Genomic DNA, 55,795 nt, shown 5'->3' on the forward strand with positions numbered 1-55,795 from the left:
TCGGAGGGAAGGACGGCTCGACGAAGACGACGTTCACGCCAGGCAGGGTAGCCCGGGTCCAGGGTGTACCCTAGTTGAGAGTTCAACTTTGGAGGATGGCGTGAGCGAGCCTCGCACCCCGGTCCTGTACCTCAGCCACGGTGCCCCACCACTGGCCGACGATCCGATCTGGACGGGGCAGCTGGCCGCCTGGTCGAAGGACCTGCCCCGCCCCCGCGCGATCCTCATGGTGTCGGCGCACTGGGAGGAGGCGCCGCTGACGCTCGGCGCCACCACCACCGTGCCGCTCGTCTACGACTTCGGCGGCTTCCCCCAGCACTACTACGAGGTCCGGTACCGCGCGCCGGGTGCCCCCGACCTCGCCGCGCGCGTGCGCGGGCTCGTGCACTCCGCCGCCACCCCCGTGCACGACGCCCCGGCGCGCGGCCTCGACCACGGCGCCTACGTCCCGCTCGTGGAGATGTTCCCCGAGGCCGACGTGCCCGTGCTGCAGATGTCGATGCCGACGCTCGACCCCACGGCGCTGCTGGAGATCGGGCGCAAGCTCGCCCCGCTGCGCGACGAGGGCGTGCTGATCGTCGGGAGCGGCTTCTTCACCCACAACCTGCGCGGCATGGTCGGCGACCCCGCAGGCGCCCCGGCCGCCTGGTCGCGGGAGTTCGACGACTGGGGCCACCACGCGCTCGACGACGGCGACATCGATGCGCTGCTCGACTTCGAGCACCGGGCCCCGGCCGCGCACGCCGCCCACCCGTACACCGAGCACTTCGCGCCGCTGTTCGTCACGCTCGGCGCCGGCGCCGACGAGCTCGACACCCAGCGCACCGTCATCGACGGCTTCTGGCACGGGCTGGCGAAGCGGTCGGTCCAGATCGGCTGACCCGCCCGTCAGGCGGCCAGTTCTCAGGCAGGCAGGCCCGACAGCGCCCGATCCAGGATCGCGCCGGTGTCGGCCGCGGCCGGGAGCGTGCCGTAGGCGTGGCCCCAGTCGCCGCCGAGCCGGGTGGCGCAGAACGCGTCGGCGACCGCTGCCGGGGAGTGGCGCACCAGCAGCGATCCCTGCAGCGTCAGCGCCATCAGCTCGACGAGCCGCCGCGCACGACCCTCGATGCCGTCGGTGTCGGCGAGCTCGCGGCCGAGCCGGTCGGTCGCCGCGTCGAGATGGCGGTCGGCGCCGCGGGTGAGCGCCAGCTCGGCCAGCAGCGCCTGCGCGGTCTCGGGCTCGCGGCCCAGCGCGCGCAGCACGTCCAGGGCGTTGACGTTGCCGGAGCCCTCCCAGATCGAGTTCAGCGGCGCCTCCCGGTAGAGCCGTGGCATCCCGGAGTCCTCGACGTAACCGTTGCCGCCCAGGCACTCCAGCGCCTCCGCGGTGAAGCCCGGAGCCCGCTTGGACACCCAGTACTTGCCGATCGCGACACCGATCCGCCGGAAGGCGCGCTCGCCGTCGTCGCCGTGCAGCGCCCGGTCGGCACTGCCGGCCAGGCGCATGGCCAGCGTCGTGGCGGCCTCGGACTCCAGCGCCAGGTCGGACAGGACGTTGCGCATCAGCGGCTTGTCGATGAGCAGCCCGCCGAACGCGCTGCGGTGCCGCACGTGGTGGGCGGCCTCGACCAGCGCCTTGCGCATGAGCGCGGCCGACCCGACGGCCACGGCGAGCCGGGTGCTGGCCACCATCTCGATGATCACCCGCACGCCGCGGCCCTCCGGCCCGACGAGCCAGCCGACCGTGTCGTCGAACTCGGGCTCGGACGAGGCGTTGCTGCGGTTGCCGAGCTTGTCCTTGAGCCGCTGGATGCGGAACGTGTTGCGGGTGCCGTCGGGCAGGATCCGCGGTACGAGGAAGCACGACAGGCCGCCCGGCGCCTGCGCGAGCACCAGGAAGACGTCGCACATCGGGGCCGAGGTGAACCACTTGTGGCCGCGCAGGCAGTAGGCGCCCGGCTCGCCGGTGGGCGTGGCCGTGGTGGTGTTGGTGCGGACGTCGGAGCCGCCCTGCTTCTCGGTCATGCCCATGCCGGCCAGCAGCCCGCGCTTGGTGGTGGGCACCCGCAGGCCCGGGTCGTAGATGCGGCTGGTGAGCAGCGGCTCGTAGATCGCGGCCAGTGCGGGCTCGTTGCGCAGGGCGGGCACCACGGCGTAGGTCATGATCACCGGGCAGCCGTGCCCGGCCTCGGTGTGGCTCCACGCGTGGGTGGTGGCGGCCCAGGCGACGTGCGCGCCCGGCCGGTCGTCGGCCCAGACCGAACCGGCACCGCCGTCGGCCACCGCGGTGTCCATCAGCCGGTGGTAGCTGTGGTGGAACTCCACCTCGTCGATGCGGTTGCCGTAGCGGTCGTGCGTGCGCAGCACCGGTGCGAACCGGTTGGCCTCCTCCGACCACTGCTGCGCCTCGGCACTGCCGGCCTTGCGGCCGATGCGGCGCAGCTCCGCCTCCGCCCAGCCGCCACCCTCGCGGCGCAGGCCCTCCAGCAGCGCGGCGTCGGCGGCCGCGTCGTAGTCCAGGAGCGGCGGCACCTGGTTGGTGACGTCGTGGGTGGCGGACCGCTGCGGTGCGGGCGTGAGCATGGAGGCCATGCCTTCGACATTACGTCTCTTCAACAACCGCGCATAGACTGTAATGTCAGGGGTGAGCGCCGGTACTGTTCCGCCATGACCGCAGGCCCCGACGATCGCGTGCTCCTGCGGCCGCTCACGGCCCGTTCGATCGTGCTGAGCCTGCTGCTGGGCAGCCATCCACCGCAGCTCCCGGTGAACCGGATCGTGCGCGCCGTGGAGCCGTTCGGCGTCGCGGAGTCCACGGTGCGCGTCGCCGTGAGCCGGATGGTCGCCGCGGGTGACCTGCTCCGCGCCGGCGGCACCTACCGGCTCAGCGAGCGACTGCTCGATCGGCAGGCCCGCCAGGACGATGCGGTGGGCCCGGAGACGGTGGCGTGGCACGGCGACTGGGAGCTGGTGGTGATCACTGCGGTGGGTCGCGACCCGGCCGACCGCGCGGCACTGCGGACCCAGCTGGCGGCACTGCGGCTCGCCGAGCTGCGCGAGGGCATCTGGATGCGCCCGGCCAACCTCCGCCGCGCCTGGCCGTCCCACCTCGATGCGGTGCTGCGCCGGTTCACCGGCCGTCCCGACGACGACCCGTCGACGCTGGCGGCGCAGCTCTGGGACGCGCCGGGCTGGGCCACCACGGCACGCGCGCTGCTGCACCACCTCGACTCGGCCGAGCACCCCGGGGAGCGGTTCACCGCGGCAGCGGCGGCGGTACGCCACCTGCTCACCGACCCGGTACTGCCGCCCGCGCTGCTGCCGCCCGACTGGCCGGGCGACACGCTGCGTGCGCGCTACACCGCCTACCAGCACGAGACCGCCTACCAGCACGAGACCGCCGCCGCCCAGCTCATCGACGGGCAGCTCACCGACCGGGGCTGACCACGCTGTCGTAGTGGCGCACGGTGTCGCGCTCGAACGAGGTGAACAGGCGCTCGACGGCCGGGCGTGCGAGCCGCACCGCAGAGCCCGCCCACGGCTTCGGCTCGAACGCGAACGTCCAGGTCAACCGGCAACCGGCAGCCGTCTCCTCGACGAGGTAGTCCTCGGCGAAGCGGTGCAGTGCCGGCACGCTGGCCTGCTCGACGGCGAAGCTGTGGCGCCGCTGCCCCTCGTCCCAGCGGAAGTAGCGCTCCTTGAGCACGACCGGACCGCCGAACGGCACCGACACGCCCACCGGCACGGTGCGCGTGGCACCGATCCCGTGCGGCGGCGGCGAGGTCCAGGTGATGCGACCGAGCATGCGACACCAGGACAGCGGCGTCTCGCTCGCCAGGTCGGCCCAGACGCGCTCGGCCGGCACCGGCAGGTCGATCGGATAGGCGTAGCGGTGGGGCGCGGTGGTGAGGAAGTCCGCGTCACACGCGGCGAGGGCGAACCAGGGACGCATCACGATCTCCGGTCTGTGGGCACCTGACTCTCGATGAAGAAGATCAACGAGTCGACCGCGGCATCGTAGATGCTGTCGTCGGTGACCGCGACGAGAGCGGTCGCGTGTTCGCGCGTGGCGGGGAAGTCGGCGTGCGGCATCCCGGCATAGACGCGTGACCAGGCACTGGCGTCCTTCTCGATGATCTCGGGTGGGAGCGTGCGCACCGTCGCGGACATCCCGCCCAGCGACAGCAGCGTGTCGATGAACAACCGGTACAGCAGCACCACCCGCTCCGGCGGCAGGCCGAGCGGGGCCAGCGCCGCGAGGATCATCTCGACGACCTGCCGCTCCGAGGGGCCCCCGGTGGTGCGGGCGAAGACCATGCTGAACACCGCGGGCCGGACGTGCACCTGCCCCAGCAGTGCCGCGGCGATGCGGCGCAGGACGTCGCGCCAGTCCTCGCTCGCAGCAGGATCGGCGTTCGCAGGGGAATCGGCACGCAGGTCGGCGAGCACCTGGCCGATCATCCGGTCGCCGATGGCGAGCACCAGCTCGTCCTTGTCCCGGAAGTGGCGGTAGAACGCCGTGGCGTCCACCCCCATCTCGCGCCCCAGCCTGCGCATGGTCAGCGCGGCGGGCCCCTCCCGCTCGGCCAGGTCGAGCGCGGTGGTGACGATGTGGTGCGCGCTCAGCGCGGTGCCGGGCGTGGTGGCCGGTGCCGTCGCGGGATCCTGCACCCGTCCATCGTGGCACAACGCGATGACAACACCGTTGACACCAACGTTCCGGGCCGGCAGCGCCCTCAGGAGTCGAAGCCCAGGCCCATGCGGTCCAGCGTGCGCAGCCAGAGGTTGCGGCGGCCCTGCTGCGCGTCGGCGCGCTGCAGCGACCAGCGCGTCAGCTGCACGCCCGCCCAGCGCAGCGGCTCGGGCGGCAGGGGCAGCGGCATCGTGTTCATCAGCGCGAGCCGGGAGCGGTCGGTGTAGCGGCCGTAGAGCTTGTCGAGCGCGACGCCCGCGACGAACCGGGTGGCACCGACGCCGAGGCCGGTGAACCCGGCCGCATAGGCGACCTTCCCGCCGAGTGCCGTGCCGACGAACGGGCAGAACCGGCTGCAGGCGTCGATCACCCCACCCCAGCGGTGGCTGAACCGGACGTCCTCGAGCTGCGGGAACGTCGCGAAGAAGTGGCGTGCCAGCGTCCCGAACGTCTCCTGTCGCACGGTCAGCTCCGCGCGTACCGGCCCGCCGTAGTAGTAGACGGCGTCGTAACCGCCCCAGAGGATCCTGTTGTCGGCGGTGAGCCGGTAGTAGTGGAACTGGTTGGCCCCGTCGCCGATGCCCTGCCGGTTGGTCCAGCCGATCGACGCGAGCTGCGCAGGCGTGAGCGGTTCGGTGGCGAGCACGTAGTCGTAGACGGGGAACACGTAGTTGCGCAGCCGCCGCAGCAGCGGCGGGAACGCGTTGGTGGCGAGCAGTGCCCGCGCCGCCCGCACCCGCCCGTACGGGGTGTGGACGACGACGGTGCCGCGCTCGGTGGAGAGCCGCTGCGCGGGCGTCCACTCGTGGATGCGGACGCCGAGCGCCGAGCAGGCGCGGCGCAGCCCGTGCGCGAGCCCCACCGGGTCGAGCATCGCGACCGCGCGTGGCATCTCGAGCGCGCCCAGGTAGGTCGGCGAGTCGACCTGCGCCCGGGTCTCCACGGCCGAGAGCATCCGCACGTCATGGCCGAGCGCCCCCGCCAGCGCCGCCGAGCGCTCCAGCTCGGCGAGCTGCCACGGCGCGGTGGCGACGTCGAGCTCACCGGAGCGCCGGAAGTCGCAGTCGATCCCGTAGGTCGCGACGGCGGCCTCTATCGCGTCCAGGTTGGCCAGGCCGTGCGCCTCAAGCTCGGGCATCTCGGCGGCGAAGCGCTCCACCCCGTTGGTGATGCCGTGGGTCAGGCTGGACGCGCAGAACCCGCCGTTGCGACCGGAGGCCGCCCGACCGCACAGGTCGGCATCGAGCAGCACGACATCGAGCGTGGGGTCGGCCTCCTTCGCCTGCAGCGCCGCCCAGAGGCCGGTGTACCCGCCACCGACGATCACCAGGTCCGCCGTGGTGTCCGCCGTCAGCGTCGGGGTCGGCTCCGGGGCATCGTGCAGGTCGAGCCACAGCGGCCGCGGCACGGCGTCGGCCAGCGCGTCGAGCGGGTGGGTGGGCAGGGAGGTGGTCATGGCCGGGGCCTCACGGGTTCGCTGTGTCAACGTACATGTCAACACCGTTGACACCACCGTGGACACTATCAGCGTGGGACCGGGAAGGGAAAGGTCAGGGCAGGATCGCGTCCACGTAGCCACCGTCCACCCGCAGCGCACCCCCGGTGGTGGCCGACGCGAGGTCCGAGCTCAGGTAGACGACCATGTTGGCGATCTCCGAGGGCTCGATCAGCCGCTGCAGCAACGACTGCGGCCTGCTCTCCCGCATGAACCGCCGCTGCGCCTCGTCCCACTCGACGTCCTCGCCCACCATCTCGGCGACCAGCGCCTCGACGCCGCCGGTGTGCGTGGGCCCCGCCAGCACCGAGTTGACCGTGACGCCGGTGCCCGCCGCGACCTTGGCGAACCCGCGCGTCACCGCGAGCTGCGCCGTCTTCGTGACGCCGTAGTGGATCATTTCCAACGGCGTGACCACCGCCGAGTCACTGGAGATCGACAACACCCGACCGAAGCCGCGCTCCATCATCCCGGGCAGGTACGCCCTGGTCAGGCGCACGCCGGCCAGCACGTTGACCTCGAAGTAGCGCCGCCACTCGGCGTCGTCGATCTCCAGCGCCGGCTGCGCCCCGAAGATGCCCAGGTTGTTCACCAGCACGTCGACCTCCGGCAGGGAGGCCAGCAGGCCGGCCGCCCCCTCGTCGTCGGCGACGTCGGCCGGGATCCCCCGCACGGCGGCCCCCGGGGCGCTCTCCCGGACCCGGCCGACCGCGGCGGCCACCCGGGCGGCATCCCGCCCGTTGACCACGACCTCGGCGCCGGCCTGCGCCAACCCGATGGCGATCGCGTGCCCGATCCCCTGCGTCGAACCGGTGACCAGCGCCGTGCGCCCGCTCAGATCGATGTCCATGCCGTCCGACACTACGATCTTCGTCCGCCCGGAGCCGACCCCGCTCGCCCGGCCGTGATCAGAAGTCCGCCGAGAACGCCGCCACCTTGCCCGCCTCCAGCTCGGCGAGCCGGCCGGTCAGCGCCGCCTGGATCGCCGCGTAGGCGTCGCTGCCCAGCGCCAGCCGTCGGGGGGCGGGCGTGACGTCCGCCGAGGCGATGATCGCCGCCGCCACCCGTTCCGGATCGCCGGGAGCATCGGCCGTGAGGTTGCCGCCCGAGGCGTCGATGTACTGCCGGATCGCGCCGATCGGCGTCTCCGCATACGGCGGAAGCGGCGCGGCGATGTCCAGCGCACCGCCGAAGTCGGTGCGGATGATGCCCGGCTCCACGATCGTGATCGCGATGCCGAACGGGGCGAGCTCGTCGATGACGGTCTCGAAGAAGCCCTCCACCGCCCACTTCGACGCGTGGTAGAGGCTCCCGCCGGGCGTGGTGATCTGCCCACCCATCGAGGACGTCTGGATGAGGCGTCCACCGCCCTGGGCCCGCAGCAACGGCACCGCGGCACGGACGAGCTGCACCGGCGCGGTGAAGTTGAGTGCCAGCTGCTCGTCGATGGCGGCATCGGTCATCTCCTCGGCCGCACCGAAGGCGCCGCGCCCGGCGTTGGAGAAGATCACATCGACCCGGCCGAGCTCGGCGAACACCCGCCCGACCACCGACCGCAGCACAGCGGTGTCGGTGACGTCGAGCTCGGCGCGCCACAGGCGGTCGCCGTGGATCTCCGCGAGGTCGTCGAGGCGTTGCGGCGTCCGCGCGGTCGCCGCGACCCGGTCCCCCCGCTCCAGGAGCTGCCGCGTGACCGCCCGCCCGATGCCCGCCGATGCGCCCGTCACGAACCACGTCGTCGCTGCCATGCCGACCTCCGAAATAAATCCAACCAGATGGTTTATTCAACGTAAGTGGCGCAGCCAGGCATGTCAACCAGGCGGTTGGTTTAAGGTGGGCGCTGTGGCCTACGACTCCGCGGCGACCCGCACCCGGCTGCTGGACGCCGCCCATGCGGAGTTCGTCGAGCGCGGCCTCGCGGGCGCGCGCGTCGACCGGATCGCGGCCGCCGCCGCGGCCAACAAGCAGGCGATCTACGCCTACTTCGGGTCCAAGGACGCCCTGTTCGACGCCGTGCTCGACGCGAAGCTGCGCGTGCTGGCCGATCTCGTGCCGTTCACGCCCGACGACCTGCCCGGCTACATCGGGGCGCTGTTCGACCAGCTCGTCGCCGACCCCGGCCTGCTGCGGCTCACGCAGTGGAAGGCGCTGGAGCGCACCGACGCCTCCCCCACCGAGCTCGCCGCCCACCTGCAGAAGGCCGCCGAGCTCGCCGGCGCCCACGACAGCACCACCGAGCGCGCCATGGACGCGATGATGATCACGCTGGCCGTCGCGCAGGCCTGGAGCACCACCGCCCCCACCATCCGCAACCCCGACGGCTCCGACGAGACGGAGCGCCTGGCCCGCCACCGCGACGCGGTCGTCGCCAGCGCCGCGGCGGTCACCGCGGCGCTGCTGGCCTAGGAGGGTGCTGCCGCGACAGATCAGGCCTCGCGGGTCAGCACCACGGTCTGCGGGTCGGCACCGCACTGCACGACGATCCCGTCGGTGCCCGCGTGTGCCACATCCGCCGTCTCCACCGGGGTGACGGTGCCGCCGTCGACCTGCGCGACGGTGGCGCCGTCGACGTCGAGGCGCCAGCGGCCCTGCCCCAGCGCGCGGCCGATGGTGACGGTGCCGTCACCGGGTACGTCGGAGCGCCGCTGCAGCCGCGTGACGAGCGCTCCGTCGACGATCTCGGCCCGGCTCACGTCGACGTCGCGGTCGACCGCCGTGAGCGCGGGCGCCGCGAAGTGCGCGCGGTCGAGCGGCTTGTTGTAGAGCGTCCAGAGCCCGTCGGGCACGTTGAGCCGCGCGTAGCCGAGCAGCACGTTGCCCGTCATCGGCTCCACCTCGACGAAGTGCCCGCCCGCGTCGTAGGAGGTGTCGTTGCGGGGGTAGTGCCGCCCGCCGTCGGTGACGGTGGGCGCCATGTACCGGTCGGCGTGGTCGAGCAGCCCGTCACGCGTGGCCGTGTCGCCCATCTCCGACGCCCACGCGGCCGTCCAGCCGAAATCGCACCAGTCGTAGTTCATGGGCACGCCCGCGGCCTGGCGCATCGTCGGTCGCACCGAGAGCGTGTCGTCGGGCTCCTGCACGAGCAGGTCGGCGACCTGGCGGGGGTAGTTCTCGTGCACGAACTCGCGGTTCCACATGTTCATCAGCGCGCCGCACCAGGCGTCGACCCAGCCGCTGCGCGCCTCGTTGTCGCGCACCACGTGCGAGTCCTGGAAGATCATCGTGTTGTAGTGCCCACCGGCGTCGAGCCTGCCGAAGTCGGCCCACGCCTTCTCGTAGCCCGCCACGACCTCCTCGGCGCGCGAGCCACCGGAGATCAGGTCGTGCAGCCGGAAGCCGAGGATGGCGGGCTGGTTGCAGATCTGGAAGATGCAGTTGGGTTCGCACGCGACGCCGAGGTACCCGTTCTGCACGAGCTGCCAGTAGAGGTGGTCGTTGAGCGAGTTGCGGTCGTAGGCGAACCGCTTCGGTGCCCCACCCCAGAAGAACGACCAGTGCTCGAACGCCAGTGACTCGGGCTGGGCGTAGGCGTCGCTGTCGAACAGGTAGTCGTGCAGCAGCGCGCACGACTGGACGTAGGCGCTGTACATGATGTTGTCGCGGACGACCGGATCCCACTCCTCACCGAGCTGGTCGGTGAGGTGGGCGTTGAACGGTGCCCCGCCGCGGCTCGTGTCGCGCCAGTAGATCCACACCTCGGGTTCGAGCAGCTTCGTGATCAGCCGCCGGATCGTCGGCTGGAACAGACCGGGCGCGGCGGGCAGCCGGTTGCGGTGCGCCAGCGCCAGCGCGTAGACGGCGTAGGCGAGCTGGAAGCGGTACCCGCCGAAGTCGTCCTGCCCGATGCCCTTGCCCTGCATCCCGGACCAGTCGTTGGGCAGCCGCCGCGACAGGTTGTCGAGATGGCGCAGGTGGCCCGACTGCTCAGCCGTCAGGATCTGCGGGGTCAGGATCTGTTCCGACATGGTGAGCCCTCCTCGGCAACAGTGGCGCGACGGATCGTCGGCCCGTTCGGCGAGCACGGGCACCCCCGTTCAGGTGGGTCGCTCCGTCAGTCGATCACGATCCCGGCCGCGGCCGCGAGCGAGGCCGCCATCGTGGCCAGGCTCGCGTGATCGACGCGGGCGCCTGCCAGCGACCCGATCCCGCTGACCGCGCCGAGATCGCAGTCCACGAACCGCACCCGCCGGACGGTGGCGCCGCCGAACGTGGCGCCCACCAGCGAGCAGCGCGTGAACGTGGCGCCGTGCACCGTGGCCGAGGTGAGGTCGAGCCGCGCCAGGTCGCAGTCGGTGAACCCGGCCGAGCGCAGCGTCGCGAACCGCAACGACAGGCCCGGCAGCACGCAGTCGTCGAACGTCACGTCGTTCCACGCCGCACCCGGGGCCGCGCAGCCGGCGAACCGGCTGCCGCGCGCCGTGGTGCGCTCCCAGCGGGCGTCCCCGAGGTCGACACCCGACCAGTCGCATCCCGTGAGCTCGACGTCGGTCAGCGACAGCTTCGGCAGCTGCCCGCCCACCAGCCGCACCTTCTCCAGCACGGACGTGTCGATCTCGAGATCATCCAGGACCGGGCCGTCGGCCGATCCCGTGATCCGCAGGTGCCGGTGGCGCACCGACTCGTCGAGGTCGGCGAACTCCCGGTCAGTGCGCTCCGGCTCGGCGGCCGCGGCGGCCGCGAGATCCTGCCAGCGGCGCCGGGGACGCCCCGCCGCCGCACCACCTGCCGTCACGTGCACTCCCCACCGTGGCTCCCACCGCCACCGTAGCGGCCGCGGGGAACCCGCTCAGAGCAGGCCGTGGCCGCGCGCGTTGGTGATCACCTGCGCGCGGTTGCGCGCGCCGAGCTTCTGCATCACGTTCTGCAGGTAGGCCTTCACGGTGTTCACGGAGATCCCCAGCTCGGTGCCGATCTCGGCGTTCGTGTTGCCGGACGCGACGAGGCGCAGCACGTCGTACTCGCGCGGCGTGATCGGGGCGTCCAGGTGCCGGGCACCCGCCTGACGCAACGAACCGGTCCGTGCCACCTCGCGCAACGCGTCGCGCAGTGCGGTGCCACCCACGTCCTTGACGAGCAGCCCGCAGGCCCCCGCCGCGAGGCTCGGCGCCACCGCGGCGTGCTCGGGGAACGCCGTGAACAGCAGGATCCGCGACCGCGGGGAGCGCGCCAGCAGCTTCGGGACCACGTCCACGGCCATCATGTCGGGCAGCCGCAGATCCAGCAGCACCACGTCGGGCTGCTCGCGCGCGCAGACCACGACGGCGTCGGACCCGCGCGCCGCGTGCCCGACGATCCGGATGTCGCGGTGCATCCGCAGCTGGGTCGCGACGCCGTCACGGACGACGGGGTGATCATCCACGACGACCACCGTGATCGTCGGGTTCAGCACGACACCCGGGCCCGCCACACCGTGCCACCCTCCGGGTCCGAGGCCACCTGCAGGGACCCGCCCAGCCGGGCGAGCGCGTCGGCGGTGGTGGTCAGCCCGATGCCGCGCACGTGCTCGGGGCCCAGGCCGCGGCCGTCGTCGGTGACGGCCACCGTGACCGCCCCGCCACGCCCACTGACCGTGACGACCACGGCGCCGGCCTGCGCGTGCTTCTCGACGTTGAGCAGCGCCTCACGCACCGCCGCCTGCAGCACCGCGGAGCGCGACGGGGGCAGCGCGGGCGGGTCGTCGTCGAGCAGCACCAGCTCGGCGGGCAGCCCGGTGCGATCGGAGAACGCCCTGCAGTCGGCCCGCAGCGCGACGCCCAGCTCCAGCGCCGATGGTGACGCGCGCAGCGTCCGCAGCGACTCGCGCAGCGCGCTGGTGGCGTCGGCGGCCTGGCGCTGCAGCCGTTCCAGCCGGTCACGCAGCTCGGGGTCGGCGCCCGCGTTCTCGGCGAGGCTCGCCACCCCCGACCCGATCGCGAACAGCAGTGCCCCGACGCTGTCGTGCAGGTCGGCCGCGACCCGGCTGCGCTCCTCGTGCACCGCGACCTGACGGGCCAGGCGCGCCTGCTCCGCGACGGAGACGGCCAGCGCCGCCTGGTCGGCCACGGCGGCGACCCGTTGCACCGCCCGGTCGCCGAAGCGCCCCTCGGTGCGCACACCGACCGCGACGACGCCGAGCGTCGTCCCGTTCCGGATCAGCGGCACCGCGAGCAGCCTGCGGATGCCCTCGGCGTCGATGTGCCGGTCGAAGGTGTGGGTGATCGCGCGCGAGCCGAAGTAGTCGTCCACCCACCCGGGACGGCCCGCGCCGTGCACCTTCCCGGTGAGCCCCAGCCCGCTGGGCACCGCCAGCCCGCGCAGCAGCCCGGTGCTGTCGCCGAGCACCTGCTGCAGCGTCAGGTCGCCGTCCGGGTCACCCGCGCCGGGCCCGGCCACCCACGCGACGTCCGCCCCGTCGTCGACGAGCAGGCGCAGCGCCGCACGCAGGGCCGCGTTGCGGTCCAGGAGCGCGACGAGCTCGGCGTGCTCCGCCCCCGGACCGGCGCCCATCACGGTGCGTAGGACTTGATCAGTTCGCGTCGCATGACCTTGCCGGTGGACGTGGTCGGCAACGCGTCGACGAACCGGACCATGCGAGGCCGCTTGTAGGCCGCCAGCTGCCCGCCCGCGAACGCGATCAGCTCCTCCTCAGTGGCCTGTGCACCCCCGGCGAGCACGACGTAGGCGCAGGCCAGCTCGCCGCGCACCGCGTCCGGGACCGGACCGGCCGCGACCATGGCGACCGCGGGGTGCGCGGCGAGCACCCGCTCGATCTCGGCCGGGTAGACGTTGTACCCACCCGTGATGATCATGTCCTTGCGCCGGTCCACCACGAAGAAGTGCCCCGTGTCGTCGCGCTGGGCGATGTCACCGGTGTGCAGCCAGCCGTCGGGCTCGATGGTCTCGGCGGTGGCCTCGGGGTTGCCGTGGTAGCCCAGCATCACGATCGGGCCGCGCAGCATCAGCTCCCCCGGCGTGCCGGGCGGCGCGTCCCGCGTGACGTCGGTCAGGTCCGCGACCCGCACCTCGACACCGGGCAGCGACACCCCGATCGAACCGGGCACCGCAGGCGCGTGGAGCGCGTGGGTGGTGCCGAGCCCGGAGATCTCCGTCATCCCCCACAGCTCGATCAGCGGCGCGCCCGAGCGCCGCTCCCAGCGCTCGATCGTGGACAGCGGGATCGTCTGGCCGCCCACGGTGCAGCGGGTCAGCGAGCTCAGGTCCGCGGCGGCCAGCTCCGGCGCGGCCAGCATCATCGCGTACATCGCGGGGACACCCTCGAACAGCGTGGCCCGGTGCTCCTCGATCAGCCGCAGGGCCTCGCCGGGCGCGAAGCGGTCCATGAGCACCACCGTGCCACCGGCCAGTATCGTCCCGTTGATCACGACGTTGCCGTAGACGTGCGGCGCCGGCAGTGCCGTGACCACCACGTCGTGCTCGGTGCGCCCGTGCATCGTGGCCGTCAGCGCACAGTTCAGCAGAACGGCCCGGTGGCTCTGCACGGCCCCCTTGGGATGGCCCGTGGTGCCGGAGGTGTAGCCGATCGTGGAGGCCTCCCCCGGCACGACGGTGATCTCCGGCGCCGGCCCGTCGGCGGCCAGCAGCTCGTCGAACGCGACGGCGCCCGCGACGGCCTCCCCACCGGCAGCGCTGCCACCAGCACCGAACGACACGACCGTGCGCAGCTCCGGCAGGTCCCGCGTCAGCTCGACCACCCCCGCGGCGTGGTCGGCGCCGGTGAACACCGCGGCCGCCCCGCAGTCGCGCAGCACGAACGCGAGCTCCTCGGGGGTGAGCATCACGTTCACCGGGTTCACGACCGCGCCCGCCTTGAGGGCGCCGTGGTAGGCCACGACCCACTCCCACCGGTTCTGCGCGTAGAGCGACACCGGCTGTCCCGCCCGGACGCCCCGGGCGTGCAGCGCCGCCGCGACGCGGGAGCTCAGCTCGTCGAGCTCCCGGAACGACAGGGTGCGTGCCGCCGTGACCAGCGCCGGGCGATCACCGAACCGGGCCGCCGCGCGGGGCAGGATGTCACCGGGTCCGTCCATGCTGGTTCCCCTCACCGTCGAGGTCCCGATCGAACCGCGTGCGGCCCGTCGGCGGCACGCCCGAACGGGTGTGCTCACACCGTGAGCAGGCCCGCCAGCCGGGAGGCGAGGTCCTCGGCGGTGAGCGCGTCGGTGAAGTGGTCGACGTAGCGGCCCTCCGGATCGACCAGGTAGCTGATGGCGGTGTGCGGCACCGCGTAGCCGTCCGGGTCCTCGGGGTCGGGCCGCCGGCGGGCGAACACCCGGAAGGCGGCCTTCGCGTCCTCGATCCCCGGTCCCGTCAGCCCGGTGAAGCGCGGATGCGCCGTGAGGTAGGCACGCATCACCTCGGGACTGTCGCGCTCCGGATCGACGGTGATGTAGAGGGCCTGCACCTGCTCGGCGGCCGGACCGAGCGCGTCGAGCACGGCCGAGAGCCGCTCGAGCGCCCGTGGACACACCAGCCGGCAGTGGGTGAAGCCGAAGTACACCAACATGAAGCGGCCGCGGTAGGTGCGCTCGGTGACCTCGCGGCCGCGGTCGTCGATCAGCGTGAACGCCGGGGTGACGGGTGCGGTCATGGCGGCAATCTATCCCGTGGCCGGCCCCTATCCTGGGCCGATGAGTCCTGGGCCGATCAGCGGTGTCCCCGGCCCGGTGCCGCCCGTCGCCGAGCCCGGGTTGCGCGTCGTGCCGCGCGGCTCCGGCGGCGATGCCATCACCGACGCGGCCCGCGAGATCTTCGACGAGCGCGGCTACCACGGTGCGTCCATCCGCGACATCGCCCGGCGCGCCGGGCTGAGCCTCTCGGCGCTGTACTACTGGTACCCGAGCAAGCAGAGCCTGCTCGTCGCCATCATCGAGAAGTCGGGTCTGGAGTACGCGCGGATCTGCGACTCGCACCTGTCCGAAGCCGGCACGGACCCCACCCGGCGGCTGTGCGCGCTCGTGGCGGCAACGGTCCGCTACCGGGTGCGGCACCGGGTGGAGAGCGCGATCAACGCGAGCGAATGGCGCAACCTCGAACCGGACAACCGGGTGCGCCTCGAGGAGCGCCAACACGCCGCCACCGCGGTGTGGAGCGACGTCATCGACGGCGGCGTGCGCTCCGGTGCGTTCCGGTGCGCGCACCCCGAGGATGCCCGCCGCTCGATCCAGGCCGCCTGCAACGCCGTCGCGCAGTGGTACGTGCCCGAGTTCTCCGCGCCCGGCCGCGGCACGGTCGAGGTCGACGAGCTCGTGCAGCGCTACACCGCGATCGCGCTGCGGATCGTCGACCACCCCGGCTGACCCGGCCGCCGCCGTCAGATCTGCAGCCGGTCCGCCAGCTCCGCCCGGTGCTGCTCGTTGCTGCCCAGCAGCAGCTCGGAGGACTTGGCGCGCTTGAAGTACAGGTGCGCGTCGTGCTCCCACGTGTAGCCGATGCCGCCGTGCAGCTGCACCGCCTTGCCGGCCACGTCGAACGCCGCCGGTGCGATGTAGGCGGTGGCCAGCGCCGCGGCCAGCGGGAGCTCGTCGCGGGCGGCGTCGGCGGTCCACGCGGCGTAGCGCAGCACCGAGGTGGCCTGCTCCCCCGCGCTGTACATGTCTGCGCACGCGTGCTTGACGGCCTGGTAGGAGCCGATGGTGCGGCCGAACTGGACGCGGACCTTCGCGTAGTCGACCGTGATCTCCGTGGCGCGCAGCAGACCGCCCACCTGCTCGGCGGCCAGCGCCACCGCGAACAGGTCGGCGACGAGCGCGAGCGCCGCGACCGGATCGTCCGACGCGAGTGCGCGGGCCGGTGCCGCGGCGAAGTCGAACCGGGCCAGCCGCCGGGTCGGGTCGAGCGTGCGCAGGGTCCGCCTGGTCACCCCGTCGGCCGTCGCGTCCAGGAGGAACCAGCCGGGCCCGTCGGGGGTCGTGGCCAGCACGATCACGATATCGGCGACGTCACCGCCGAGCGTGAACGTCTTGCGCCCGTCGAGGACCCACCCCTCGCCGCTGCGGGTGGCGGTGGTGGCCGTGAGGGCGGCCGGGTGCCACGGGCCGGGGCCCTCCGCGATCGCGACGGCGCCGAGCAGCTCACCGGAGGCCAGCCGGGGCAGGTACTCCGCACGAGCCGGCTCGTCGTCGAGCGCGAGCAATGTGTCGACGGCCAGCACCGCCGAGGCGAGGAACGGTGCCGGTGTGAGCGCCCGGCCCAGCTCCTCGAGCACGATCGAGCGCTCGACGTGCCCGGCCCCCGCGCCGTCGTAGGCCTCGGGCACCACGAGCCCGGCGAGCCCGAGCTCACCGGCCAGCCGGCGCCACAGGTCGCGGTCGTAGCCCGCCTCGCTCACCATCGCGGCGCGGACCTGGGCTGATCCGGAGCGGTCCAGCAGGAACTTGCGGACGGTGGAGCGCAGCTCCTGCTGATCGGCGTCCAACACCAACTGCACGGCGGAACCTTCCTGTCGCGGATGTGCTGTCGGGGACCGGCTCACGAGCCCTGGGTTCCGACCTTGAGCGTGCGGAACGGGGCATCGCGGTCGACCTGGGGCTCCTTGGGAAGACCGAGGATCCGCTCGCCGATGATGTTGTGCTGCACCTCGTTGGTGCCGCCCGCGATGCTGAGCGCGGGTGAGGAGTTGATCGCCAGCGCCAGCTCGTCGCCGCTGCGGTCGTCCTCGTCCCAGGCGATCGCGCCGGCACCCGCGATGCTGCCGGCCACATCGACGGCGCGGTGCACCTGCAGCGCGCCCGCGAGCTTCGCCACGGAGCCGCGCGCGCCCGGCGGGTTGCCGGCGGCGGCCTCCTGCACCATCCGGTCGTTGAACAGCTCCAACACGCGCTCGTGGGCGTAGAGATCGGCCAGCTTCCCGCGGATCACCGGATCCGAGGCGAGGCCGCGGGTGCGGGCGAGCTCGGCCACCGCGGCGAACTCCAGCGGGTTGCCCCGGGCGCGGCGCCTGCCCCCGATCGACACGCGCTCGTGGCCGAGCATCGTGACCGCGGCGTGCCAGCCCGCGTTGACCTGTCCGATCACGGCGTCGGCCGGGATGCGCAGATCGTCGAAGTAGACCTCGTTGAACGGGGCCCGACCGGTCATGTCCCGCAGCGGCCGGACCTCGACGCCCGGCGCGTGCATGTCGATCACGAACATCGTGAGGCCCGCGTGCTTGGGCCGGTCGGGGTCGGTGCGGGCCAGCAGCGCGCCGAAGTCCGACCACTGGGCGCCGGTCGTCCACACCTTCTGCCCGTTGATGATCCACTCGTCGTCGACCAGCACCGCGCGGGTCTGCAGGCTGGCGACGTCGGAGCCGGCGCCGGGCTCGGAGAACAGCTGGCACCACACCTCGTCGCCACGCAGCAGCGGGGCGAGGTAGCGCGCCTTCTGCTCGGCCGAACCGAGGTCGGCGATCGTCGGGCCGCACATGCCCATCCCGATCGCGAACGGCCCGACGGGGAGCTCGAAGTCCACGGCCTCCTCGCTGAAGATCTGCTGCTCGGTGCGGCTGAGGCCCTGCCCACCCGCCTCCTTCGGCCAGCTGATGCCGGCGAACCCGGCGTCGAACAGCGCCGCTTGGAAGGCTTTGGCGGCGGCCAGGTACTCCGCAGGCGTGTCACCGGGGGGCACGGTCGGGGCGTTGGCCTGCAACCAGGCCCGCACCCGCGCTCGGTAGTCCTGGCCGCTGGTGTCGTCAGCTGACATCTGAGTGCTGTCCTCCCGGGCCGTCCACAACTGATCAGTCGTTAAGTTAGCCTCCGCCGCCCAGGTGGTGCAACCGCACCGCGCCCAGTACCCCCGCGTCCACCTCGACCGTCATCCAGGTGCACGTCGGCATCCGGCGCCGGTCCGTGGGCGAACCCGGGTTGAGCAGCCGCAGGCCGCCGGGGGCGGTGCTGTCCCAGGGGATGTGGCTGTGGCCGAACACCAGCACGTCGACGGCCGGGTAGGCGGCGGCGCAGCGACGTTCCCGACCCTCCTTGCCGCCGGTCTCGTGCACCACGGCGAACCGGACACCGCCCAGCTCGACCCTGGCCACCTCGGGCAGCCGCGCGCGCAGCGCCGGGCCGTCGTTGTTGCCGTAGCAGCCCACCAGCCGAGCGGCCCGCGCCTCCAGCGCGTCCAGCGCCGCGACGGAGACCCAGTCCCCCGCGTGCACCACCACGTCCGCGGCGTCGACGGCCTCCCACACCGGTGGTGGCAGGTCCTTCGCCCGGCCCGGCAGATGCGTGTCGGAGATCAGCAGCAGCTGCACCCGTCCCCCTCGGCGGTAGAGCGCGATGGTGCCAGTTCCGGCGGTGAACTGTGCACTCTTACAGGCCGGGTGGCTGCGTCGCCGGAATCACGACGCCTGATTTCGCCGTTTCGACACGCTGATTTCGCGATCTCGACACGGTGATTTCACGATCCGGGCACGCGATGGGGGGTCCGCCGTGGCAGCCGCGCGGGGTCATGGCGCGGGTCAGGATGGATGGACCCGCGAGTTGCGACGGATGGACCCGCGAGTTGCGATGGATGGCACCGCGAGTTGCGACAGATCGACCTGCGAGTTGCGACGGATGGGCCCGCGAGTTGAGGTCGGCGGGGTGCGTGGATTTATCGGTCCGTCGGGGTCGCGTTGGGTTGAGTGCCCCGGCTTTGCCGCCGGTCAGGTGCGGATGGGTGGCGTACCCCGGCTTTACTGACGCCTCGCCGGCGGGGCAGATCTCCGAGAGGGGGGTCGTGCCCTCCCGTCGACCTCCCAGAGGGCCATCACGCGACCGCCCCACGGGCAGGCCTGAGAACAGTCCGACTGTGGGTCCTGGCTGCCCGTGAGGCGGTCGCGTGATCGGGCTTCGCCAGGTCGACGGGAGGGCACTTTGTCCCCGGTGCGCGCGCTGCGCGCGCACGGCCGATACGACGCGCATGGCCTCTGAGCTGCAGAAATACCCCTCGAACAGCTGGTGATCGAACGCGTGTTCGAGTATGATGAGGTCATGTCCCCCGCTACCGTCGCCGACGCGCATCGCCTCCTTGCCGAGGCGACCGCTGCGCTGCGATCCGTGGCCGAGAACGGCAGTGATGACGTGCGGCTCGCCGCCTTGCGGGTCGGTGAAGGAGTCGGTCGTCAGCTGACCGTGCTCGCGGTCGATACCGTGGCCGAGCTGCAGCGGCGGGGCGCGTTCGTCGAGCGCGGCTACAAGTCGGTCAACCGGGCCCTGGTCGATCAGCTCGGGTTCGCATGGGCCGAAGCCCGCCGCCATACCGTGGCCGCTGAGCAGGTCTGTCCGCGCGTCGCGCTCGATGGCGCCGAGCTGCCGGCGTTGTTACCCGCCACCGCTGCGGCGTTCCACGCCGGAGAGGTGACGCTGCGCCATGTCGAAGTCATCGCCAAGGTGCTGTCGAGCTCTGCCGCTTCGCGAGTCAGCGCCGGGGACCTCGCCGTCGTCGAGGCCGAGTTGGCCGCGACCGCCGCGACGACGACGCCGGATCGGTTGTTCCGCCACGGCACCGAGCTGATCAATCTGCTCGACCAGGACGGCCCCGAGCCCGACGACCGCGACCCCGAGCCCGTTGATGACCTGCAGATCCGCCCCAACAAGGACGGGTCCGGCGGCACCATCTCGGGGCGCTTCGGCAGCGCGCTGAAGTTCGCGACGATCGCCGCCTTGCTCGACGCCAAGTCCAAGCCCCTCGAAAAAGAAGACTTGCGCACTGTGGGGCAGCGCCAGGCCGATGCGCTGGCCGATGTCTGCGGGTTCGTCCTCGACCACGGCGACGTCCCCCACCGCGGCGGGCACCGACCGCATGTCAACGTCACCATTTTCTTGCAGGACCTGGAGAACCGGGCCCGGGCCGCGATGCTCGAATTCGGCGGCGCACTCACCGCCAAGGAGCTCCGCATGTTGGCCTGCGACTCCGGGATCATCCCCACCGTCCTCGGCGGCTCGAGTCAGCTGCTCGACATCGGCCGCACCACCCGCACCATCCCCGACGCCATCCGCAAAGCCCTGATCATCCGCGACCAGGGATGCGCCTGGCCCGGCTGCGACCGACCACCCTCCTGGTGCGACGGGCACCACATCCGCTATTGGGACCACCGCGGGCCGAACAGCCTCGACAACTGCGTCCTGCTCTGCAAGGCGCATCACCGCCTGCAACACGACAGCGAGTGGATCATCCAGATCCGCGACGGGCTACCGGAGTTCATCCCACCGGCGTGGATCGACCCCGAGCAGGTACCCCGCAGAAACCCCGCCACCCACCTGAGATCGGCCGCGGCCTGAGCACCCTGCCCGCCGGGCGACGTCCGCCGGTGAGATCATCTATGCGATCGCGTCGCGGGGCAGCACCTACCTCACCACCGGGGGACATCGTGACCGCAATGACCGAGCCGAGTACCGCGTGGCGAGAGGTTCTCACCGACGGCGAGGCCGAGCGCCACGAGCGCCAGGCCGCGCAGTTCTCCGCGCTCCAGAAGCAGAAGTCGGAGAAGTTCGGCAACGGTCGGGCGCTGCATCGCCGGCAGCGGCTCGGGCTGCGCGCCACCTTCGAGGTCCTCGACGACCTGCCCGAGCCCGCCCGGCACGGCCTCTTCGCGCGGCCGGGCAGCCACGACGCCCTGCTGCGGCTGTCCAACGGCGGCTTCAACAGCGATCCCGACAAGGTGCCCGACGTCCGCGGGTTCTCGATCAAGGTGCTCGACGTGGACGGTACTGCCGTGCTCGGGGGTGGGCCCGCCGTGTCCCAGGACTTCGCGCTGATCAACCACGCGCACTTCAGCTCCCCCACCAGCGAGACGTTCGCCAAAGTCGTCACCGCCGCCGGTGCCACCCCCGGTGCCCTGCTCGGGAAGGTGCTGCGCAGCCCGGGCCTCGTGCCGCAGCTGCTCAAGGTGGCGGGGGCGCTCAAGACGCCGTTCACCGGTTTCGCCACCCAGGACTTCTACAGCGCCGCACCGCTGGCCTGCGGCCCCTACGCCGTGCGGGTGCGCCTGCAGAAGGCGTCGGACCGGCCCTCTCCCACGGCGAGCGACGACTGGCCCGCCGACGTCTTCACCCGCCTGGCCGACGCGCCGCTGGTGCACCTGTTCCAGGTGCAGTTCTTCGTCGACGAGCAGAGCACGCCCATCGAGGACGCCGCCGCCGTCTGGACGTCGCCGTTCCACACCGTCGCCCGCCTCACGATCCCCCAGCAGGAACGCGACGCCGCGCTCGACGAGGAGATCGAGAACGCCCGGTTCGACCCGTGGAACGCCCTGACCGAGCACCGCCCGTTGGGCGAGGTCATGCGTGCCCGCAAGGTGGCCTACTACGCGAGCCAGCAGAACCGGGGCGCGAAGTAGGCGTCGCTCAGGCGCGGGCCGCGAGCGCCGTGACGAAGCGGAGCAGCTCGGCGTGCACGACGTCGCGGTCGAGGTCCTGCAGCACGTTGTGCCGGTCCAGCGGGTAGGTGACGATCCGGCCACGCGGCAGCGCCGCCGCCACCGCCCGGGCGCCCGCCACCCCCGCAATGTCGTCGTCCTCGCCGTGCAGCAGCAGCACCGGCAGGTGATCCAGCGCACCCACCGTGACGAGCCGGCTCGTGCGCGGCGCCGCTGCCGCCAGCGCCCGCAGCGTCTCGGGGCGCAGCCCGCCCGCCCAGACGAGCGGGTCGTTGCGCACCCGCTCGGCCTGCTCCGGGTCGCGCACCAGCTCGCCGGGGTCCTTCCGCAGCTCCCACGGGTCGATCCCGGACGCCAACAGCGTCTCCAGCCCGCTCGCGCCGCCCAACGACGAGCCGGCGAGGACCAGCCCGGTGACGTCGGACGCGGGGTCATCGGCCGTGCCGTCGCGCCCGTCGCTCGACCTGCGGACCTCGCCGACGAGCAGCGTGGCGACGGTGGCGCCGAGCGAGTGCCCGAGCACGACCACCGGCACGCGAGGGAGGCTGGCACGCACCACCCGCAGCAGCGTCTCGGCATCGGCCACCAGGTCCGACACGTCGGTGATCAGCACCCGCTCGCCGTCGCTGTTGCCGTGACCGGCCTGGTCCGGCGCCCACACCTCGACGCCGGCCGACGTGGCAGCCGCCGCCAGGGTGGCGTACTGCCCGGAGTGCTCGCCGAGCCCGTGCAGCACGAGCAGGACGGCCACCGGCTTCCCGACGGGACGCCACCGCCGGTAGCGGACGACGCCGCGGACACCCGCGAACGTGGCGGAGCCGTCGACGCCGCTGCCGGCATCGGGGAAAGTGCTGTGCAGGGTCATGCCGCCACCAGTCCACGGTCGAGATCGTCGATGAGGTCGCCGACGCCCTCGATGCCGACCGACAGCCGCACCAGACCGGGGGTGACCCCGGTGGCCAGCTGCTGCTCGGCGTCGAGCTGCGCGTGTGTCGTCGAGGCCGGGTGGATCACCAGGCTGCGGACGTCACCGATGTTGGCGAGGTGGCTGAACAGGCGCAGCGCACCGACGAACCGTTGCCCGGCGCCCGCTCCCCCGTCCAGTTCGAAGGCGAGCACGGCGCCGCAACCGCGTGGGAGGTAGCGCTGCGCGGCGGCGTGCCACGGGCTCGACGCCAGCCCCGGGTAGTGCACCGCCGTGACCTCCGGTCGCGCCTCGAGCCAGCGGGCGACGGCCAGCGTGTTGGCGACGTGGCGATCCATCCGCACCGGCAACGTCTCGATGCCCTGCAGGAGCAGGAAGCTGTTGAACGGCGACGGCGCCGGTCCCAGGTCGCGCAGCAGCTTCGTGCGCAGCCGCATCGCGAACGCGAGCCCGTCGGATCCGAAGGTGTCGGCGAACACGAGCCCCGCGTAGCTGGGGTCGGGGTGCGTGAAGCCGGGCCAGCGCTGCGGATCGGCGGTGAAGTCGAACCGCCCGCTGTCCACCACAACGCCCCCGATCGCCGTGCCGTGGCCCGCGAGGAACTTCGTGGTGGAGTGCACGACGACGTCGGCGCCGTGCTCGAGCGGGCGCAGCAGCCACGGCGTCGGCACGGTGTTGTCGACGACCAGCGGCACGCCCGCGCCGTGCGCGACCGCGGCGACGGCACCGATGTCGAGGACGTTGCCGCGCGGGTTGCCGAGCGTCTCGGCGAACAGCGCGCGGGTCTGCGGCCGGATCGCGGCGGCCCACGCGTCGACGTCGTCGGGGTCGGCCACGAACGAGACGGCGATCCCGAAGTCGGCGAACGTGTGCGCCAGCAGGTTGTACGTGCCGCCGTAGAGCGCGGCGGAGGCGACGATGTGGTCGCCCGTCCTGGCCAGGTTCAGCAGCGCCAGCGTGACAGCGGCCTGCCCGCTGGCCAGCGCGACGGCCGCGGTGCCGCCCTCCAGTGCCGCGAGCCGCTCCTCGACGACGGCGGTGGTCGGGTTGGACAGCCGCGTGTAGGCGTGGGTCGTGAGGTCCCGCAGCGCGAAGGCGTCGGCAGCATGGTCGGCGTCGTCGAAGACGTACGAGCTGGTCTGGTAGATCGGCACGGCGCGCGACCCCGTGGCCGGGTCCGGCACGGCACCGGCGTGCAGCGCCAGCGTCTCGAAGGCACGCGGCGGTGCGGTCGTCACGCCTCTCGCTCCAGCACGTCCGACCACCAGCGCTGCGCGACACGCGGATGCGAGCGCAGCCAGCCGACCACGGCGTTGGCGCCGAAGTGGGCGAGCAGCGGGTTGTCGGGATCCTCGGCCACACCGGTGGCCGCCGCCGCGAGCTCGGCCGGGAGCACCAGCGGTTCGACCACGGCGTCGAGGCGTGGGCCGAAGAAGAACGGGATCGAGTAGCGGTCGATCCCGGCGGGCGGGCTGACCACCCGGTGCTGCGTGGCACGGAGGTAGCCCTGCGTCGCGATCTCCAGCATCTCGCCGATGTTGACCACGAAGCTGCCCGGCACCGGGGTGGCGTCGATCCACGACCCGTCGACCGCCTGCACCTGCAGCCCACCCACGTCGTCCTGCTGCAGCAGCGCCAGGTAGCCGTAGTCCTTGTGGCTGCCCACGCCCTGCTCGGGAGCGGGTCCCTGGCGCGGTGGGTAGTGCACGATCTTGACGTGGACGGCGGCCTCGTCGTCGAACCAGGCGTCGAAGTAGCCCTCGGGCTGCCCCAGCGACGCCGCGAGCGCGCGCAGGATCTCGCGGCTCACCCGTAGCGCCTCGGCCTGCCAGCGCAGCACGACGTCGCGCAGCAGCGGCAGCGCCGAGGGCCACTGGTTCGGGCCGATGAGCCGCAGGTAGTCCGGATCACCCGGGCCGACCTCGATCGCGGCGCGCTCCGGACCGATGTCGATCTGCTCGCGCTGATCGACCGCGCCCGCGGTGTGCTCGGTGCCGACGCGGGTGTAGCCGCGGAACTGCGGCGAGTGCACGTTCTCGATCTCGAGGCGCTGCTCGAGCGGCAAGGCGAAGAACTGGCGGGCCAGCTCCGCGATCCCCTCGGTGACCGCAACGGGCACACCGTGGCCGGTGACGTAGAAGAAGCCGACGTCGTGGGCGGCACGGCGCAGGTCGTCGAGGAACGCGGCGCGGTCGACCCCGGCGTCGCGGAACCGCGAGATGTCGACGACCGGGAGCGAGCGGGGGCTTGTCATGGCGCGCCGTGCGTCCGACCGGAGACCGACATGCTGCGATACAACCATGTGAACACCGGGTGGACCACGGCCGCCCTGCCGGTGCGCGCGAATCGCCGCCGAAGATCACATCCGCACGGCTTGACCCCCGGCGACGGCCCGACCTAACGTCGGACACAACGGTCACGAACACCAGCGCTCAGCCCCGGCTTGCTGGTTGGCAACCCCCGCGTGCGGTGGGGTGCTCCGGGTGACGACCGGGCGAGCGTCTCACCAGACCTCGCAAGCGCCCGAGATCCGCAGGAGTTCGCACCATGACCGCCCAGCGCGTGCCGTCGCTGTCTGCCGCGTACCGCCGCCACATCGACCAGATGCGCGGCTGCACCACCACGCGCTGTCGCTGACCCAGCGCTCCGGCCCGCCGCTGCGGGCCCTCGCCGCGCACCCTGCGGCACCCGTTCACCCACCCCCGCACCGGTGACCCCGGTGTGTCGAAAGGACGCTCCGCCGTGCGACGCATCCCCAAGTCCCTGCTCCTGCTCCTGCCGGCGCTGGCGCTCGCCGCGGCCTGCGCGGCACCGGGCTCGACGCCCGCCGCCGCACCCGGCGGCGCCGCACCGACGGTCGTCAAGATCGGCGTGACCGACGCCAGCGAGGACTACTGGACGGTCTACCAGCAGAAGGCCCAGGCCAAGGGCATCACCGTGGAGTTCGTCAACTTCACCGACTACAACCAGCCCAACCCGGCGCTGTCGCAGAACCAGCTGCAGCTCAACGAGTTCCAGCACCTGCAGTACCTCGCCAACTACAACGTCAAGAACAAGGACACGCTGGTGCCGATCGGCGCCACCGCCGTGTACCCGCTGCCGCTGTACTCCACGAAGCACACGGCGGTGGACCAGATCCCCCAGGGCGGCCAGGTCGCGATCCCGAACGACCCGACCAACCAGGCGCGCTCGCTGCTGGTGCTCGAGGCGGCCAAGCTGATCACCATCAAGGGTGGCGGCACCTCGGTCTCCACGCCCAACGACATCGACACCGCCGCGTCGAAGGTCACCGTCGTGCCGGTGGACGCGGCCCAGACCGCCACCAACCTGGCCGGCGTGGACGCCGCGATCGTCAACAACAACTACGCGACCGCCGCCAAGCTGGGCGCCGACAAGGTCATCTTCAAGGACGACCCGAACAGCGCGTCGTCGAAGCCCTACATCAACGCCTTCGTCGCGCGCGCCGCGGACAAGGACAACCCCACCTACGTCACGCTCGCCGCGCTCTACCAGGACCCCGAGGTGCAGGCAGCAGTGCGCAAGGACCTCGGTGACGGCGGCGTGTTCAAGAACAACGATGCGGCCGACCTGCAGGCGAGCACCGCGCAGATCGAGGCCGCGATCACGACGTCGGGTTCCTGACCGTGGCACCGGTGATCAGCTTCCGCGCGGCGGGCAAGCAGTTCGCGGGGTCCCGCGGCGCCGTCGTGCGGGCCGTCGATGACGTGGACCTCGACATCGACGACGGCTCGATCACCGGCGTCATCGGGTACTCCGGCGCGGGCAAGAGCACGCTCGTCCGGATGATCAACGCACTCGAGCTGCCGACCGCGGGCACGGTGACGGTGCACGGCCGGGTCACCGGTCAGCTCGCCGAGCGCGGCCTCCGCGAGCTGCGCGGCGAGGTCGGGATGATCTTCCAGCAGTTCAACCTGCTGTCCTCGCGCTCCGTCGCCGGCAACGTCGGCTACCCGCTGCGGATCGCCGGCTGGAACCGCGACGCCCGCCGCGCACGGGTGGCCGAGCTGCTGGAGTTCGTCGGGATCAGCGACAAGGCCCGGCAGTTCCCCAACCAGCTCTCCGGCGGGCAGAAACAACGTGTCGGCATCGCCCGCGCGCTCGCGACGTCGCCGAGGATCCTGCTCGCCGACGAGGCCACGAGCGCGCTGGACCCCGAGACCACCGCCGACGTGCTCGCCCTGCTCAAGCGGATCAACCGCGAGCTGGGCACGACGATCGTGGTGATCACCCACGAGATGGAGGTGGTCAGCTCCGTCTGCGACACGGTCGTCGTGATGGAGCAGGGCCGCGTGATCGAGCAGGGCCCGGTCTACGACGTGTTCGCCGACCCGCGCGAGCCGGCGACCCGTCGCTTCGTGCACAGCGTGCTGCAGGACCGGCCGTCGGCCGAGGCGCTGACGCGGCTGCGCGAGCACTTCGGCGGACGACTGGTCACCGTCGGGGTGCGGGCCGATCCGGGGGCGCGGGCCGCGCTCTCGGGCGTGCTCGCCGCGCACGACGTGCGCAGCACCATCGTCTACGGCGGGATCCGCGAGCTGGCGGAGAAGCCGTTCGGCAGCATCACGTTCGAGCTGACCGGCACGGACGCGGCGATCGACGCGCTGATCGCCGAGCTCGCCGCCACGACCAGGGTCGAGGAGCTGGCGACACCATGACCGAGTGGGACAAGCTCACCCCGATCCTGTGGCTGTCGTTCCAGCAGACGGTCTACATGGTCTTCTGGACGATGCTCATCGCCGGCGCGCTGGGCCTGGCACTCGGGGTGGCGCTCTACACCAGCCGCCGCGGCGGGCTGTTCCAGAACGCACCCGCCTTCCAGCTGCTCAACATCGTCGTCAACATCATCCGGCCGATCCCGTTCATCATCTTCATCACCGCGGTCGGCCCGCTGACGCTGCTGGTGATGGGCACGACGATCGGCACGCAGTCGGTGCTGTTCCCGATGTCGGCGATGGCGACGTTCGTCATCGGCCGGATCGTGGAGCAGAACCTCGTCTCCGTGGATCCGGGAGTGATCGAGGCGGCGCGCGCGATGGGGGCCGGCCGGTTCCGGATCATCTGGAGCGTGCTGGTGCCCGAGGCGCTGGGCCCGCTGATCCTGGGCTACACGTTCATCTTCGTCGGCGTCGTGGACATGTCGGCGATGGCCGGCTACGTCGGTGGCGGCGGCCTGGGCAACTTCGCCATCAGCTACGGCTACCAGCAGTTCAACTGGCCGGTCACGCTCGTCACGGTGGTCATCATCATCGCGATCGTGCAGCTGGCCCAGCTGCTCGGCAACGGGCTGGCGCGCAGGGTACTGCGCCGCTGACGGCAGCGGGTACTGGGCCACTGAAAGCGGGTACTCCCCCAGGACCGGATCGTCGGATCGGACCCTGGGAGCGGTTATGCGGATCGGTGCGGTGATCATCGTGATCTGGCTGGCGATCGGGGCGTTCGCGTCCTTCCAGCGGGGCTACTTCGGCTCGGGCGACGTCAGCTGCGCCCAGTTCGGGACGGTGCTGGTCACGATCGTCGTGGGCCCGTTGAACTACGTCGGCCTCAACCCCAAGATCGACTGCACGGTGCCGAAGCCGTCACCCTAGTAGGCCGTCGCGGCCAAAGCGTGGGTCCGGGCGGCGTCCAGGTGCGTGCATCGCAAGGCGGCGATGCGAAGGCATACCGGGTGTCTGTTGAGCGTCGCCAACGCAGCGAGGTGCGTGCCTGGGCGTCGCCGGGGCCCGCGAATTGGCCGCGACGGCCTACTAGAGTGAGGCGGTGGCGAACGCCCGCAGCTACCGCTCCCGCACCACGTCCGGACTGCGCAACGGCGGGGTGTCGTTCTGGTACGACGAGATCGGCATCCCCGGACGCGGGCCCGCGCTCCCCGGCGACCGCACGGCCGACGTGTGCATCGTCGGTGGCGGGCTGACCGGCCTCTGGACCGCCTACCACCTCGCGCTGCACCAGCCCGACCTGCGGATCGTCGTGCTGGAGAAGGAGTTCGCGGGCTTCGGCGCGTCCGGGCGCAACGGCGGCTGGCTCTCGGCCGAGATCGCCGGCAACCTCGACCGCTATGCCGCCACCGGCGGCCGCAACGGCGTCCTGCGGCTGGTCAGGGCGATGGAGCAGGCCGTCGACAACGTCATCGCGGTCTGCGCCGACGAGGGCATCGAGGCCGACATCGTCAAGGACGGCGTGCTGGACGTGGCCCGCACCGAGCCCCAGCTCGCCCGCATGGAGGCGAAGCTCGGCGAGGACGCGGCGTGGGGCATCGACGCGTCCCACGCGTGGCGCCTGACCCGCCGCGAGGTGCACGCGCGCGTCCGGGTCGAGGGCGCGCTCGCCGCGATCTACAACCCCCACTGCGCCCGCGTGCAGCCCGCGAAGCTGGTGCAGGGGTTGGCGGCCGCCGTCCGGCGCCGCGGCGTGCAGATCTACGAGGGCACCGAGGTCACGGAGATCACGCCGGGCCGCGCCGTCACGCCCCACGGCGTGGTGCGGGCCCAGCACGTGCTGCGCTGCCTGGAGGGCTACACCGCCGGGGTCGCGGGCAGCAGGCGCGAGTGGCTGCCCATGAACTCCTCCATGGTCGTCACGGCGCCGTTGCCGGCCGACGTCCGCGCCGAGATCGGGTGGGACGGCGCCGAGCTCGTCGGCGACAGCGCCAACGCCTACAGCTACGCCCAGCGCACCGCCGACGGCCGCATCGCCATCGGTGGCCGCGGGCGGCCCTACCGCTACGGCTCCCGCACCGACGTCGACGGGATGACGCAGGCCTGGACGATCGAGTCGCTGGCCGCGATCCTGCACAGCCAGTTCCCCGCCACCCAGGACGTCCCGCTGGAACGCGCGTGGTGCGGCGTGCTCGGCGTCCCGCGCGACTGGTGCGCGAGCGTCACGCTCGACGAGGCCACCGGGCTCGGCTGGGCGGGCGGCTACGTCGGCAGCGGCCTGACCACCACGAACCTCGCCGCCCGCACGCTGGCCGACCTCGTGCTCCGGCGCGACACCGACCTCGTGGCCCTGCCGTGGACCCACCGCACCGTCCGGCGCTGGGAACCGGAGCCGCTGCGGTGGCTCGGGGTGCAGTCGATGTACCTGCTCTACCGCGAGGCCGACCGGCGCGAGGCGGCGGGCCTGCGCCGCCCGAGCCGCCTGACCCGTTTCGCCAACCTCCTGACCGGTCGGTGACCGCCCGCTGACCGCCCGCGCAGCCGCGGCGCGCGCCCGCCCGGCGATCCGCCGGATCGGGTCGGCGACGCGCCCCATCCCGGGGCCGGTCCGGGCGGCCGCACCTGGTAGGACTGTGTCCGTCGAACGCGAAGGAAGAAGGTTCCGTGACGGACTCGTTTGTCCACCTGCACGTGCACACCGAGTATTCGATGCTGGACGGCGCGGCCAAGGTCGATGCGCTTTTCAGTGAGGTCGAACGGCTGGGCATGCCCGCGGTGGCGATGACCGATCACGGCAATATGTACGGGGCCGCCGAATTCTACCGGCGGGCCAAGAAGAGCAGCGTCAAGCCGATCATCGGTATCGAGGCCTATCTGGCGCCCACCACCCGTTTCCACAAGAAGCCGGTGTTCTGGGGGCAGTCGTCGCAGCGCGGTTCCGACGAGCTCGGCGAGGGCGGCGACGTCTCGGGTGCGGGCGCCTACACGCACATGACGATGGTGGCGCGCAACGCCACCGGGCTGCGCAATCTGCTGCGCCTCTCCAGCCTCGCGTCGTTCGAGGGCTTCTACCGCAAGCCGCGGATGGACCGCGAACTCGTCGCGCAGTATTCGGCGGGCATCATCGCCACCACCGGCTGCCCGTCCGGTGAAGTGCAGACGAGATTGCGCCTGGGCCAGCCGAAAGAGGCGTTGCAGGCGGCCAGCGACTACCGCGACATCTTCGGCGCGGAGAACTTCTTCCTCGAGCTGATGGACCACGGCCTGCCCATCGAGCGCTCGGTGCGCGACGGCCTGCTGACCATCGCCAAGGAGCTCGACCTGCGGCCGCTGGCCACCAACGACTCCCACTACGTCACGAAGGACCAGGCCGAGGCGCACTCGGCCCTGCTGTGCGTGCAGGCCGGCAAGACCCTCGACGACCCCACCCGTTTCAAGTTCGACGGCGACGGCTACTACCTCAAGAGCGCCGAAGAAATGCGGGAGTACTGGGACGACGCCGTTCCCGGAGCCGCCGCCAGCACCTTGCTCGTCGCCGAGATGGTCGAATCCTACGACGACATCTTCAAAGAAGTCGACCGCATGCCGCGATTCCCCCTGAAGCCGGGGGAAACCGAGGACGACCTGCTGCGTGCCGACGTCGAGAAATGGGCGCCCACGCGATTCCCGGCGGGGCTCACCGCGGAATACAAGGAACGCATCGAGATCGAGTTGGGCGTGATCTCGAACATGGGGTTCCCCGGCTACTTCCTGGTGGTGGGCGACCTCGTCCGGTGGGCGAAGGACCAGAAGATCGCCGTCGGTCCGGGCCGGGGTTCGGCCACCGGTTCGCTGGTGGCCTATCTCCTGCACATCACCGACCTCGACCCCATCGAGCATCGGCTGATCTTCGAGCGGTTCCTCAACCCGGAGCGCGTCTCTCCCCCCGACATCGACCTGGACTTCGACGAGCGCAGGCGCGGCGAGGTCATGCGCTACACCGTCGACAAGTGGGGCGAGGAGAACGTCGCCCAGGTCATCACGTTCGGCACGATCAAGACGAAGGCGGCCATCAAGGACGCCGCCCGCGTCATCCACGGCCAGCCCGGCTTCTCCATCGCCGACCGGATCTCCAAGGCCCTGCCGCCGCCGATCGCGGCCAAGGACATCCCGCTCTACGGGATCTTCGATCCCACCCACGAGCGCTACAAGGAAGCGTCCGAGGTCAGGGCGCTGTCGGAGACCGATCCCGACGTCGGCCGGATCATGGGCACCGCCCGCGGGCTGGAGGGGCTGGTCCGCAACGCGGGCGTCCACGCCTGCGCGGTGATCATGTCCTCGGAGCCGCTGCTCGACGTCATCCCGCTGTGGAAGCGCGACGACGGGTCGATCATCACCGGGTGGGACTACCCCTCGTGTGAGGACATCGGCCTGCTCAAGATGGATTTCCTGGGGCTGCGCACGCTCACGGTGGTGGACGACACCATCAAGGCCGTCGCGCAGAACTACGGCATCGACGTCCCGCTGCCCACCACCGGACCCGACCTCGGCGACAAGAAGACCTACGAGCTGCTCTCCCGCGGCGACACCCTCGGGGTGTTCCAGCTCGACGGTGGCGCGATGCGCTCGCTGCTCAAGGCCATGGCGCCCACCCACTTCGGTGACATCGCGGCCGTGCTTGCGCTCTACCGGCCCGGTCCGATGGCTGCCAACGCCCACATCGACTACGCCGAGCGGTCCAACGGCCGGCAGAAGATCACGCCGATCCACCCCGAGCTCAAGGAAGCGCTGGAGCCGATCCTCGGCGAGACCTACCACCTCCTGGTGTACCAGGAGCAGGTCATGGCCATCGCGCAGCAGCTCGCCGGCTACAGCCTCGGCCAGGCCGACCTGCTGCGGCGCGCGATGGGCAAGAAGAAGAAGGAGATCATCGAGAAGGAGTTCGAGCGGTTCAGTGCCGGCATGGCCGGCAAGGGCTTCTCGGCCGAGGCGTGCCAGACGCTCTGGGACGTCATGCTCCCCTTCGCGGGATACGCCTTCAACAAGTCGCACACCGCCGGGTACGGGCTCGTCTCGTACTGGACGGCGTTCCTCAAGGCGAACTACCCCACCGAGTTCATGGCGGCGCAGCTCACCTCGATCGGCGACAACAAGGACAAGTCGGCGGTCTACCTCGCCGAGTGCCGCCGCATGGGCATCCAGGTGCTCCCGCCCGACGTCAACGAGTCCGGCCTGTGGTTCGCCGCGGTCGGCAGCAACATCCGCTTCGGCATGGGCGCGGTGCGCAACGTCGGCGCCAACGTCGTCGAGTCGATCGTCGCCACCCGCAAGGCGAAGGGCAAGTTCACCTCGTTCACCGACTTCCTCGAGAAGATCGAGCTGGTGTGCTGCAACAAGCGCACCATCGAGTCGCTGATCAAGGCGGGCGCGTTCGACTCGCTCGGGCATCCACGCAAGGCGCTGCTGATGATCCACGAGGACGCGGTCGACGGCGTCACGAGCCTCAAGCGCCACGAGGCCATGGGGCAGTACGACCTGTTCGGCGGCATGGGCGAGGAGGACGCGCCGTCGGACACCTCGCCGCTCGCGCACGTCAAGATCGAGGACGTCGAGTGGCCACGCAAGCAGATGCTCAGCTACGAGCGCGAGATGCTGGGCCTCTACGTCTCGGCGCACCCGCTCGACGGCTGCGAGCGGATCCTGCGCAAGAACGCCCCCAAGGCGATCGCGCAGATCATGTACGACGCGCCCAAGGAGGGCGAGATCGTGCTGGCCGGGATGATCTCCTCGGTCGACCGGCGGGTGAACAAGAAGGGCGAGTCCTGGGCGATCGTCACCATCGAGGATCTGGACGCCTCGATGGAGGTGCTGTTCTTCGCGAAGTCGTTCCTGGCCATGGGCGAGGAGCTGATCCCCGACTCGGTGGTGGCGGTCAAGGGCCGGGTCAACTGGCGTGAGGACCGGATGTCGGTGTTCGCCTCCGACCTCGCCACCCTCGACGTCGCCGACGCGCAGAACAACCCCGGTGCCAACCCGCCGCTCGTGCTGCGGGCCGACGCGCTCAAGATCGACGACTCGGTGGTGGCACAGCTCAAGTCGTCGATCATCGCCCACGCCGGCAACACGCCGCTGACGCTGCTGCTCTGCTACAAGAACCGGGAGACGGCGTTCGCGATCGACAGCTTCTCGGTCAACGTCAGCTCCGCGCTGCTCGGGGAGCTCAAGAGCATCCCCGGTATCGCCGTGGCGTCGTAGGACACCGCCCGCCGGGCCGGCCCGATGATCACCCTGGGCTGCCCGGCATGCGTTTCCTCCGATCCTTCATCGCCGCATCCGCGGTCGTGCCGGTCTGCACGGCCTGTTCGAGCACGCCGCCCGCGACCGCCCCGCCCGCGCCGGCCCCGGCCCCGGCCCCCGGCAGACCAACGAGGCCAACCGGGGTGTCTCGCAGACCTGCGCGTACTCGAACCGGCCTCACCAGTCGTGAACGGTCCCGTCCGCGAGGCGGTTGACCGGCAGGTACGCCGGCTCGTAGGGATGGGCGGCCGCGAGCTCCTCGTCGAGCTCGACGCCCAGCCCCGGCGCCTCGCCGGGGTGCAGGTGCCCGTCGGTGAACGTGTAGGAGTGCCGGAACACCGCGGCCGTCGCGGCGCTGTGGCCCGCGTACTCCTGTATCCCGAAGTTGTGGATCGCCAGGTCGAGGTGGATCGCCGCGGCCATCCCGACCGGCGAGATGTCCTCCGGGCCGTGGATGGCGCTCTTGATCTGCTGCTGGGCGGCGAAGTCGAACAGCTTCTTCAGCGGTGAGACGCCGCCGAAGTGTGTGACGGCGGCCCGCACGTAGTCGATGAGCTGCTCGTTCACGAGCGTCCGGAAGTCGAAGACGGTGTTGAAGACCTCGCCGATGGCCAGCGGTGTGGTGGTGTGGCTGCGCACGAGGCGCAGCCCCTCCTGGTTCTCCGCGGGCGTGCAGTCCTCGAGCCAGAACAGGTCGTAGGGCTCCAGGTCCCTGCCCAGCCGGGCCGCCTGCAGGGGCGTGAGCCGGTGGTGGGCATCGTGGAGCAGCGGCAGCTCCGGACCGAACTCGTGGCGTACGGCCTCGAAGACCGTCGGGATGTGGCGCAGGTAGGCGGCGGTGTCCCAGTCCTCGACGACCGGCAGCACCCGCCCGTCCGGTGTGGACGCCGGCGTGTCGTGCACGCCGTAGACGCGGCGCAGTCCCGGGACACCGGTCTGGATCCGGATGGCCGGGTAGCCCTGCGCGAGCCGGGCCCGCACCGAGTCGAGCAGCTCGGGGACGTCACGGCCGGCGGCATGGCCGTAGGTGCGCACGCGGTCCCGGCTCGCGCCACCGAGCAGCTGGTAGAGCGGCAGGCCCGCGACCTTGGCCTTGATGTCCCACAGCGCCACGTCCACCGCCGCGATCGCGGCCATCGTGACGGGTCCACGCCGCCAGTAGGCGCCCCGGTAGAGCGACTGCCAGGTGTCCTCGATGCGGTGCGGGTCGATCCCGATGAGCAACGGCACCAGGTGGTCGCGCAGGTAGGACGCCACCGCGAGCTCGCGCCCGTTGAGCGTGGCGTCCCCCAGACCGGTCACGCCGTCGTCGGTGGTGATCCGCAGCGTGACGAAGTTGCGGCCGGGGCGGGTGACCACGACCTTCGCGTCGACGATCTTCATGGCACGCGCTTCCTCGATGTGGTCCAACGGGTCGTACCCGATCACCGTAACGGCTCACACCGGGCACTCCCGGCCCCCGGCGCAGCACGGCGACGATCGCCGTCGTCGCGTTCCTGTCGCCCGATCGCGCTACTCTCGCTCGACACGAACGGGGGGCCGGGGTGATCGACAGCGACGGTGTGGTGGCCGAGCTCGGCCGCCGGGTCGAGGCGGAGGGACGCATCGCGGCCGCGCTCGTCGAGCTCGAACGCCACCCCGGCCACCAGCTGCTCACCACCGGCCCGTTGGCGGGCGCCACCGCGGCCCGGTGGGCGGTCGCGCGCGAGTCGCTCTCGGCGCTGTGGACGGGATTCGCCCACCACCAGCGGATCGTCGCGGCGGCCCAGGCGGTACGCGCGCGCCGGGCCCGTCCCGGGGAGGCCGAGCTCGCCGAGCTGGTCCATCTGCTGCGCGAGCCCACCGTCGAGATGCGGCGCACGCTCGTCGAGCGCCGCCTCACCGGTGATGTCGTCGCCGTCGAGCACGTCACGCTGCAACAGCTGTCCGACCGGATGGATCTGGCCTACCGCGGCGTCCACGAGCTGGTCGACGCCTGTGCCGACCTGCACCAGGCCCTGCTCCGCGGGCTCGCACCGCTGGCCGCCCGCGCGGCCGACGCCCGCACGCTCGCCCACGAGCTGGGGCAGGCCGGGCTCGCCGACGCCGTCACCGCGCAGATCCAGGATCTCGACAGCGACGGCACGGCCGATCCGCTCGCGCTGGCCGACGGTGCCCTGCAGCGCCGGCTCGCCGTGATCGACACCGAGCTCACGGCGGTGGCGTCCCGGCTGGCCGAGCAGGCCGTCCTGCGGGCGGGCTGGCCCGACACGCTCGCCACGCTCACCGCGGGCATCGCGGCACTGGAGCCCGCACGGGCCGCGGCCGAGCAGGCGCATCGGCAGGCCGCCGAGCTGATCGTCGCCGCCCTGCCGCCGCTGCCGCCCGATCAGCGACCCGCGCTGCAGGAGCGCCTGCAGCTTCTCGACACCAGCACCCCGGTGGCCGTCACCGACTGGCCGCGGCGCGCCCGCGACGCCGCCGAGCTGCGCGGCCACGTCCAGGCGGCCACCGCGGCCCTGCAGCAGTCCCACGAGCTCGCCGCCGGGCTGCTCGAGCGGCGCACCGAGCTGCGCGGGCGCTACGACGCGTTCCGGGCCAAGGCCGCGCGCACCGGGTACGGCGAACACCCCGAACTGCTGGCCCTCGACGAGGAGATCCGGCTGCTGCTGTGGTGTCGCCCCTGCGATCTGGGCGCCGCCACCCGTGCGCTCGGCAACTACCAACGGGTCCTGCAGTCCATCCGGGCGCCAACCCCCGGCGCCTCCCGCGAGCAAGGACGGTCCGCATGACGAGCACGGCCTGCGGGCGTCCGGGCTGCACCGGTGTGATGGAGGACGGCTACTGCAACGAGTGCGGGCTGGCCGCTGCCGAAGCCACTACAGCCGGATCCACTGCTGGCGAACCCGCCGCCACGGCGGCCGCCGGGCGCACCGGCCTGTCGTCGGCGTCCGGGCCCGCAACGGCGGCGGCGAGCCCGGCGTTCAGCACCGGCACCGGCACCGCAGGCAGCAGGCCCAGCCGCCGCGGCTCCACCCGCACCGGCGGCAGCCGGTCCACCCGCAGCAGGTTGGGTGTCGGGCTCGTCGACGTGCCGCCGGTGCCGCGGCTCGATCCGGCCAACGCACTGCTCGTCGACCCGCAGGTGCCGGAGGACAAGCGCTTCTGCAGCAAGTGCGCCCAGCCGGTCGGCCGGTCCCGCGACGGACGACCGGGACGCACCGAGGGCTTCTGCCCGCACGACGGTGCCCCCTTCTCCTTCTCCCCCAAGCTCGCCCCCGGGATGCTGGTGGCCGGGCAGTACGAGGTGCGCGGCTGCCTCGCCCACGGCGGGCTGGGCTGGATCTACCTGGCCGTCGACCGCAACGTCGACCACCGCTGGGTGGTGCTCAAGGGCCTGCTCGATGCGGGCGACGCCGACGCCATGGCCGCGGCCGTCGCGGAGAAGCGCTTCCTCGCGCAGGTCAGCCACCCCAACATCGTCACGATCCACAACTTCGTCGAGCACCCCGGCGACGACGGCGTGCCGGTCGGCTACATCGTCATGGAGTACGTCGGCGGGTCGTCGCTCAAGCAACTGCTGGAGGCCCGGCGCCGCCCCGACCGCACCATCGAGCCGCTGCCGGTGGCCCAGGCCATCGCCTACGCGCTCGAGATGCTGCCCGCGCTCGGCCACCTGCACACGCTGGGGCTCGCCTACTGCGACTTCAAGCCCGAGAACGTGATCCAGTACGACCGCCAGCTCAAGCTCATCGACCTCGGCGCCGTCATCCGCATCGATGATCGGCTCAGCGCCGTCTACGGCACCGTCGGCTACCAGGCACCCGAGATCCGCGAGGAGGGCCCGTCGGCGAGCTCCGACATCTTCACGGTCGGCCGCACGCTGGCGGTGCTGACGCTGGGCATCCCGCCGGCCCGCCGGGGCGTGCTCACCGAGCTGCCCGATCCGGCCCACAGCATGGTGCTGGCCACCCACGAGTCGTTCCACCGGCTGTTGCGCCGGGCCACCGACCCCGACCCGCTGCGGCGGTTCGAGTCGGCCGACGAGATGGCCGAGCAGCTGAGCGGGGTGCTGCGCGACGTACTGGCCGCCGAGGGCGTCGCGGCCCCGCCTGCGGTGTCCACGGTCTTCGGGCCGCCCCGCGCCACGTTCGCTCCCGGACTGCTCGCCACCGGACCCGACGCCGGGCGTCCGGATCCGGCACGGGTGGCCGCCGCGCTCGCGATGCCGCTGGTCGATGCCACCGACCCCGCCGCGGGGCTGCTGGCGTCGCTGGCCGCCACCGAACCCGCCGAGGTCGCACGCATCGTCGCCACCACCGATCAGCCCAGCCTGGAGCTGCGGCTGCGGCTGGTGCGAGCCCATCTCGACGACGGCGACGCCGCCGGGGCGCGGGCCGCCCTCGCGGAGCTGGCGGCCGAGGGCACCGACGACTGGCGGCTCGGGTGGCTCGCGGGGATCGCCGCGCTGCTGGCGGGCGAGTCGACGGCCGCCTGCACCGCGTTCGACACCGTGTACTCCACGTTGCCCGGCGAGGCGGCACCCAAGCTCGCGCTGGGCGCGGCCGCCGAGTGCGCAGGTCAGGACGAGGCCGCCGGCCGCTACCACGCGCAGGCCGGGCGTCCCGACCCCAACCTCGCCGACGCCGCGTTCGGGCAGGCCAGGGTCGCGCTGCGAGCCGCCGACAGAGCGGGTGCCATCACGGCGCTCGACACCGTGCCGGAGAGCTCCAACCGCAACATCGCCGCCCAGCTCGCCGCCGTGCAGGCCACGCTGCTGGGCCGCACCGGTGCCGAGGTCCCCGAGCCCGAGCTGCGGGCCGCCGCCGCCCGGGTGGAGCGGCTGCACCTCGACGCCGGCACCGACCACGAGGTGCGGGCGTCGCTGTTGACCGCCGCCGTCGAGCACGCACCCAGCGGTGGAGCGCCGTTCCTGGGCACCGCATGGGTCGAGCGCGATCTGCGGCTCGCACTCGAACGCAGCCTGCGCGCCTCCGCCCGGCTCACCACCGACCGCCGCGAGCGGATCACGCTGGTCGACGAGGCGAACGCGGCGCGACCGCGGTCCTGGGTGTAGCGCGTGCGGTGTCCCGAGTGCAACGAGCCGGTGCCCAGCGGCGACCGGTTCTGCGAGGCGTGCGGCCATGATCTCGGTGTCGCGCGCCTCGACACCACCCCGGTGCCCGCCACGCTGCCGTGCGTGCGGTGCGAGCAGCCGCCCGACGCCGATCCCGACTACTGCCCGGGGTGCGGGCTGCGCCGCCCGGACGGCACCGACCGCTACGAGTTCGTCCTGCTCCCCACCCCATCGGCCCCCGACCGGTGCGCCGGGCTCGCCGGCGTCAGCGACCGCGGGCTCGTGCACGCGCGCAACGAGGACGCCATGTCGCTGGGCCGCACGCCCGCCGCCGGGCCGCCGTCGTCCTATGTGGTCGTCGTGTGCGACGGCGTCTCCTCGGTGCGCCGTCCCGAGGTCGCGTCCCGCACGGCCACGGCGGCGGCGCTGACCGTCCTGCTCGCGCCACCGACCCCGGACGCCGGGCCGCCCATGCCCGCCGCGGTCGCCGCGGCCCAGTCCGCCGTCGCCGCACTGGCGCCGGGCGGCGGGCCCGACACCCCGTCCTGCACGCTCGTGTCGGCGCTGGTCACCGGGCTCGACGGGGAGCGGCCCACGGTCACGATCGGCTGGGTCGGTGACAGCCGCGCCTACTGGCTCGCCGCCACCGGATCGCGGCTGCTCACCGCCGACCACTCGTGGGCGGCCGAGGAGGTGCGGGCGGGGCGACGGGACATGGCCACGGCGATGGCCGACCGCCGCGCACACGGCATCACCCGCTGGCTGGGTGCCGACGGCTACGCCGATCCCGGCATCGAGGTGCTGACCCCGGACGCTCCCGGTGTCCTGCTGTTGTGCAGCGACGGGCTGTGGAACCACCTGCCCGATGCCGAGGACCTCGCCGCCGTGGCGCTCCCGCTGGTCGCGGAGTCCGGCCCGGCCGCCGCCGCGGCGGCACTCACCGCCATCGCGCTCGAGGCGGGTGGCCGCGACAACATCACCGTGGTCGTCGTGCCGCTGCCGCCGCTCATCGAGCCCGCCGAGCCACCCGAACCCGTCACCGACCCCACGAGGAGCCCGTGATGACCGCAGCCCCCGCCCCGTTCACCGTCGAGGTGGACCAGAACCCCTATCTCGCCGCCGGCGCCACGCGGGTCGATGCGATCGTCACCGTCACCTCCAGCGAGTCGGCGCCCGCCGCCGCCGACGGTCTCGAGATCATCATCGTGGACTGCTCCACGTCGATGACCGGCGACAAGATCCACTCCGCGCGCCGGGCCACCGCCGCCGCCATCGCCCAGGTGCGTGACGGGGTGTCGTTCGTGGTGATCGCCGGCACCGAGACCGCCAAGCAGCTGTACCCGCCCACCGGCACGGCCGTGGCGGATGCCCGTACCCGCGCAGGCGCCACCGCTGCCGTCAACGGGCTGCGGGCCAACGGCGGCACGGGCATCGGTAGCTGGCTCACCCTCGCCGGCTCGATCGCCGATCGCCACCCCGGCGCGATCAAGCACGCCATCCTGCTCACCGACGGCCAGAACGGGGAGCGTTCCCACTACTTCGAGGCCGCGCTCGCCGGGGTGCAGGGCCGGTTCACCTGCGACTGTCGCGGGGTCGGCACCGACTGGCGCGTCGAGGAACTGCGCGCGATCGCCGCCGCGCTGCTCGGCAGCGTCGACATCGTCGCGGATCCCGCCGAGCTCGCCGCCGACTTCGAGGCCGTCATGGAAGCGGCCATGGGCAAGAGCATGGCCGGTGTCGCGCTGCGGCTCTGGACGCCGCGCGGCTCCACGCTGCGGTTCGTGAAGCAGGTGGCGCCGACCGTCGAGGACCTGACGGGACGCCGGGTCGACACCGGGCCGCTGCGCGGCGACTACCCGCTCGGTTCCTGGGGCGCCGAGGTCCGGGAGTACCACCTGGAGGTGGAGGTGGCCGCCGGCGCCGTCGGCGAGGAGATGCTCGCCGCCCGCGTGAGCCTGGTGCGCTCGGGCGCCGACGATGTGCTCGGCCAGGGGCTGGTCAAGGCCACCTGGACCGACGACACGGCGCTGTCCACCGGCATCAGCCGCGGCGTGGCCCACTACACCGGCCAGGCCGAGCTCGCCGAGGCGATCCAGGAAGGGCTCGCCGCACGCAAGGCAGGCGACACCGCCACGGCCACCGCCCGGCTCGGGCGGGCCGTCGCACTCGCCGCGGAGTCAGGCAACGAGGGCACGGCACGGCTGCTGGAGCGGGTGGTCGAGGTGCTGGACGCGCCGTCGGGCACCGTCCGGCTGCGCGCCGCGGTCAGCGACGCCGACGAGATGACGCTCGACACGCGCTCCACCAAGACCGTCCGGGTCCGCGGCACCGAGGAGGCGAGCTGACATGGCGGCGTGCCCCGCCGGCCACGAATCGGCCACCACCGACTACTGCGACGTGTGCGGCACCGCGATGGCACCCGCCGCCGCGTCTCCGGCTGCGCCACCCGCTGCGACACCGGCCGGGCCCGTCGACCCTCCCCCCGGCGGCACCACCTGCCCTCAGTGCGGCGCCGCGAAGGACGGCCGGTTCTGCGAGGTCTGCGGCCACGACGGCGCGACCCCGGCCGACATCCCGGCCGCGGCGCAGCCCGCCGCGCCCGCACCGCCGGAGGAACCGACGTGGACGGTCGTGGTCGAGGCCGACCGTGCCTGGTTCGACGAGGTCCGCAGCCGCAACGGCCCCGACGCCGGGCTGGTGGAGTTCCCGCAGTACTGCCCGCAACGCCGGTTCACGCTGGCGGGGCCGCAGCTCGCGATCGGCAGGCGCAGCCGGTCGCGCGGCATCGATCCGGAGATCGACCTCACCGGACCCCCGCTCGACCCGGGAGTGTCCACGCTGCACGCGTTGCTGCTGGCACGTCCGGACGGCGACTGGGAGATCGTCGACGTGGGATCCACCAACGGCACCACCATCGGCGATGCGCCCAGCCCGATCGCGGCCAACACCCCCGTCCGGCTGGCCGACGGCGACCGGATCCGGATCGGTGCCTGGACCACCATCACCGTCGCGCACACCGGTGAGCGCTGGAACAAGCGGCGGGTCCCGCGTCAGTCCCCATAGCGCGCGGGAGGCGGTGTGGGCGGCGGGGTGAGCTGGCGACCGAGCCAGCGCTGGTAGCTGGCGGCGAGGCTGCCGTCCGCCCGGCCGCGTTCGAGCACGCCGTTGACGAAGCGGACCAGGTCGGGCGCCTCCGGGTTCATGCCCACCGCGTAGAGGGAGCTGTCCAGCGCCCGGCCCACCACGTGGGTCTGCGGATCCTGCGCGGCGATCCCGGCCAGGATCACGTCGTCGCTCGACACCGCGTCGACGCGGCCGCGCTGCAGCTCCACCACGCAGTCGGCGGTGCCCGGCAGGGCCACCACGTCCAGGCCGGCAGGGATCGCGTGCAGCACCCGCTCGATGGTGGACCCCTTCGACGTGCAGACCCGCTTGCCGGCCAGCTGCTCCACCTCGGAAATGCCGCTGTTGAGGGGCACCAGCAGGCGGGTGGTCGCGGCGAGGTAGGCCGAGGAGAACTCCACCGTCTTCTGCCGCTCGCAGGTGACCGTGAAGTTGTCGACCACCAGATCGACGCGCTTCTGCGCGATCGCCGCCGGCCGGTCGGCCACGCTGAGCACGACGAACTGCACGCGGTCCGGGTCGCCGAACAGCGCCTTGGCGATCTGGTGCACCACGTCGATGTCGGAACCTTCGAGCAGCGTCGTGCCGGGGTTGCGGAAGCTCAGCAGGTAGTTGCTCTGGTCCACCCCGACGACGAGCCGGCCGCGCGCCACGATCGCCGCCATCGCCGAGCCCGCCGGCATCTGCCCCGGTGCCGGCAGCGGGCCCGCCGGGCGCAGGCTCTCGCGCTTGTCCGTGCAGGCGGGGGCTGCCGGCGGTGCGGCCGTGGTCGCACCGGGTCCGGAGGGAGGACCGGCAGGCGCCGCCGACCCCGTCCCGCCGATCAGGCTGGCACCCAGCGCGAGCACCCCCGCGACGCACAGGTACACCAGCGGTCGGCGCGCGTTGACGTCCGTCATCGGTACTCCCCCACCCGGGTGCCGATACCCACGACGACCCCGGCCGCCGCGAGCAGCGCCAGCACGGCCGGCCCGACGGCCAGACCGGACAGCGCACCCGCCGCCGCATCGGCGTCGCGCTCGAACGCGGCCCGCTCGGTCGCGATCGCGTCGCCGAGTGCCTTGTCGAGTCGTTCGAACGTGGCGCCCGACCCGGCCGGGTCGGCGCCGGTGGCCGCGGCGACGGCATCGGCGTAGCGGCCGCTGTCGTCGAGCTCGCGGACGTGGCGGTGGGCCGTCCGCCAGGCCTGCGCCGCGGACCGGATGTCGTCCACCCGCGTGCCCGAGGCCTGGACCTGGGCCAACAGCCCACCGTTGCCGTCGGGACCGACCACGCGGTCGAGCTGATCGGTGAAGCCCTGATCGGCGCTGCCACCACCCCGCGCGACCAGCACCAGGCTCTCGTTGCTGCGGGCCTGCAGCACGGCGGCCCTGGCGTCGTCGAGCGTGGTGGCGGCGGTGCTGTGGCCGCGGGCGTCGTCGAACCGGCTGACCTCGACGACGAGCGCCAGCAACCACCACAGCAGCACCGCGACCACAGCCACCCCGGCACCGACCAGCCCGAGGTTCAGGACGCGGTGGGTGCGCCGCCGCTCGCGCACCGCGGCGTCGATCACGCCGGCGAGCGTCGCGATGCCCAGCAGCAGCACCGCGAACGGGATCGCCCCACCGTTGCCGTAGGCCACGTCGGAGGCCGCGGTCTCGAGCGTGCGCAGCCGCTCCACCGCCGGCAGGATCGTGGTCCGCATCAGCGTCGAGCCGCTGTTGAGATAGGACTGCCCCAGCGGCAGCCCCTGCCGGTTGTACGTGCGCGCCGTCTCGATCAGCCCGCTGTAGATGGGCAGCTGCGCGGAGATCGTCGCCACCGGCTCGGCGGCCGGGTCATCGGCAGCGAGCAGGCCGGCAGCGTGGACGATCCGCTGCGCCGCGCTCCCGATGTCGGTGTCGTAGCGGGCGCGGATCGCCGCCGGCTCGATCCCACCCGAGACGTAACCGCTCGTGGCCATGGCATCGGCGTCCGCGAGCGCGCGGTAGAGCTCGGCAGCGTCCGACGTCAACGACGCGAGCCGATCCCCGCCGTCGCGCACGGCGTCGGTGCGCGAGATCGCACCGACCAGGCTCACGACGGCCGTCAGCACGCAGCCGACGACCAGGACGACACCCACCCGGCGCAACCGGTCCGGGGTGGTGACACCGTCGATCCACCCCCGCAACCGGCCCGGTGGCGGGGCTGCCGCGGGCGCGGCTGCATCGGCGAGATCAACGCTCACGGCGCCCCCCAGCTTGCTCTACGTGATCGGCGGTCAGCCTAGAAGGGTGACGGTCCGGCGTCGACCGGCGCATGGTGGCGAGGTGATTTCGCTGTTTGGCACGGTGATTTTGCGATCTCGACACGGTGACGAGGGTTCGCGGCGGCGGTGCATGCAGGTCATGGCGCGAGTCGGGACGGATGGACCCGCGAGTTGCGACAGATCGGCCCGCGAGTTGCGACCGATGGACCCGCGAGTTGCGACGGATCGGCCTGCGAGTTGCGACGGATCGGCCCGCGAGTTGGGGTCGGCGGGGTGCGTGGATTTACGGGTCTGGCGGGTCGCGTTGGGTGGGGTGCCCCGGCTTTGCCGCCGGTCAGGTGCGGCTGGGTGGCGTGCCCGGCTTTACCGCCGGTCAGGTGCGGCTGGGTTCCGTGCCCGGCTTTCGTGCCGCCTCGCCGGCGGGGCAGATCTCCGAGAGGGGGTCCCCGGTGTGCGCGCTGCGCGCGCACGGCCGATACGACACGCACAACGGCTCCGAGCTGCAGAAATGCCCCTCGAAACACTCGAGATCGAACATGCGTTCGAGTATGATGTGGGTATGTCCAGCACGGTCGAGCAGATCTGCCCACGCGTCGCGCTCGACGGAACAATGCTGCCGGCGCTGTTGCCGGCCACCGCAGCGGCGTTCCACGCCGGAGCTATGACGCTGCGCCACGTCGAGGTGATCGCCAAGGTGCTCGCCAGTTCTGCCGCGTCGCGGATCAGCCCCGAGGATCTTGCGGTGGTCGAAGCCGAACTCGCGAGGACCGCTGCGCAGACGACGCCGGATCGGTTGTTCCGCCACGGCACCGACCTGATCAACCTCCTCGACCAGGACGGCCCCGAACCCGACGACCGCGACCCCGAACCCGTCGATGATCTGCAGATCCGGCCCAACAAGAACGGATCCGCCGGCACCATCTCGGGGAGCTTCGGCAGCGCCCTGAAGTTCGCGACGATCGCCGCGCTGCTCGACGCCAAGTCCAAGCCCCTCGGGAAAGAAGACTTGCGCACAGTAGGGCAGCACCAGGCCGATGCGCTGGCCGACATCTGCGGGTTTGTGCTCGACCACGGCGACGTCCCCCACCGCGGCGGACACCGACCCCACGTCAACGTCACCATCGCCTCGAACGACCTGGAGAACCGGGCCCGCGCCGCGATGCTCGAATTCGGCGGCCCACTCACCGCCAAGGAACTCCGGATCCTGGCCTGCGACAGCGGGATCATCCCGACCGTCCTGGGTGGATCCAGCCAGTTGCTCGACATCGGCCGCTCCACCCGCACCATCCCCGACGCCATCCGCAAAGCGTTGATCATCCGCGACCAAGGGTGCGCCTGGCCCGGCTGCGACCGACCACCCTCCTGGTGCGACGGGCACCACATCCAGTACTGGGAACACGGCGGACCGACCAGCCTCGACAACTGCGTCCTGCTCTGCAAAGCGCATCACCGGCTGCAACACGACAGCGAGTGGATCATCCGCATCCGTGACGGGCTACCCGAGTTCATCCCGCCGGTGTGGATCGACCCTGAACAGGTCCCGCGTAGGAACCCGGCCACCCACCTCAGGCGGGCCGCATGAACGCGCACCCGCCCGGCGTCCCGGAGCCGGGTGCCTACGCTGAGCATCTCAGTCCCGACGGAAGGCCAGCCCTTCGCATGCCTGATCAGCCGCGGTTCCTCGAGACCGGCCGGGCGATGGCGGTGGCCACCGTCGCCTCCAGGGTCACCGGTTTCGTGCGCACCGTGGCCCTGGTCGCAGCGCTCGGCTTGGGCACGCAGCTGCTGGATGCGTACAGGCTCTTCCAGCTGCCCTACGCGATCATCGCCGTCACGGTCATCACCGGGATGCTGCCGAGGATGAGCCGGGCAGCGGCGAAGCGTGATCCCACCGCCACGGCTCACGTCCTCGGCCCCGCCACCGGAACCGCATGGACCGGCACGCTCCTGACCGTCATCGCTGCGGCCGTCGTCGGAGCCGGGTTCTACGCGCTGGGCGCCCATGCGCCGCGAATCAGCGAGCTCGCCACGGTCGTCTCCGCGCTGCGTTGGAGCGTGCCATGATCCCGCCGCCCACCGTGCTCGCCTACTGGCGTTCCGACCTACTCTCCGCGTCGAACTAAATTCTCTCGACAGTCGAGATACTTGTCGATCGAACGAGTAGGATCGACACCGTGACCGCTCCCGATCTCGTCGCGATGAACCAGGCCATGAGCGCCCGGCTGCAGGCCGCGCCCGCCCAGCCGCTCGTCCAGGGCGGCTACGCGCTGCGCGCCGTCCGCACGACCGGGCGGCGCAGCGGCACCAGCCGGACGACACCGCTCGCCGTCGTCCAGCTCGACGGGCGGGAGTACCTCGTCTCCCCCGACCCGACCCGGGCCTGGGTGCGCAATCTCGAGGCCGAGCCGGCCTGCGAGCTGGTCAGCGCCGACGAGACCGTGCAGCGCACCGCGGTGCGCGCCGCCGCAGCCGAGGCCGCCCCGGTGATCTCTGCCTACCTGCGCTCGATGCAGGTGCCATGGGCCTTGCGCGCGTTTCCGGTACCGGCCGAGGCGAGCATCGCAGAGATCACCGAGCACATCGCCACGATCGTGACGTTCCGGCTGGACCCGCGATGACCGAGCCCGTCGTCGTGGCCGGTGGCGGCCCCGGCGGGATGGTGCTCGCCTACCTGCTCGCCCGCGCGGGAATCGCGGTGACGCTGCTGGAGTCGCACCGCGACTTCGACCGCGACTTCCGCGGCGATTCCCTGCACCCCTGGACGCTGGAGCTGTTCGACCAGCTCGGCCTCGCCGACGACCTGCTCGCACTCCCGCACCACCCGGCCCGCTGGTTCCGGTTCCACACCCCCGCGGGCGATCTCACGACGGCCGACTACGGCAAGGTCCGCAGCCGCTTCAACTACGTCGCGCTGATGCCGCAGGCCCGGTTCCTCGACTTCGTCGCGGAGCGCGCTGCGACACTGCCCGGGTTCACGCTGCGCCTCGGCGCCAAGGTCACCGGCCTCATCCGCGACGGGGACGCCGTCACCGGGGTCCGCTTCCGCGACCGGGACGGCGAGCACGATCTCGGGGCCGCGCTCGTCGTCGCCGCCGACGGGCGCTTCTCGAAGATCCGCACGCTCGCCGACCTGCCGGCCCGCTCGCTGGGCGCGCAGACCGACCTGCTGTGGTTCCGCCTGCCGCGCAACCCCGCCGACCCGCCCGACGCCGACGTCGACCTCTTCTTCGGCACGCGCCACTACGTCGGGCTGCTGGGCGGGCCGCACGACTGGCAGGTCGGCTACTCGCTGCCCAAGGGCGGCTACGCCGCCGCGCGTGACGCCGGGGTCGAGCCGATCCGCGCGTTCCTGACCACACACGTCCCGTGGCTGGCCGACCGCGTGCACCTGCTCACCGACATGAACCAGACGACGCTGCTGTCGGTGGACATCGCGCGCGTCGAACGCTGGCACCGGCCCGGCCTGCTGCTGATCGGCGACGCCGCACACGTCATCTCCCCGGTCGGGGGCAACGGGATCCTGATGGCGATCCAGGACGCCGTCGCCGCGGCGAACCGGTTGATCGCGCCACTGCGCGCCGGCACGCTCACCGAGGCCGACCTCGCCGCCGTGCAGCGCGACCGCGCCCCGTCGATCGAAACGGTGCAGGCCGACCAGGTGCGCATCGAGCAGCGCGTGGCCGCCGCCAGGGAGCGTGGCCGCCCGATCACGCCGCCCCGGTTCCTGCGCCTGATCACCGCGCTGCCGGGGGTCCGCGGGCGCGCGGCCCGCGCCAACGCCTACGGCCCGAACCCGCCACGGCTCGACGAAACGCTGCTGGCCAAAGACTCATCAACGTTCAAGTAGGGTTGGGTATGCTGGGGCGGTGACGGCTGATCAGTGGCTGAGTCCGAGCGAGGCGAGCGCCTGGCGCTCCTACCTCATCAGCAACCAGCTGTTGATGCGGGCACTTGAGCGGCAGTTGCAGCGCGACTCGGGAATCGCCCACACGCACTACGGAATCCTCGTGCAGCTGTCGGACCGGCCCACCGGATCGGCGCGCGTCACCGAGCTCGCGGTCCTCATGGACCACTCGCAGAGCCGCGTCAGCCACGCCATCAGCCGGCTGGAGCGCGAGGGGCTGGTGCGCCGCGAGCTCGATCCGAACGACGGGCGGATGGTGCACGCCGTGCTCACCGACGCGGGGCGCGAGCTCCTGCAGACCGCGGCGCCCGGCCACGTCCGCTGCGTGCGCGAGAACGTGTTCGACGGGCTCACCGCCGAGCAGGTCGGCCAGCTGCAGTCGATCTGCGACGCGATGATGGAGCGCCTCACGGGCGACAAGGCAACCTCACCCCTCTCCCTCGCCGAATAGGACGGCCCGGGCCCCCCGCAGCCCGGCCCGGACCTCACATGTCGACGGCCTCGTACACCTCGACGGTGCCGCCCGTGCCCAGCAGCGGGCAGCCCTTGGCGAGGTTCGCCGCGGCGGCGAGGTCGGTCGCGCTGACCACGCTGTACCCACTGAGCCCGGCGTCCCCGCCGTCGGTGGCCGAACCGTCGCCGTGGACCGTCAGGGATGCCCCGAACGGGTTCCCGCCCTCGACGAGCTGGGCGCCGAGCGCGCCGAACCAGGCGCCCCACGCAGCCATGGCCTGCTCCTGCGCCTCCGGCGTGTCGGCCATGCCGGAACCGCCGCGGTACGCGAGCACGAAGTTCGTCATCTGGTCCTCCGGACCTCAGCGCGAGACCCTGCATCCCGCTCTGGTGTGACGACGAGCGGGGAGGCCCCGGATCGACACGGGTCCGGCACGAGTTTCGGGACTGTCCCTTCGGTTCGGCTGATCCGTGGGAGTTCCGGTGGCCCGCCATGGCGTGGAGCAGGGCGAAGAGCTCCCTGCGCACCCGATCTCCGCAGGTCGGACGCGCCGGCACTGTCCGGCCGGGCCCCTCACCCCCATACTGCTCGCCGTGTCAACGATGACGTGGGTCGCACAGGTCGGCGCCGATAACGCGGAGTGGCTGGCAACGGAGAGCCGCACCGCGCGACTCGCCCGTGAGTACCGGCCGGTGGACCTCGGGGAAGGCCGCATCGAGTTCAACAAGCTCGCGCTCGGCGCCTCCCGCGAGCTCGGCGAGGAGGAGGACGGCTTCATCACCGAGGACGGTGAGGGGTTGCGCATCTGGATCGGGGACGACGCTTTCGACCTGGACCTGATCGAATCCTGATCCGATCCTGATCGGACCCGCTTCCGGGTTGTTGCCTCGTTCATCCCGGTGATGCATCGTGTTCTCGTGCCGTTCACCATCGTGTTGCCCGCGCCCGGATGTGGCGTCGGATGAGCACGCTGACCGTCACCCGGCTCCTGCAGAACCCGCTGGGCGCGCCCGCACCTCCCGGCGAGGACGGTGACATCGTCGCGGTCAGCAACGGCGTCACCACCGTCTACCTGACGCCCGCGGAGTACCGCGCTGCCACCGAGGCGGAGCTGCGTTACCTGCTGGCGCAGGCCCCGCTGCCGGCACCGCGCGTCACATCCTGAGGGGCCGGCAGCCCTGAACCTCCCCGATCGGGGTGGACGAGTGTCGAATGTGGCCGGTCCGGGTATCCGGTCGGTATCCACGTGTGGCAGGGGCCACACCTCTACGGAGGAGCCGACATGACCACCACCCCGCATCCGACCCACGCCGCTCCCACCCATCCCGGCACCGTCCCTCCCGGTACCGTCCGTCCCGATGCTCTCGGCACCGCCACACCGGTCGATCACGAGCAGCCCACCACCGTCCTGCCGACCGAGCAGCCGACCCATCGGGCCGTGGTCGCCGAGCAGCGCCGTCGCTTCGGCGGCATCAAGTGGGGCTCGGCGTTCTTCGGCTGGCTCACCGCCACCGGTGCCGCGGTCCTGCTCACCGCCATCGCCGTCGGGATCGGTGCGGCCGGTGGCTGGCTGGTGAACCCCGCGCCGACGGCCACGTTCGGCCTGGTGGCGGCGATCATCGGGCTGGTCGTGCTGTTCCTCGCCTACTACGCGGGTGGGTACGTCGCCGGGCGGATGGCGCGCTTCGACGGCGTCAAACAGGGCTTCGCGGTGTGGCTGTGGTCGCTGATCGTGGCCGCGGTCGTCACGGCGGCGGGCCTGATCATGGGCCCCCGCTTCAGCACCATGGCCTCGATCGACGGGCTGCCGCCGCTGCCGATCACCGCGGAGAACATCACCACCACCGGTGTCGTCGCCGCGCTCGTCGCGCTCGCGGCCGCGCTGCTCGGCGCACTGCTGGGCGGGCTGGCCGGGATGCGCTTCCACCGCCGGATCGACCGCACCGACCTCGAGATCGTCTGACCCGCCATCAGGCCGGAGCGGCAGCCCGGTTGCGCAGCTCCTTGCGCAGGATCTTGCCGGCGGCCGACTTCGGGATGCGGTCGAGGAACTCCACCTCGCGCACCTTCTTGTAGGGCGCGACCCGCTCGGCGACGAAGGCCATGACCTCGGCGGCTTCGAGGTCATGGCCTGCGTCCCGGGTGGTGGCGAGGACGACGAACGCCTTCGGCACCTCCTCCCCGCCAACGGCCGGCACCCCGATCACGGCGGCGTCGGCGATCCCGGGGTGGGTGAGCAGCAGCGCCTCCAGCTCGGCGGGCGCCACCTGGTAGCCCTTGTACTTGATCAGTTCCTTGAGCCGGTCGACCACGTGGAAGGCGCCCGCATCGTCGATCGTGACGATGTCTCCGGTGTGCAGGAAGCCGTCGGCGTCGATCGCCGCGGCGGTCGCGGCCGGGTTGTTCAGGTAGCCGCGCATGATGTTGGGCCCGCGACACCACAGCTCGCCCCGCGCGGCGTCCTCCCCCGTGGCCGGGTCGACGATCCGGGCCTCGACGCCTGGCATCGGCACGCCGATCGAGCCGCGGTCGATGTCGGGCCGGTCAACGGGGATGCCGTGCGTGCACGGGCTCGACTCCGTCAGCCCGTAGCCCTGCACCACCGTGGCGTCCAGTCGCGTCGCCACGGCGTCGGCGAGCTCGGTCGACAGCGGCGCCGCCGCGGACATCACGACGTCCACGCAGCTCAGGTCGTAGTCGGCCACCAGCGGGTGCGTGGCCAGCGCGAGCGCAATCGGCGGCGCGATGTAGAGGTGGTCGATGCGGTGCGTGGCCACGGCGGAGAGGAAGCCCGCGAGGTCGAACCGGGGCATCGTGATCACCGTCGCCCGCCGGTGCAGGCCCTGGTTCATGATCCCGGTCAGGCCGTAGATGTGGAACAGCGGCAGCACCGCGATCAGCCGCGAGCCCGCCTCGACGCGGCCGAGCGGATCCATCTGCAGCAGGTTGGCCACCAGGTTGCGATGGGTCAGCAGCACCCCCTTGGGCAGTCCGGTCGTGCCCGACGAGTACGGCAGCGCCGCAACGTCGGACGGATCGATCCGGACCTGCGGCGAGGCCGCGGTGCTCGCCAGCAGCTCCGTGAACGGCGTCGCGCCCGGTGCCGCCGGACCGAGCACCACGATCTCCCGGACGCGGACGCCGTCGGTCGCCACCGCCGCCATCGCACGCTCGAGCCCGTCGGGTCCGCAGAACAGGATCGTGGCGGCGGCGTCGCGCAGCTGGTGGCCGAGCTCGTGTGCGGTGTACAGGGCGTTGACCGGCGACACGGCCGCCCCCGCGGCGAGCCCGCCGTGGAAGACGACCGGGTAGTCGGGGCTGTTGGGCGCGAACAGCGCCACCACGTCGCCGCGACCGATCCCCCGCTCCGCCAGGGCCGCGGCGACCCGGTCGACGGCGTGCGCCAGCTCGCCGAAGGTGTACCCGGCGCCGGACGCGGCGTCGATCACGGCGAGCCGCCCCGCGTCCTCGGTGCCGAGGTCGCCCAGTAACAGCTCGGGCAGCGCCACCTCGGGCACGGCGACGTCGGGGTACGCGCTGCGGATGATCATCGGGGCTCCTTCGGGAGGCCGAGCACGAGGTCACCGACGATGCCCCGCTGGATCTGCGACGAGCCCGCGTAGATCGTGCCGGCCCGGGCGTTGAGGTAGACGCTGGTCCACGACGCCGCCGAGTTCGGGGCGCCGGGGTCGTCGGTCTGGTACCAGTTCGGGGAGGGCCGCCCGGTCGGGGTCAGCGCGTCGACACCCAGCACGTCGAGCGCGAGCTCGGTGGCGACCCGGTGGTACTCGCTCCACAGCAGCTTGAACGCCGCGGCGCTCGGGCCGGGCTCGCCGCCTGCCACGAGGATCTCCGCGGTCCGCCGGCCGTGGCAGCGCAGCTGCTCGACCTGCACGTGGCACCACGCGATGCGGCCACGGATGTCCGGATCGGTGTCGAGGCCGTGCTCGCGCACGAGGACGACGAGCCGGTCGAGCTCGTTGCGGAACCGGATCGGCGCGTGCAGCGCGGTCTCACCGGACTCGAACCCCAGCAGCGTCATCGCCACCGCCCAGCCCCGGTCGAGATCGCCGACGACCAGGCCCGCCTCGGTGCCGGCGTCGTCGAAGAACACCTCGTTGAAGTCGGCGTCACCGGTTCGGACCCGAACGGGACGCCCGCACCGGTGAGCTCCTCGACGAGCACCACCAGCTCCGCCGCACCGAGCCCCGCACCGCCGTAGGCGACCGGCCACGCCGGCGCCACCCAGCCCCGCTCGGCCAGCGCTGCCCTCGCCCGGACGCGGAACGCGGCGTGCGCGGCGTCGTCGAGTGCGCCGATTCCCCGCCACCCCTCGGGCACCAGGTCGTCCACGAACGCCCGGACTTCGGCTCTGAAGCTCATGAACAGCAGAGTTGCAAACTAAGACTCACTCGTCAATGCTGGGGAGGTGCTGACACCGGAGCTGCTCGACCTGCAGCGGGCCGTGGCGCGCGTCCTCACCGACGCCGCCGCCAAGAACCCGCTGCCGCCCGCCTGGAGCCCCGAGCCGCCCCGGATCGACCGGCCGCTCTGGGCCACGCTGGCCGGGCTGGGATTCCTCGGGCTCGCCGTTCCCGAGCACCTCGGCGGCGCCGGTGCCGGCCTGGCGGAGCAGTGCGTGCTGGCCGAGGAGGTCGGGGCAGCGCTGCCCACGGTGCCGTTCACCGGCACCGCCGCCACCACGGCCGTGCTCGCCGAGCTCGATCACCCGGTGGCCCGCACCGTGCTCGCGGACGCCGTCGACGGTGTCCGGATCGTCGCTCCGTCGTGGGAGACGCTCCCGGTGGCGCTCGTCCCGGGACGCCGGGAGTCACTCATCCTCGACGGTTCGGGCGTGCACGGCGCGGTCGCGGTGCCCTTCGGCCTCGACGCCGACGTGCTGCTGGCCTGGGCGGGCGGGCACCTGCTGCTCCTGGACCTGACCGGCGCCGGTGTCGAGCGCCGCCCGACCGCTGCGCTGGACGTCGTCGAGCCGATGGCGATGATCACGCTCGACGGCGCCGCGGCGACGGTCCTGCCGGGCGCCGTTCCCACCGCCGCGATCCTCACGGCCCTCGCCGCCGAGCTGATCGGCACCGCGCGGCGCGCGCTCACCGACGCCGTCGCCTACGCGGGCCAACGCCGCCAGTTCGGCCGCCCGATCGGCTCGTTCCAGTCGATCAAGCACCTGCTGGCCGACCGGCACGTGCAGCTCGACGCCGCGCGGCTGCTCGTCCAGGATGCCGCGGACCACCCCGGCGAGCAGGCGGCGCGCACCGCCGTCGTCGCGGCCGGTGCCGCCGCGGACGCCGCCACCGCCGACGCGCTGCAGGTCCACGGCGGCATCGGCTTCACCTGGGAGCACCCCTCCCACGTCCTGCTGAAGCGGGCCAGGGCCCGGCGCTCGCTGCTGGGCTCCCCGGCCCGGCAGCTCGACGCGCTGGCCACGCTCGTGCTCGCGCCGTAGCCCCCTACTCCGGCGAGTTCACCGACCCCCGCTGCCCGCTGCCCGCCGGACCGCCCTCACGCCCGGTGACGCAGGTCCAGGCCGAGAACGCCTGAAGCGGCTGTCCCACCGTCGACTCCCCGTGGTAGATCAGCGGCTCGATGCGGAGCTGGGCATGGGTCTCGTTGCGCGTGCCGAGCCACAGGTCGATCAGCTGGTAGGCCTGGCCGCGCAGCGTGATCACGGTGCGCGCCTGCCCACCGCACGAGGTTGCGGAGATCGCCCGCCGGCCCGCCGACGGTGCGCCCCAGTCCGGGTTGGTGTTGCCCGGCGCCGTCCAGTCGCCGTCGACGGCCGCCGAGGTGGCGTAGCTGGTGGGCGTGCCCGAGCAGTAGCCGCAGTTGGGATCGGCGTAGGTCATGATCCAGGTGCCGGACGCCGGATCGCGGTAGGCGCCCGGCGACTCGGTGCGGGTGATGCCGGCCAGCCGGTGCTTCCCGCCGCCGGCGCCGCCGGTGCCGGCGGCGGTGAGCCGCTCCGACGACAGCGTCTGGTCGGCATCCGTGCAGAGCATCACCGGCGGGCGCGGATCGTCGCGCACGATCGAGAAGTCACCGTTCTGCGCGCAGTCGTACATCGGCGGCTTGATCGTGGCGGCGCCCGGTCCCCCGCCGCCGCACGGGCCGGCCGGACCCGCACATTCCATCGCGTAGTAGGCGTTGGCACCCGAGCGGCCGAAGTCGGCAGGCGCGTTGAACCAGAGGATCCACGCCCCGTCATCGAGGCCCCAGCCCGAGCGCTGGATCATCCGCGGGTTGAAGCACCCCGCACCCGAGTCCCCGCAGTCCTGCTGCCAGGTGAGCTGCGCGAACGGGCTGACACCCGACGGGGCGAACAGCCGCGTCGGCGTTGTCCACGGCCCCGCCGGGCTCGTCGCCCGCGACACCCCGAACCCGCACCACGGAGACGCCAGGCCCCACTCGAAGCCGCAGGCGTACATCGTCCCGTACAGGTAGTAGACGCCCCCGGACTCCAGCATCATGCCGTCGTGCAGGTCGACACCGGCGATCGTCACGCCCGTCGGGGCGGTGGCCACGGGCGCCGCCACCTGGGCGGCCGCCGGCGCCGCGGCGGCCAGCACCGATCCCAGCACCAGCCCCAGTACGAGTCCGAGGCTGATCGACGCGCGCATGGTCAGCACACTGGCACCGCCGGGCACCCCGCCGACCGCAGTCCACCCGATCGAGGCGACGCGGGCGACCGCCGCGATGATCCGGGAAGCGCAACGGGCCACGCGGGAGGACGATGGCGGTGAGGCCACCCGGACGGGCGGCCCGGTGGAGGTGGACGTGCCGGACGACAGGCCGGGCTCCGGTCCGTTCGACGACCTGATCGGGCGGTTGATCGGCAACCTGGAGGACACGCTCGGGCAGAGCCTGCCCACCGACGGGTTCGCGGGGTTCACGAAGCCCGGGACCCAGAAGTCCGCACCGACGAAGGCCCGCACGGGTGCTCGCACACCACAGCTGGATCGCTTCGGCCACGACCTCACCGACGCGGCGCGGGCCGGTCGGCTCGATCCCGTTCTCGGCCGCGACGCGGAGATCGAGCAGGTACTCGAGGTGCTGGCGCGGCGCACGAAGAACAACCCGGTGCTGGTCGGTGACCCCGGTGTCGGCAAGACCGCGATCGTCGAGGGCATCGCGCAGCGGGTGGCCGACGGCGAGGTGCCCGCCACCCTGCGCGACGTGCGGGTCGTCGCGGTCGACCTGGCGGGGATGGTCGCCGGCACCAAGTACCGCGGCGAGTTCGAGCAGCGGCTCACGAAGGTGCTCGACGAGGTCGTCGCCGCCGACCGCTCGATCGTCCTGTTCATCGACGAGCTGCACGCCGTGGTCGGGGCCGGCTCCGCAGAGGGTGGGGCGATGGACGCCGCCACGCTGCTCAAGCCGGCGCTGGCGCGGGGCGACCTGCAGCTCATCGGCGCCACCACCGTGTCGGAGTACCGCCGCTACGTGGAGAAGGACGCCGCGCTGGAGCGGCGCTTCGAACCCGTCCGGATCGCCGAGCCGACGGTGGCCGCCACGATCACGATCCTGCAGGGCCTGCGGTCGCGCTACGAGCAGCACCACGACGTCCGGATCGACGACGCCGCGCTGGTGGCCGCCGCGGAGCTCTCGGCCCGCTACGTCACCGAC

General features: G+C 72.4%; 54 protein-coding genes and 1 riboswitch (2 of these 55 only partly in view). Of the genes, 27 read left to right on the forward strand and 27 right to left on the reverse strand.

Annotation, left to right across the window (positions count from 1 at the left end; translation table 11 throughout):
• Positions 1-37: the beginning of an ATP-grasp domain-containing protein gene (locus ACFPFQ_RS17205; protein WP_379619884.1), read on the reverse strand. 1,187 nt of this gene lie to the left of the window's left edge; the window shows 37 of its 1,224 coding nt (coding positions 1-37); its start codon is at positions 35-37; the stop codon falls past the left edge of the window.
• Between the two features lie 63 nt (positions 38-100).
• On the opposite strand from ACFPFQ_RS17205, the gene ACFPFQ_RS17210 reads away from it, so the two are divergent.
• Positions 101-880 (forward strand): dioxygenase, encoded by a 780-nt coding sequence (locus ACFPFQ_RS17210; RefSeq protein WP_379619886.1) that lies wholly within the window; start codon positions 101-103, stop codon positions 878-880.
• Between the two features lie 23 nt (positions 881-903).
• Here the strand turns inward: ACFPFQ_RS17210 and ACFPFQ_RS17215 are convergent, their stop codons facing one another.
• A complete protein-coding gene (locus ACFPFQ_RS17215) occupies positions 904-2,574 on the reverse strand; it encodes an acyl-CoA dehydrogenase family protein (RefSeq protein ID WP_379619888.1) in 1,671 nt (556 codons plus the stop codon).
• Between the two features lie 75 nt (positions 2,575-2,649).
• On the opposite strand from ACFPFQ_RS17215, the gene ACFPFQ_RS17220 reads away from it, so the two are divergent.
• The gene (locus tag ACFPFQ_RS17220) at positions 2,650-3,426 is read left to right on the forward strand and encodes a PaaX family transcriptional regulator C-terminal domain-containing protein (RefSeq protein ID WP_379619890.1); all 777 of its coding nucleotides are present in this window, start codon (positions 2,650-2,652) and stop codon (positions 3,424-3,426) included.
• Here ACFPFQ_RS17220 and ACFPFQ_RS17225 read toward each other — a convergent pair.
• From ACFPFQ_RS17225 to ACFPFQ_RS17245, 5 genes are all read right to left on the reverse strand, one after another.
• A complete protein-coding gene (locus ACFPFQ_RS17225) occupies positions 3,410-3,934 on the reverse strand; it encodes an SRPBCC family protein (protein WP_379619892.1) in 525 nt (174 codons plus the stop codon). The genes ACFPFQ_RS17220 and ACFPFQ_RS17225 overlap by 17 nt on opposite strands.
• Positions 3,934-4,653, reverse strand: a complete 720-nt coding sequence (locus ACFPFQ_RS17230; protein WP_379619894.1) for a TetR/AcrR family transcriptional regulator — start codon at positions 4,651-4,653, stop codon at positions 3,934-3,936. The genes ACFPFQ_RS17225 and ACFPFQ_RS17230 overlap by 1 nt, the downstream gene beginning before the upstream one ends.
• A 65-nt stretch (positions 4,654-4,718) precedes the next feature.
• Positions 4,719-6,131: an NAD(P)/FAD-dependent oxidoreductase gene (locus tag ACFPFQ_RS17235; protein WP_379619896.1), complete on the reverse strand. Its 1,413-nt coding sequence runs from the start codon at positions 6,129-6,131 to the stop codon at positions 4,719-4,721.
• A gap of 94 nt (positions 6,132-6,225) precedes the next feature.
• The gene (locus ACFPFQ_RS17240; RefSeq protein WP_379619898.1) at positions 6,226-7,020 is read right to left on the reverse strand and encodes an SDR family NAD(P)-dependent oxidoreductase; all 795 of its coding nucleotides are present in this window, start codon (positions 7,018-7,020) and stop codon (positions 6,226-6,228) included.
• A gap of 58 nt (positions 7,021-7,078) precedes the next feature.
• Complete coding sequence (locus ACFPFQ_RS17245; RefSeq protein ID WP_379619900.1) at positions 7,079-7,918, reverse strand: SDR family oxidoreductase; 840 nt, start codon at positions 7,916-7,918, stop codon at positions 7,079-7,081.
• Between the two features lie 94 nt (positions 7,919-8,012).
• On the opposite strand from ACFPFQ_RS17245, the gene ACFPFQ_RS17250 reads away from it, so the two are divergent.
• Positions 8,013-8,576, forward strand: a complete 564-nt coding sequence (locus ACFPFQ_RS17250) for a TetR/AcrR family transcriptional regulator (protein ID WP_379619902.1) — start codon at positions 8,013-8,015, stop codon at positions 8,574-8,576.
• Positions 8,577-8,596: 20 nt separating this feature from the next.
• Here ACFPFQ_RS17250 and ACFPFQ_RS17255 read toward each other — a convergent pair whose 3' ends face one another.
• The 6 genes from ACFPFQ_RS17255 to ACFPFQ_RS17280 all read right to left on the reverse strand — a co-directional run bounded on the left by ACFPFQ_RS17255 (position 8,597) and on the right by ACFPFQ_RS17280 (position 14,757).
• A complete protein-coding gene (locus ACFPFQ_RS17255) occupies positions 8,597-10,135 on the reverse strand; it encodes a hypothetical protein (protein WP_379619904.1) in 1,539 nt (512 codons plus the stop codon).
• An 86-nt stretch (positions 10,136-10,221) separates the two neighbouring features.
• Positions 10,222-10,902 (reverse strand): pentapeptide repeat-containing protein, encoded by a 681-nt coding sequence (locus ACFPFQ_RS17260; protein ID WP_379619908.1) that lies wholly within the window; start codon positions 10,900-10,902, stop codon positions 10,222-10,224.
• 54 nt (positions 10,903-10,956) lie between these two features.
• The gene (locus ACFPFQ_RS17265) at positions 10,957-11,577 is read right to left on the reverse strand and encodes a LuxR C-terminal-related transcriptional regulator (protein WP_379619910.1); all 621 of its coding nucleotides are present in this window, start codon (positions 11,575-11,577) and stop codon (positions 10,957-10,959) included.
• Positions 11,553-12,656, reverse strand: a complete 1,104-nt coding sequence (locus ACFPFQ_RS17270) for a GAF domain-containing sensor histidine kinase (RefSeq protein ID WP_379619912.1) — start codon at positions 12,654-12,656, stop codon at positions 11,553-11,555. Before ACFPFQ_RS17270 ends, ACFPFQ_RS17265 begins: the two co-directional genes overlap by 25 nt.
• Positions 12,656-14,197 (reverse strand): class I adenylate-forming enzyme family protein, encoded by a 1,542-nt coding sequence (locus ACFPFQ_RS17275; RefSeq protein ID WP_379619914.1) that lies wholly within the window; start codon positions 14,195-14,197, stop codon positions 12,656-12,658. Before ACFPFQ_RS17275 ends, ACFPFQ_RS17270 begins: the two co-directional genes overlap by 1 nt.
• A 74-nt stretch (positions 14,198-14,271) precedes the next feature.
• On the reverse strand, positions 14,272-14,757 hold the full coding sequence (locus tag ACFPFQ_RS17280; RefSeq protein WP_379619916.1) for an SCO family protein: 486 nt from the start codon (positions 14,755-14,757) through the stop codon (positions 14,272-14,274).
• Positions 14,758-14,797: 40 nt separating this feature from the next.
• Here ACFPFQ_RS17280 and ACFPFQ_RS17285 point away from each other — a divergent pair, with 40 nt between their 5' ends.
• Complete coding sequence (locus ACFPFQ_RS17285; RefSeq protein WP_379619918.1) at positions 14,798-15,466, forward strand: TetR/AcrR family transcriptional regulator; 669 nt, start codon at positions 14,798-14,800, stop codon at positions 15,464-15,466.
• Positions 15,467-15,480: 14 nt separating this feature from the next.
• On the opposite strand, the gene ACFPFQ_RS17290 is transcribed toward ACFPFQ_RS17285, so the two are convergent.
• Genes ACFPFQ_RS17290 through ACFPFQ_RS17300 form a run of 3 tightly spaced genes read right to left on the reverse strand, consistent with a single transcriptional unit; the run spans position 15,481 to position 18,399 of the window.
• Positions 15,481-16,596, reverse strand: a complete 1,116-nt coding sequence (locus ACFPFQ_RS17290) for an acyl-CoA dehydrogenase family protein (RefSeq protein ID WP_379619920.1) — start codon at positions 16,594-16,596, stop codon at positions 15,481-15,483.
• A gap of 41 nt (positions 16,597-16,637) precedes the next feature.
• Positions 16,638-17,849, reverse strand: coding sequence for an acyl-CoA dehydrogenase family protein (locus ACFPFQ_RS17295; protein WP_379619922.1), 1,212 nt, complete (start codon positions 17,847-17,849; stop codon positions 16,638-16,640).
• Positions 17,850-17,895: 46 nt separating this feature from the next.
• Complete coding sequence (locus ACFPFQ_RS17300) at positions 17,896-18,399, reverse strand: metallophosphoesterase family protein (RefSeq protein WP_379619924.1); 504 nt, start codon at positions 18,397-18,399, stop codon at positions 17,896-17,898.
• Positions 18,400-19,087: 688 nt separating this feature from the next.
• On the opposite strand from ACFPFQ_RS17300, the gene ACFPFQ_RS17305 reads away from it, so the two are divergent.
• Both ACFPFQ_RS17305 and ACFPFQ_RS17310 read left to right on the forward strand, forming a co-directional pair.
• Positions 19,088-20,410 (forward strand): HNH endonuclease signature motif containing protein, encoded by a 1,323-nt coding sequence (locus ACFPFQ_RS17305; protein WP_379619926.1) that lies wholly within the window; start codon positions 19,088-19,090, stop codon positions 20,408-20,410.
• A gap of 98 nt (positions 20,411-20,508) precedes the next feature.
• Entirely contained in the window at positions 20,509-21,468 is a 960-nt protein-coding gene (locus ACFPFQ_RS17310; protein WP_379619928.1) for a hypothetical protein, read from the forward strand.
• 7 nt (positions 21,469-21,475) lie between these two features.
• On the opposite strand, the gene ACFPFQ_RS17315 is transcribed toward ACFPFQ_RS17310, so the two are convergent.
• Genes ACFPFQ_RS17315 through ACFPFQ_RS17325 form a run of 3 tightly spaced genes read right to left on the reverse strand, consistent with a single transcriptional unit; the run spans position 21,476 to position 24,686 of the window.
• Complete coding sequence (locus ACFPFQ_RS17315; protein WP_379619930.1) at positions 21,476-22,372, reverse strand: alpha/beta fold hydrolase; 897 nt, start codon at positions 22,370-22,372, stop codon at positions 21,476-21,478.
• A complete protein-coding gene (locus tag ACFPFQ_RS17320) occupies positions 22,369-23,670 on the reverse strand; it encodes an O-acetylhomoserine aminocarboxypropyltransferase/cysteine synthase family protein (RefSeq protein WP_379619932.1) in 1,302 nt (433 codons plus the stop codon). Before ACFPFQ_RS17320 ends, ACFPFQ_RS17315 begins: the two co-directional genes overlap by 4 nt.
• A complete protein-coding gene (locus ACFPFQ_RS17325) occupies positions 23,667-24,686 on the reverse strand; it encodes an isopenicillin N synthase family dioxygenase (RefSeq protein ID WP_379619934.1) in 1,020 nt (339 codons plus the stop codon). Before ACFPFQ_RS17325 ends, ACFPFQ_RS17320 begins: the two co-directional genes overlap by 4 nt.
• A gap of 160 nt (positions 24,687-24,846) precedes the next feature.
• A riboswitch (SAM riboswitch) is annotated at positions 24,847-24,960 on the forward strand.
• A gap of 214 nt (positions 24,961-25,174) precedes the next feature.
• Between ACFPFQ_RS17325 and ACFPFQ_RS17330 the strand changes: the two genes are divergently transcribed.
• The 6 genes from ACFPFQ_RS17330 (at position 25,175) to dnaE (ending at position 33,342) form a co-directional block, all read left to right on the forward strand.
• Positions 25,175-26,074, forward strand: a complete 900-nt coding sequence (locus ACFPFQ_RS17330; protein WP_379619936.1) for a MetQ/NlpA family ABC transporter substrate-binding protein — start codon at positions 25,175-25,177, stop codon at positions 26,072-26,074.
• A gap of 2 nt (positions 26,075-26,076) precedes the next feature.
• A complete protein-coding gene (locus tag ACFPFQ_RS17335; protein WP_379619938.1) occupies positions 26,077-27,108 on the forward strand; it encodes a methionine ABC transporter ATP-binding protein in 1,032 nt (343 codons plus the stop codon).
• Positions 27,105-27,764, forward strand: coding sequence for a methionine ABC transporter permease (locus ACFPFQ_RS17340; RefSeq protein ID WP_379619940.1), 660 nt, complete (start codon positions 27,105-27,107; stop codon positions 27,762-27,764). Before ACFPFQ_RS17335 ends, ACFPFQ_RS17340 begins: the two co-directional genes overlap by 4 nt.
• 76 nt (positions 27,765-27,840) lie before the next feature.
• The gene (locus ACFPFQ_RS17345; RefSeq protein WP_379619942.1) at positions 27,841-28,038 is read left to right on the forward strand and encodes a hypothetical protein; all 198 of its coding nucleotides are present in this window, start codon (positions 27,841-27,843) and stop codon (positions 28,036-28,038) included.
• A 172-nt stretch (positions 28,039-28,210) separates the two neighbouring features.
• Positions 28,211-29,626: an NAD(P)/FAD-dependent oxidoreductase gene (locus ACFPFQ_RS17350; RefSeq protein WP_379619944.1), complete on the forward strand. Its 1,416-nt coding sequence runs from the start codon at positions 28,211-28,213 to the stop codon at positions 29,624-29,626.
• Between the two features lie 146 nt (positions 29,627-29,772).
• Complete coding sequence (gene dnaE, locus ACFPFQ_RS17355; RefSeq protein ID WP_379619946.1) at positions 29,773-33,342, forward strand: DNA polymerase III subunit alpha; 3,570 nt, start codon at positions 29,773-29,775, stop codon at positions 33,340-33,342.
• A 219-nt stretch (positions 33,343-33,561) separates the two neighbouring features.
• On the opposite strand, the gene manD is transcribed toward dnaE, so the two are convergent.
• Positions 33,562-34,767: a D-mannonate dehydratase ManD gene (gene manD / locus ACFPFQ_RS17360; protein WP_379619948.1), complete on the reverse strand. Its 1,206-nt coding sequence runs from the start codon at positions 34,765-34,767 to the stop codon at positions 33,562-33,564.
• 161 nt (positions 34,768-34,928) lie between these two features.
• Here manD and ACFPFQ_RS17365 point away from each other — a divergent pair, with 161 nt between their 5' ends.
• From ACFPFQ_RS17365 to ACFPFQ_RS17385, 5 genes are read left to right on the forward strand one after another with little or no spacing between them, the layout of a single operon-like run.
• Positions 34,929-36,155, forward strand: a complete 1,227-nt coding sequence (locus ACFPFQ_RS17365; protein ID WP_379619950.1) for a hypothetical protein — start codon at positions 34,929-34,931, stop codon at positions 36,153-36,155.
• Positions 36,152-38,440, forward strand: coding sequence for a serine/threonine-protein kinase (locus ACFPFQ_RS17370; protein WP_379619952.1), 2,289 nt, complete (start codon positions 36,152-36,154; stop codon positions 38,438-38,440). The genes ACFPFQ_RS17365 and ACFPFQ_RS17370 overlap by 4 nt, the downstream gene beginning before the upstream one ends.
• 3 nt (positions 38,441-38,443) lie before the next feature.
• Entirely contained in the window at positions 38,444-39,502 is a 1,059-nt protein-coding gene (locus ACFPFQ_RS17375) for a PP2C family serine/threonine-protein phosphatase (protein WP_379619954.1), read from the forward strand.
• Positions 39,502-40,785 carry a vWA domain-containing protein gene (locus ACFPFQ_RS17380; protein WP_379619956.1) on the forward strand — a complete coding sequence of 428 codons (1,284 nt, stop codon included), beginning with the start codon at positions 39,502-39,504 and terminating at the stop codon, positions 40,783-40,785. The genes ACFPFQ_RS17375 and ACFPFQ_RS17380 overlap by 1 nt, the downstream gene beginning before the upstream one ends.
• Before the next feature lies 1 nt (position 40,786).
• The gene (locus ACFPFQ_RS17385) at positions 40,787-41,503 is read left to right on the forward strand and encodes an FHA domain-containing protein (protein ID WP_379619958.1); all 717 of its coding nucleotides are present in this window, start codon (positions 40,787-40,789) and stop codon (positions 41,501-41,503) included.
• Here the strand turns inward: ACFPFQ_RS17385 and ACFPFQ_RS17390 are convergent.
• Together ACFPFQ_RS17390 and ACFPFQ_RS17395 are read right to left on the reverse strand one after the other, a co-directional pair.
• Positions 41,491-42,462 carry a glutamate ABC transporter substrate-binding protein gene (locus tag ACFPFQ_RS17390; protein ID WP_379619960.1) on the reverse strand — a complete coding sequence of 324 codons (972 nt, stop codon included), beginning with the start codon at positions 42,460-42,462 and terminating at the stop codon, positions 41,491-41,493. The genes ACFPFQ_RS17385 and ACFPFQ_RS17390 overlap by 13 nt on opposite strands.
• Positions 42,459-43,772: a hypothetical protein gene (locus tag ACFPFQ_RS17395; RefSeq protein ID WP_379619962.1), complete on the reverse strand. Its 1,314-nt coding sequence runs from the start codon at positions 43,770-43,772 to the stop codon at positions 42,459-42,461. Before ACFPFQ_RS17395 ends, ACFPFQ_RS17390 begins: the two co-directional genes overlap by 4 nt.
• Positions 43,773-44,244: 472 nt before the next feature.
• Between ACFPFQ_RS17395 and ACFPFQ_RS17400 the strand changes: the two genes are divergently transcribed.
• The 5 genes from ACFPFQ_RS17400 to ACFPFQ_RS17420 all read left to right on the forward strand — a co-directional run bounded on the left by ACFPFQ_RS17400 (position 44,245) and on the right by ACFPFQ_RS17420 (position 48,148).
• Positions 44,245-45,375 (forward strand): HNH endonuclease signature motif containing protein, encoded by a 1,131-nt coding sequence (locus ACFPFQ_RS17400; RefSeq protein WP_379619964.1) that lies wholly within the window; start codon positions 44,245-44,247, stop codon positions 45,373-45,375.
• Between the two features lie 77 nt (positions 45,376-45,452).
• Positions 45,453-45,857 (forward strand): lipid II flippase MurJ, encoded by a 405-nt coding sequence (locus tag ACFPFQ_RS17405; protein ID WP_379619966.1) that lies wholly within the window; start codon positions 45,453-45,455, stop codon positions 45,855-45,857.
• Positions 45,858-45,967: 110 nt separating this feature from the next.
• Positions 45,968-46,411, forward strand: a complete 444-nt coding sequence (locus tag ACFPFQ_RS17410) for a nitroreductase/quinone reductase family protein (RefSeq protein WP_379619968.1) — start codon at positions 45,968-45,970, stop codon at positions 46,409-46,411.
• Entirely contained in the window at positions 46,408-47,640 is a 1,233-nt protein-coding gene (locus ACFPFQ_RS17415; RefSeq protein ID WP_379619970.1) for an FAD-dependent oxidoreductase, read from the forward strand. The genes ACFPFQ_RS17410 and ACFPFQ_RS17415 overlap by 4 nt, the downstream gene beginning before the upstream one ends.
• 19 nt (positions 47,641-47,659) lie before the next feature.
• The gene (locus ACFPFQ_RS17420) at positions 47,660-48,148 is read left to right on the forward strand and encodes a MarR family winged helix-turn-helix transcriptional regulator (protein WP_379619972.1); all 489 of its coding nucleotides are present in this window, start codon (positions 47,660-47,662) and stop codon (positions 48,146-48,148) included.
• A 34-nt stretch (positions 48,149-48,182) separates the two neighbouring features.
• On the opposite strand, the gene ACFPFQ_RS17425 is transcribed toward ACFPFQ_RS17420, so the two are convergent.
• Positions 48,183-48,497 (reverse strand): YciI family protein, encoded by a 315-nt coding sequence (locus ACFPFQ_RS17425; RefSeq protein WP_379619974.1) that lies wholly within the window; start codon positions 48,495-48,497, stop codon positions 48,183-48,185.
• 256 nt (positions 48,498-48,753) lie between these two features.
• On the opposite strand from ACFPFQ_RS17425, the gene ACFPFQ_RS17430 reads away from it, so the two are divergent.
• The 3 genes from ACFPFQ_RS17430 to ACFPFQ_RS17440 all read left to right on the forward strand — a co-directional run bounded on the left by ACFPFQ_RS17430 (position 48,754) and on the right by ACFPFQ_RS17440 (position 50,114).
• Entirely contained in the window at positions 48,754-49,002 is a 249-nt protein-coding gene (locus tag ACFPFQ_RS17430; protein WP_379620005.1) for a hypothetical protein, read from the forward strand.
• Between the two features lie 110 nt (positions 49,003-49,112).
• Positions 49,113-49,316 carry a hypothetical protein gene (locus ACFPFQ_RS17435; protein WP_379619976.1) on the forward strand — a complete coding sequence of 68 codons (204 nt, stop codon included), beginning with the start codon at positions 49,113-49,115 and terminating at the stop codon, positions 49,314-49,316.
• A 117-nt stretch (positions 49,317-49,433) separates the two neighbouring features.
• Positions 49,434-50,114 carry a hypothetical protein gene (locus ACFPFQ_RS17440; protein ID WP_379619978.1) on the forward strand — a complete coding sequence of 227 codons (681 nt, stop codon included), beginning with the start codon at positions 49,434-49,436 and terminating at the stop codon, positions 50,112-50,114.
• 7 nt (positions 50,115-50,121) lie between these two features.
• On the opposite strand, the gene ACFPFQ_RS17445 is transcribed toward ACFPFQ_RS17440, so the two are convergent.
• From ACFPFQ_RS17445 to ACFPFQ_RS17455, 3 genes are read right to left on the reverse strand one after another with little or no spacing between them, the layout of a single operon-like run.
• Entirely contained in the window at positions 50,122-51,702 is a 1,581-nt protein-coding gene (locus tag ACFPFQ_RS17445) for an AMP-binding protein (RefSeq protein ID WP_379619980.1), read from the reverse strand.
• Positions 51,699-52,265, reverse strand: coding sequence for an acyl-CoA dehydrogenase family protein (locus tag ACFPFQ_RS17450; RefSeq protein ID WP_379619982.1), 567 nt, complete (start codon positions 52,263-52,265; stop codon positions 51,699-51,701). Before ACFPFQ_RS17450 ends, ACFPFQ_RS17445 begins: the two co-directional genes overlap by 4 nt.
• Positions 52,190-52,534, reverse strand: coding sequence for an acyl-CoA dehydrogenase family protein (locus ACFPFQ_RS17455; protein ID WP_379619984.1), 345 nt, complete (start codon positions 52,532-52,534; stop codon positions 52,190-52,192). The genes ACFPFQ_RS17450 and ACFPFQ_RS17455 overlap by 76 nt, the downstream gene beginning before the upstream one ends.
• A 46-nt stretch (positions 52,535-52,580) precedes the next feature.
• Here ACFPFQ_RS17455 and ACFPFQ_RS17460 point away from each other — a divergent pair, with 46 nt between their 5' ends.
• The gene (locus ACFPFQ_RS17460) at positions 52,581-53,618 is read left to right on the forward strand and encodes an acyl-CoA dehydrogenase family protein (RefSeq protein ID WP_379619986.1); all 1,038 of its coding nucleotides are present in this window, start codon (positions 52,581-52,583) and stop codon (positions 53,616-53,618) included.
• 4 nt (positions 53,619-53,622) lie between these two features.
• Here the strand turns inward: ACFPFQ_RS17460 and ACFPFQ_RS17465 are convergent, their stop codons facing one another.
• Positions 53,623-54,789: a hypothetical protein gene (locus ACFPFQ_RS17465; RefSeq protein WP_379619988.1), complete on the reverse strand. Its 1,167-nt coding sequence runs from the start codon at positions 54,787-54,789 to the stop codon at positions 53,623-53,625.
• Here ACFPFQ_RS17465 and ACFPFQ_RS17470 point away from each other — a divergent pair.
• Positions 54,788-55,795, forward strand: partial view of an ATP-dependent Clp protease ATP-binding subunit gene (locus tag ACFPFQ_RS17470; protein ID WP_379619990.1) — the beginning only. The gene runs 1,224 nt beyond the window's last position; only the first 1,008 of its 2,232 coding nucleotides appear in the window; it begins with the start codon at positions 54,788-54,790; the stop codon falls past the right edge of the window. The genes ACFPFQ_RS17465 and ACFPFQ_RS17470 overlap by 2 nt on opposite strands.

The organism is Pseudonocardia sp. GCM10023141 (assembly GCF_042653605.1).

Excerpts from the sequence above, each read along its gene's own strand:
- ACFPFQ_RS17425 (WP_379619974.1), bottom strand. The coding sequence starts at position 48,497 with ATGACGAACTTCGTGCTCGCGTACCGCGGCGGTTCCGGCATGGCCGAC.
- ACFPFQ_RS17315 (WP_379619930.1), bottom strand. The coding sequence starts at position 22,372 with ATGACCCTGCACAGCACTTTCCCCGATGCCGGCAGCGGCGTCGACGGC.
- ACFPFQ_RS17340 (WP_379619940.1), top strand. The coding sequence starts at position 27,105 with ATGACCGAGTGGGACAAGCTCACCCCGATCCTGTGGCTGTCGTTCCAG.
- ACFPFQ_RS17370 (WP_379619952.1), top strand. The coding sequence starts at position 36,152 with ATGACGAGCACGGCCTGCGGGCGTCCGGGCTGCACCGGTGTGATGGAG.
- ACFPFQ_RS17215 (WP_379619888.1), bottom strand. The coding sequence starts at position 2,574 with ATGGCCTCCATGCTCACGCCCGCACCGCAGCGGTCCGCCACCCACGAC.
- ACFPFQ_RS17380 (WP_379619956.1), top strand. The coding sequence starts at position 39,502 with ATGACCGCAGCCCCCGCCCCGTTCACCGTCGAGGTGGACCAGAACCCC.
- ACFPFQ_RS17440 (WP_379619978.1), top strand. The coding sequence starts at position 49,434 with ATGACCACCACCCCGCATCCGACCCACGCCGCTCCCACCCATCCCGGC.
- ACFPFQ_RS17405 (WP_379619966.1), top strand. The coding sequence starts at position 45,453 with ATGCCTGATCAGCCGCGGTTCCTCGAGACCGGCCGGGCGATGGCGGTG.
- ACFPFQ_RS17455 (WP_379619984.1), bottom strand. The coding sequence starts at position 52,534 with ATGAGCTTCAGAGCCGAAGTCCGGGCGTTCGTGGACGACCTGGTGCCC.
- ACFPFQ_RS17445 (WP_379619980.1), bottom strand. The coding sequence starts at position 51,702 with ATGATCATCCGCAGCGCGTACCCCGACGTCGCCGTGCCCGAGGTGGCG.
- ACFPFQ_RS17345 (WP_379619942.1), top strand. The coding sequence starts at position 27,841 with ATGCGGATCGGTGCGGTGATCATCGTGATCTGGCTGGCGATCGGGGCG.
- ACFPFQ_RS17295 (WP_379619922.1), bottom strand. The coding sequence starts at position 17,849 with ATGTCAGCTGACGACACCAGCGGCCAGGACTACCGAGCGCGGGTGCGG.
- ACFPFQ_RS17280 (WP_379619916.1), bottom strand. The coding sequence starts at position 14,757 with ATGACCGCACCCGTCACCCCGGCGTTCACGCTGATCGACGACCGCGGC.
- ACFPFQ_RS17310 (WP_379619928.1), top strand. The coding sequence starts at position 20,509 with ATGACCGAGCCGAGTACCGCGTGGCGAGAGGTTCTCACCGACGGCGAG.
- ACFPFQ_RS17240 (WP_379619898.1), bottom strand. The coding sequence starts at position 7,020 with ATGGACATCGATCTGAGCGGGCGCACGGCGCTGGTCACCGGTTCGACG.
- ACFPFQ_RS17385 (WP_379619958.1), top strand. The coding sequence starts at position 40,787 with ATGGCGGCGTGCCCCGCCGGCCACGAATCGGCCACCACCGACTACTGC.
- ACFPFQ_RS17435 (WP_379619976.1), top strand. The coding sequence starts at position 49,113 with ATGAGCACGCTGACCGTCACCCGGCTCCTGCAGAACCCGCTGGGCGCG.
- ACFPFQ_RS17275 (WP_379619914.1), bottom strand. The coding sequence starts at position 14,197 with ATGGACGGACCCGGTGACATCCTGCCCCGCGCGGCGGCCCGGTTCGGT.
- ACFPFQ_RS17465 (WP_379619988.1), bottom strand. The coding sequence starts at position 54,789 with ATGCGCGCGTCGATCAGCCTCGGACTCGTACTGGGGCTGGTGCTGGGA.
- ACFPFQ_RS17235 (WP_379619896.1), bottom strand. The coding sequence starts at position 6,131 with ATGACCACCTCCCTGCCCACCCACCCGCTCGACGCGCTGGCCGACGCC.
- ACFPFQ_RS17430 (WP_379620005.1), top strand. The coding sequence starts at position 48,754 with ATGACGTGGGTCGCACAGGTCGGCGCCGATAACGCGGAGTGGCTGGCA.
- ACFPFQ_RS17270 (WP_379619912.1), bottom strand. The coding sequence starts at position 12,656 with ATGGGCGCCGGTCCGGGGGCGGAGCACGCCGAGCTCGTCGCGCTCCTG.
- ACFPFQ_RS17225 (WP_379619892.1), bottom strand. The coding sequence starts at position 3,934 with ATGCGTCCCTGGTTCGCCCTCGCCGCGTGTGACGCGGACTTCCTCACC.
- manD (WP_379619948.1), bottom strand. The coding sequence starts at position 34,767 with ATGAAGATCGTCGACGCGAAGGTCGTGGTCACCCGCCCCGGCCGCAAC.
- ACFPFQ_RS17415 (WP_379619970.1), top strand. The coding sequence starts at position 46,408 with ATGACCGAGCCCGTCGTCGTGGCCGGTGGCGGCCCCGGCGGGATGGTG.
- ACFPFQ_RS17220 (WP_379619890.1), top strand. The coding sequence starts at position 2,650 with ATGACCGCAGGCCCCGACGATCGCGTGCTCCTGCGGCCGCTCACGGCC.
- ACFPFQ_RS17285 (WP_379619918.1), top strand. The coding sequence starts at position 14,798 with ATGAGTCCTGGGCCGATCAGCGGTGTCCCCGGCCCGGTGCCGCCCGTC.
- ACFPFQ_RS17255 (WP_379619904.1), bottom strand. The coding sequence starts at position 10,135 with ATGTCGGAACAGATCCTGACCCCGCAGATCCTGACGGCTGAGCAGTCG.
- ACFPFQ_RS17245 (WP_379619900.1), bottom strand. The coding sequence starts at position 7,918 with ATGGCAGCGACGACGTGGTTCGTGACGGGCGCATCGGCGGGCATCGGG.
- ACFPFQ_RS17390 (WP_379619960.1), bottom strand. The coding sequence starts at position 42,462 with ATGACGGACGTCAACGCGCGCCGACCGCTGGTGTACCTGTGCGTCGCG.
- ACFPFQ_RS17325 (WP_379619934.1), bottom strand. The coding sequence starts at position 24,686 with ATGACAAGCCCCCGCTCGCTCCCGGTCGTCGACATCTCGCGGTTCCGC.